Origin of the sequence: Acinetobacter sp. NIOH-H-8 (genome assembly GCF_046635365.1) — a bacterium.
Classification (GTDB): domain Bacteria; phylum Pseudomonadota; class Gammaproteobacteria; order Pseudomonadales; family Moraxellaceae; genus Acinetobacter.
The window spans coordinates 1-57671 of sequence record NZ_JBHDVN010000003.1 but is presented as its reverse complement, the minus strand read 5'-3'; the positions used below and the strand labels follow the sequence as shown (position 1 = coordinate 57671).

General features: G+C 44.0%; 54 protein-coding genes and 3 tRNA genes (1 of these 57 running past the window's edge). 28 read left to right on the top strand and 29 right to left on the bottom strand.

Annotated elements, in window-relative coordinates:
• On the top strand, positions 1 to 575 hold the end of the coding sequence (locus ACEWB7_RS02575; protein ID WP_180002963.1) for an ATP-binding cassette domain-containing protein. Its footprint begins 1333 nt before the window's first position; the window shows 575 of its 1908 coding nt (coding positions 1334–1908); its start codon lies off the left edge, out of view; it ends in the stop codon at positions 573 to 575.
• Positions 576 to 698: 123 nt separating this feature from the next.
• Positions 699 to 1634, top strand: a complete 936-nt coding sequence (locus tag ACEWB7_RS02570; RefSeq protein WP_302700058.1) for a lauroyl acyltransferase — start codon at positions 699 to 701, stop codon at positions 1632 to 1634.
• 40 nt (positions 1635 to 1674) lie between these two features.
• Here the strand turns inward: ACEWB7_RS02570 and ACEWB7_RS02565 are convergent, their stop codons facing one another.
• Positions 1675 to 2082: a GNAT family N-acetyltransferase gene (locus ACEWB7_RS02565; protein ID WP_180002965.1), complete on the bottom strand. Its 408-nt coding sequence runs from the start codon at positions 2080 to 2082 to the stop codon at positions 1675 to 1677.
• 336 nt (positions 2083 to 2418) lie between these two features.
• Positions 2419 to 3549, bottom strand: coding sequence for an endonuclease/exonuclease/phosphatase family protein (locus tag ACEWB7_RS02560; RefSeq protein WP_411580388.1), 1131 nt, complete (start codon positions 3547 to 3549; stop codon positions 2419 to 2421).
• A gap of 188 nt (positions 3550 to 3737) precedes the next feature.
• Between ACEWB7_RS02560 and asd the strand changes: the two genes are divergently transcribed.
• The 5 genes from asd to truA all read left to right on the top strand — a co-directional run bounded on the left by asd (position 3738) and on the right by truA (position 9826).
• Positions 3738 to 4856, top strand: a complete 1119-nt coding sequence (gene asd / locus ACEWB7_RS02555; RefSeq protein WP_411580387.1) for an aspartate-semialdehyde dehydrogenase — start codon at positions 3738 to 3740, stop codon at positions 4854 to 4856.
• A 138-nt stretch (positions 4857 to 4994) separates the two neighbouring features.
• Positions 4995 to 6599 carry a hypothetical protein gene (locus ACEWB7_RS02550; protein ID WP_411580386.1) on the top strand — a complete coding sequence of 535 codons (1605 nt, stop codon included), beginning with the start codon at positions 4995 to 4997 and terminating at the stop codon, positions 6597 to 6599.
• Positions 6600 to 6664: 65 nt separating this feature from the next.
• Positions 6665 to 7993, top strand: a complete 1329-nt coding sequence (locus ACEWB7_RS02545) for a fimbrial protein FimV (protein ID WP_411580385.1) — start codon at positions 6665 to 6667, stop codon at positions 7991 to 7993.
• Positions 7994 to 8038: 45 nt separating this feature from the next.
• Positions 8039 to 9010 (top strand): asparaginase domain-containing protein, encoded by a 972-nt coding sequence (locus tag ACEWB7_RS02540; protein WP_411580384.1) that lies wholly within the window; start codon positions 8039 to 8041, stop codon positions 9008 to 9010.
• Positions 9011 to 9028: 18 nt separating this feature from the next.
• Complete coding sequence (truA, locus tag ACEWB7_RS02535) at positions 9029 to 9826, top strand: tRNA pseudouridine(38-40) synthase TruA (protein ID WP_411580383.1); 798 nt, start codon at positions 9029 to 9031, stop codon at positions 9824 to 9826.
• A gap of 127 nt (positions 9827 to 9953) precedes the next feature.
• Here the strand turns inward: truA and ACEWB7_RS02530 are convergent, their stop codons facing one another.
• Positions 9954 to 10961 (bottom strand): AraC family transcriptional regulator, encoded by a 1008-nt coding sequence (locus tag ACEWB7_RS02530; RefSeq protein ID WP_004781856.1) that lies wholly within the window; start codon positions 10959 to 10961, stop codon positions 9954 to 9956.
• A 231-nt stretch (positions 10962 to 11192) separates the two neighbouring features.
• Here ACEWB7_RS02530 and infA point away from each other — a divergent pair, with 231 nt between their 5' ends.
• The 3 genes from infA (at position 11193) to ACEWB7_RS02515 (ending at position 12546) form a co-directional block, all read left to right on the top strand.
• A complete protein-coding gene (gene infA, locus ACEWB7_RS02525; protein WP_001284370.1) occupies positions 11193 to 11414 on the top strand; it encodes a translation initiation factor IF-1 in 222 nt (73 codons plus the stop codon).
• A 140-nt stretch (positions 11415 to 11554) separates the two neighbouring features.
• Positions 11555 to 11950, top strand: coding sequence for a hypothetical protein (locus tag ACEWB7_RS02520; RefSeq protein ID WP_180052965.1), 396 nt, complete (start codon positions 11555 to 11557; stop codon positions 11948 to 11950).
• 182 nt (positions 11951 to 12132) lie between these two features.
• Positions 12133 to 12546: a hypothetical protein gene (locus tag ACEWB7_RS02515; protein WP_411580382.1), complete on the top strand. Its 414-nt coding sequence runs from the start codon at positions 12133 to 12135 to the stop codon at positions 12544 to 12546.
• A 63-nt stretch (positions 12547 to 12609) separates the two neighbouring features.
• Here the strand turns inward: ACEWB7_RS02515 and leuB are convergent, their stop codons facing one another.
• The 4 genes from leuB to leuC all read right to left on the bottom strand — a co-directional run bounded on the left by leuB (position 12610) and on the right by leuC (position 16487).
• Entirely contained in the window at positions 12610 to 13689 is a 1080-nt protein-coding gene (leuB, locus tag ACEWB7_RS02510) for a 3-isopropylmalate dehydrogenase (protein ID WP_004781852.1), read from the bottom strand.
• A gap of 41 nt (positions 13690 to 13730) precedes the next feature.
• On the bottom strand, positions 13731 to 14294 hold the full coding sequence (locus tag ACEWB7_RS02505) for a hypothetical protein (protein WP_005232350.1): 564 nt from the start codon (positions 14292 to 14294) through the stop codon (positions 13731 to 13733).
• A gap of 87 nt (positions 14295 to 14381) precedes the next feature.
• A complete protein-coding gene (gene leuD / locus ACEWB7_RS02500) occupies positions 14382 to 15032 on the bottom strand; it encodes a 3-isopropylmalate dehydratase small subunit (protein ID WP_411580381.1) in 651 nt (216 codons plus the stop codon).
• Between the two features lie 21 nt (positions 15033 to 15053).
• The gene (gene leuC / locus ACEWB7_RS02495; RefSeq protein WP_004781848.1) at positions 15054 to 16487 is read right to left on the bottom strand and encodes a 3-isopropylmalate dehydratase large subunit; all 1434 of its coding nucleotides are present in this window, start codon (positions 16485 to 16487) and stop codon (positions 15054 to 15056) included.
• 262 nt (positions 16488 to 16749) lie between these two features.
• On the opposite strand from leuC, the gene ACEWB7_RS02490 reads away from it, so the two are divergent.
• The 3 genes from ACEWB7_RS02490 (at position 16750) to ovoA (ending at position 20382) form a co-directional block, all read left to right on the top strand.
• Entirely contained in the window at positions 16750 to 16986 is a 237-nt protein-coding gene (locus ACEWB7_RS02490; protein ID WP_312307387.1) for a DUF2061 domain-containing protein, read from the top strand.
• A gap of 185 nt (positions 16987 to 17171) precedes the next feature.
• A complete protein-coding gene (locus tag ACEWB7_RS02485) occupies positions 17172 to 18041 on the top strand; it encodes a LysR family transcriptional regulator (RefSeq protein ID WP_004781845.1) in 870 nt (289 codons plus the stop codon).
• Between the two features lie 217 nt (positions 18042 to 18258).
• A complete protein-coding gene (gene ovoA / locus ACEWB7_RS02480) occupies positions 18259 to 20382 on the top strand; it encodes a 5-histidylcysteine sulfoxide synthase (RefSeq protein WP_411580430.1) in 2124 nt (707 codons plus the stop codon).
• Positions 20383 to 20425: 43 nt separating this feature from the next.
• Here the strand turns inward: ovoA and ACEWB7_RS02475 are convergent, their stop codons facing one another.
• Positions 20426 to 20677 (bottom strand): DUF2789 domain-containing protein, encoded by a 252-nt coding sequence (locus tag ACEWB7_RS02475; RefSeq protein WP_005232362.1) that lies wholly within the window; start codon positions 20675 to 20677, stop codon positions 20426 to 20428.
• A gap of 156 nt (positions 20678 to 20833) precedes the next feature.
• The gene (locus ACEWB7_RS02470) at positions 20834 to 21484 is read right to left on the bottom strand and encodes an HAD family hydrolase (RefSeq protein WP_411580380.1); all 651 of its coding nucleotides are present in this window, start codon (positions 21482 to 21484) and stop codon (positions 20834 to 20836) included.
• A gap of 182 nt (positions 21485 to 21666) precedes the next feature.
• Here ACEWB7_RS02470 and ACEWB7_RS02465 point away from each other — a divergent pair, with 182 nt between their 5' ends.
• From ACEWB7_RS02465 to ACEWB7_RS02455, 3 genes are all read left to right on the top strand, one after another.
• Positions 21667 to 22149 (top strand): RNA pyrophosphohydrolase, encoded by a 483-nt coding sequence (locus tag ACEWB7_RS02465; protein ID WP_004781838.1) that lies wholly within the window; start codon positions 21667 to 21669, stop codon positions 22147 to 22149.
• Between the two features lie 93 nt (positions 22150 to 22242).
• Positions 22243 to 24540: a phosphoenolpyruvate--protein phosphotransferase gene (ptsP, locus tag ACEWB7_RS02460; RefSeq protein ID WP_180057641.1), complete on the top strand. Its 2298-nt coding sequence runs from the start codon at positions 22243 to 22245 to the stop codon at positions 24538 to 24540.
• 42 nt (positions 24541 to 24582) lie between these two features.
• Positions 24583 to 25083 (top strand): hypothetical protein, encoded by a 501-nt coding sequence (locus ACEWB7_RS02455; protein WP_411580379.1) that lies wholly within the window; start codon positions 24583 to 24585, stop codon positions 25081 to 25083.
• Here the strand turns inward: ACEWB7_RS02455 and ACEWB7_RS02450 are convergent.
• Positions 25080 to 25256 carry a hypothetical protein gene (locus ACEWB7_RS02450; RefSeq protein ID WP_004781833.1) on the bottom strand — a complete coding sequence of 59 codons (177 nt, stop codon included), beginning with the start codon at positions 25254 to 25256 and terminating at the stop codon, positions 25080 to 25082. The genes ACEWB7_RS02455 and ACEWB7_RS02450 overlap by 4 nt on opposite strands.
• 637 nt (positions 25257 to 25893) lie before the next feature.
• On the opposite strand from ACEWB7_RS02450, the gene ACEWB7_RS02445 reads away from it, so the two are divergent.
• On the top strand, positions 25894 to 27414 hold the full coding sequence (locus tag ACEWB7_RS02445; protein ID WP_004781832.1) for a catalase: 1521 nt from the start codon (positions 25894 to 25896) through the stop codon (positions 27412 to 27414).
• 126 nt (positions 27415 to 27540) lie between these two features.
• Here ACEWB7_RS02445 and ACEWB7_RS02440 read toward each other — a convergent pair whose 3' ends face one another.
• From ACEWB7_RS02440 to ACEWB7_RS02430, 3 genes are all read right to left on the bottom strand, one after another.
• The gene (locus tag ACEWB7_RS02440; RefSeq protein ID WP_004781830.1) at positions 27541 to 27681 is read right to left on the bottom strand and encodes a hypothetical protein; all 141 of its coding nucleotides are present in this window, start codon (positions 27679 to 27681) and stop codon (positions 27541 to 27543) included.
• Positions 27682 to 27762: 81 nt separating this feature from the next.
• Entirely contained in the window at positions 27763 to 28818 is a 1056-nt protein-coding gene (locus tag ACEWB7_RS02435; RefSeq protein WP_411580378.1) for an MBL fold metallo-hydrolase, read from the bottom strand.
• Between the two features lie 411 nt (positions 28819 to 29229).
• Positions 29230 to 30168, bottom strand: a complete 939-nt coding sequence (locus ACEWB7_RS02430) for a cation diffusion facilitator family transporter (RefSeq protein WP_034169853.1) — start codon at positions 30166 to 30168, stop codon at positions 29230 to 29232.
• A gap of 132 nt (positions 30169 to 30300) precedes the next feature.
• Between ACEWB7_RS02430 and ACEWB7_RS02425 the strand changes: the two genes are divergently transcribed.
• Entirely contained in the window at positions 30301 to 30738 is a 438-nt protein-coding gene (locus ACEWB7_RS02425; RefSeq protein WP_313659253.1) for a GNAT family N-acetyltransferase, read from the top strand.
• A gap of 52 nt (positions 30739 to 30790) precedes the next feature.
• Here the strand turns inward: ACEWB7_RS02425 and ACEWB7_RS02420 are convergent, their stop codons facing one another.
• The 7 genes from ACEWB7_RS02420 to hcaE all read right to left on the bottom strand — a co-directional run bounded on the left by ACEWB7_RS02420 (position 30791) and on the right by hcaE (position 37339).
• Positions 30791 to 31699, bottom strand: coding sequence for a DMT family transporter (locus ACEWB7_RS02420; protein WP_291358946.1), 909 nt, complete (start codon positions 31697 to 31699; stop codon positions 30791 to 30793).
• Between the two features lie 346 nt (positions 31700 to 32045).
• Positions 32046 to 33275: a 3-phenylpropionate/cinnamic acid dioxygenase ferredoxin--NAD(+) reductase subunit gene (gene hcaD, locus ACEWB7_RS02415; protein ID WP_034704704.1), complete on the bottom strand. Its 1230-nt coding sequence runs from the start codon at positions 33273 to 33275 to the stop codon at positions 32046 to 32048.
• A 4-nt stretch (positions 33276 to 33279) separates the two neighbouring features.
• The gene (locus ACEWB7_RS02410; protein ID WP_411580377.1) at positions 33280 to 34245 is read right to left on the bottom strand and encodes a 3-carboxyethylcatechol 2,3-dioxygenase; all 966 of its coding nucleotides are present in this window, start codon (positions 34243 to 34245) and stop codon (positions 33280 to 33282) included.
• A gap of 67 nt (positions 34246 to 34312) precedes the next feature.
• Positions 34313 to 35128 (bottom strand): 3-phenylpropionate-dihydrodiol/cinnamic acid-dihydrodiol dehydrogenase, encoded by an 816-nt coding sequence (gene hcaB, locus ACEWB7_RS02405; protein ID WP_004781818.1) that lies wholly within the window; start codon positions 35126 to 35128, stop codon positions 34313 to 34315.
• Positions 35129 to 35130: 2 nt separating this feature from the next.
• Positions 35131 to 35457 carry a 3-phenylpropionate/cinnamic acid dioxygenase ferredoxin subunit gene (gene hcaC / locus ACEWB7_RS02400; protein ID WP_004781817.1) on the bottom strand — a complete coding sequence of 109 codons (327 nt, stop codon included), beginning with the start codon at positions 35455 to 35457 and terminating at the stop codon, positions 35131 to 35133.
• Positions 35457 to 35975 carry a 3-phenylpropionate/cinnamic acid dioxygenase subunit beta gene (hcaF, locus tag ACEWB7_RS02395; RefSeq protein ID WP_004781816.1) on the bottom strand — a complete coding sequence of 173 codons (519 nt, stop codon included), beginning with the start codon at positions 35973 to 35975 and terminating at the stop codon, positions 35457 to 35459. The genes hcaC and hcaF overlap by 1 nt, the downstream gene beginning before the upstream one ends.
• A complete protein-coding gene (gene hcaE, locus ACEWB7_RS02390) occupies positions 35972 to 37339 on the bottom strand; it encodes a 3-phenylpropionate/cinnamic acid dioxygenase subunit alpha (RefSeq protein ID WP_004781815.1) in 1368 nt (455 codons plus the stop codon). Before hcaE ends, hcaF begins: the two co-directional genes overlap by 4 nt.
• A gap of 280 nt (positions 37340 to 37619) precedes the next feature.
• Here hcaE and hcaR point away from each other — a divergent pair, with 280 nt between their 5' ends.
• On the top strand, positions 37620 to 38528 hold the full coding sequence (gene hcaR / locus ACEWB7_RS02385) for a DNA-binding transcriptional regulator HcaR (protein ID WP_004781814.1): 909 nt from the start codon (positions 37620 to 37622) through the stop codon (positions 38526 to 38528).
• Between the two features lie 376 nt (positions 38529 to 38904).
• Here hcaR and ACEWB7_RS02380 read toward each other — a convergent pair whose 3' ends face one another.
• From ACEWB7_RS02380 to ACEWB7_RS02345, 8 genes are all read right to left on the bottom strand, one after another.
• Complete coding sequence (locus ACEWB7_RS02380; RefSeq protein WP_411580429.1) at positions 38905 to 39765, bottom strand: alpha/beta fold hydrolase; 861 nt, start codon at positions 39763 to 39765, stop codon at positions 38905 to 38907.
• A 283-nt stretch (positions 39766 to 40048) separates the two neighbouring features.
• Positions 40049 to 41323, bottom strand: a complete 1275-nt coding sequence (locus tag ACEWB7_RS02375) for an OprD family outer membrane porin (RefSeq protein WP_125279392.1) — start codon at positions 41321 to 41323, stop codon at positions 40049 to 40051.
• 415 nt (positions 41324 to 41738) lie between these two features.
• Entirely contained in the window at positions 41739 to 42758 is a 1020-nt protein-coding gene (dmpG, locus tag ACEWB7_RS02370) for a 4-hydroxy-2-oxovalerate aldolase (RefSeq protein ID WP_125279391.1), read from the bottom strand.
• Positions 42759 to 42769: 11 nt separating this feature from the next.
• Positions 42770 to 43666 (bottom strand): acetaldehyde dehydrogenase (acetylating), encoded by an 897-nt coding sequence (locus ACEWB7_RS02365; protein ID WP_004781810.1) that lies wholly within the window; start codon positions 43664 to 43666, stop codon positions 42770 to 42772.
• A gap of 22 nt (positions 43667 to 43688) precedes the next feature.
• Positions 43689 to 44486 (bottom strand): 2-keto-4-pentenoate hydratase, encoded by a 798-nt coding sequence (locus ACEWB7_RS02360; protein WP_004781809.1) that lies wholly within the window; start codon positions 44484 to 44486, stop codon positions 43689 to 43691.
• Positions 44487 to 44893: 407 nt separating this feature from the next.
• Positions 44894 to 45562 carry an HAD-IA family hydrolase gene (locus ACEWB7_RS02355; RefSeq protein ID WP_180178942.1) on the bottom strand — a complete coding sequence of 223 codons (669 nt, stop codon included), beginning with the start codon at positions 45560 to 45562 and terminating at the stop codon, positions 44894 to 44896.
• Between the two features lie 320 nt (positions 45563 to 45882).
• Complete coding sequence (locus tag ACEWB7_RS02350) at positions 45883 to 46851, bottom strand: RluA family pseudouridine synthase (RefSeq protein WP_411580375.1); 969 nt, start codon at positions 46849 to 46851, stop codon at positions 45883 to 45885.
• Between the two features lie 520 nt (positions 46852 to 47371).
• Entirely contained in the window at positions 47372 to 47521 is a 150-nt protein-coding gene (locus tag ACEWB7_RS02345) for a hypothetical protein (RefSeq protein ID WP_180018640.1), read from the bottom strand.
• A gap of 99 nt (positions 47522 to 47620) precedes the next feature.
• Between ACEWB7_RS02345 and ACEWB7_RS02340 the strand changes: the two genes are divergently transcribed.
• The 5 genes from ACEWB7_RS02340 (at position 47621) to ACEWB7_RS02320 (ending at position 53574) form a co-directional block, all read left to right on the top strand.
• Positions 47621 to 51055, top strand: a complete 3435-nt coding sequence (locus ACEWB7_RS02340; RefSeq protein ID WP_411580374.1) for an Rne/Rng family ribonuclease — start codon at positions 47621 to 47623, stop codon at positions 51053 to 51055.
• Positions 51056 to 51229: 174 nt separating this feature from the next.
• On the top strand, positions 51230 to 53071 hold the full coding sequence (locus ACEWB7_RS02335; RefSeq protein ID WP_411580373.1) for a long-chain-acyl-CoA synthetase: 1842 nt from the start codon (positions 51230 to 51232) through the stop codon (positions 53069 to 53071).
• A gap of 197 nt (positions 53072 to 53268) precedes the next feature.
• Positions 53269 to 53344: transfer RNA gene (locus tag ACEWB7_RS02330), tRNA-Lys, on the top strand.
• A 21-nt stretch (positions 53345 to 53365) separates the two neighbouring features.
• Positions 53366 to 53441, top strand: a tRNA-Lys gene (locus ACEWB7_RS02325).
• Between the two features lie 57 nt (positions 53442 to 53498).
• Positions 53499 to 53574, top strand: a tRNA-Lys gene (locus tag ACEWB7_RS02320).
• A 156-nt stretch (positions 53575 to 53730) separates the two neighbouring features.
• Here the strand turns inward: ACEWB7_RS02320 and ACEWB7_RS02315 are convergent.
• Positions 53731 to 54417, bottom strand: a complete 687-nt coding sequence (locus ACEWB7_RS02315; protein ID WP_411580372.1) for a hypothetical protein — start codon at positions 54415 to 54417, stop codon at positions 53731 to 53733.
• Between the two features lie 251 nt (positions 54418 to 54668).
• Here ACEWB7_RS02315 and ACEWB7_RS02310 point away from each other — a divergent pair, with 251 nt between their 5' ends.
• The 4 genes from ACEWB7_RS02310 to ACEWB7_RS02295 form a co-directional block, all read left to right on the top strand.
• Entirely contained in the window at positions 54669 to 54941 is a 273-nt protein-coding gene (locus ACEWB7_RS02310) for a PspC domain-containing protein (RefSeq protein ID WP_034169835.1), read from the top strand.
• A gap of 180 nt (positions 54942 to 55121) precedes the next feature.
• Positions 55122 to 55904: a sulfite exporter TauE/SafE family protein gene (locus tag ACEWB7_RS02305; protein ID WP_159123914.1), complete on the top strand. Its 783-nt coding sequence runs from the start codon at positions 55122 to 55124 to the stop codon at positions 55902 to 55904.
• A gap of 84 nt (positions 55905 to 55988) precedes the next feature.
• The gene (locus ACEWB7_RS02300; protein WP_180137788.1) at positions 55989 to 57398 is read left to right on the top strand and encodes an SLC13 family permease; all 1410 of its coding nucleotides are present in this window, start codon (positions 55989 to 55991) and stop codon (positions 57396 to 57398) included.
• Between the two features lie 140 nt (positions 57399 to 57538).
• On the top strand, positions 57539 to 57671 hold a 133-nt coding region (locus ACEWB7_RS02295), incomplete at its 3' end, for a DUF4372 domain-containing protein (RefSeq protein ID WP_180004150.1).

Below are 57671 nucleotides of genomic sequence, written 5' to 3'. Positions count from 1 at the left end.
GCAACCGTATTCTGCTCGCCAAACTATTACTGAAACCATCCAACCTGATCGTGATGGACGAACCGACCAACGATCTGGATATGGTGACGCTAGAACTGCTGGAAGAAATGCTGGCGGAATACAAAGGCACCCTGCTACTGATCTCGCATGACCGTGCTTTTATGGACAATGTCGTCACATCAACCTGGGTCTTTGATGGCAAAGGCAATATTGATGAATATGTCGGTGGCTATCAGGATTATCTGGAACAACGTCCAGATCAAACTGTGGTTGACCAGAAAATGGCTGTCAAAAAAGCTCAGGCCAAAGCTGAAGCAGCAGTTACACCTGTAGCATCTGCTCCGAAGAAAAAACTCAGCTACAAAGATCAGCGTGAACTGGAAATGTTACCGGCTGAAATTGAAGCACTGGAAAAAGAACAAGCTGAACTTTCTGACAAACTGGCGGATGGCTCGTGGTTTGTCACAGATGCAGCAGCAGCGACCAAGGCCTCTGAACGTTTAGGCGAAATTGATGAGATTTTGCTGGAAAAAATGGAACGTTGGGACCAACTGGAAAATATGACCAAAGGCTAATCTTTAAATCGCCTAGTCACTAAGCATCTGTATTCGTACAGGTGCTTTTTTATTTTGCAGTTTTTTATTTCAAAAAGCTCTTCTGCTACACTGCTGACATCTTTGATTTCAAATATTGAATTTATGAGTCGAACGCCAGAATACAAACCCGGTGAATTTCAATGGTCATTCCTGTTACCGCAATACTGGGGTATCTGGGGGGGTATTGTATTTCTGATGATTCTGGCTATCTTACCTTGGGCGATTCAGCATCGTCTGGCACGTCTACTCGGCCAGATGGCATTTAAATATTTGAAATCTCGCCGTGAAACCACGCTTCGCAATCTGGAAGTTTGTTTCCCTGAATGGTCAGCTCAAGAAGTTCAGGACAATGCTCGTATGGTCTTTATTGACCAGATGCTCGGTGTATTTGAGACCTTGAATGCCTGGTACTGTCCAAAATGGTTTAAAGGCCGGGTACAGATTGAAGGGCTGGAACATATCCAGCAGGCTCAGGCAGAAGGTAAAGGGGCTTTATTGCTCGGTACCCACTCGACTTTGCTGGATGCTGGTGGTTATTTATGTGCACAGTATTTTGAGCCGGATGTGGTGTATCGACCACAAAATAATCCCTTGCTCGATATGCTGATTTACCGCTGCCGTGCCACCATTTATGCCAACCAGATTGACCATGATGATATGCGCGGTCTGGTGCGTAACCTGAAAAATGGCCATGCTATCTGGTACAGTCCGGATCAGGATTTTGGTTTAAAACAGGGTGTGATGGCACCCTTTTTTGGAGTACCTGCAGCCACAGTCACTGCACATCGTCGCTTATTAAAAATGACCAAAGCCGCTGCCATTCCACTCTATTTTTATCGAACTGGTGATATTAAAGATCCATGCTACTGTGTGTTGATCGAGCCTGCGGTAGAGAACCTGCCAAGTGCGGATGAAGTCGATGATGCAACCCGGGTAAATCTGATTATTGAACGCCAGTTGCGCATTGCACCGACGCAATATATGTGGTTCCACCGTCGCTTTAAGACCCGTCCTGAAGGCTATGATAAAATCTATTAAAAACTAGAAAAAATATGGACGGTATTATTGGCAAGACAACTCAATGATCCGTTCCTTGATAAATCCACATCGCTTCTGTATGCCCTGCACGCTCAAAACCTAGAGCTTTATAAAATTCAGTGGCATGCTGATCAGCCACCAGAATTTTCTGATGAAATCCTGAATAACGTTGCAGCATTTCTTGCATGATCAGACGACCAATACCCTGTCGCTGCACCTCCGGGTGAACCAATAAATGTGGGAAATACACCACCAGATAACCATCTGAAATCGCATTTCCCAAGCCGACCAGCCGACCGTTGATACGTGCCGTCACCAGACTATGAGAATGCTGCAAAGCCTTTAAAAGCAATTGAGGTTTTTCTGCAGCTGACCATTGATTGACAAGATAGAGCTGTAGCACTTCGAATTCATTGACTGAATCATGATCGGAAATCATAACTTCCATTCAGGTAATATCCATTTTTTAATTTAAATTTTATTTTAATAATCAATTAATTATAATAAAAAAATGAGCCAAAAATAATTTAACCCGGGTTCTACATCCTGTAAAACCCGGGTTAATGAGGTTGTGCTTTCATATGTTATAATTGCTTCTTCGTTGTTGTGATTTCCCTTTCAGCATCATTTCCATGATGTTTTCATTCAGCTTCGTCTTCCTTATGAGAATATCCTTTCTCGACTCCCTGTGCTGATAAGCTTAGAATACGTGGATTCCTCTGTACTGCCCATTCGCAAGAAGCGGAAACTGCTGTAAGCAATATCGTACACTTTTCAGCTAAAACTATAAGAATTTCTCCTCATTCTTATAAGCCATCGCAATCTTATCAGTAACTTTTTTCTCTTCTTTCTCTGCCTTTTCAATTCCTTCCTGAATTGCTTCTTTAGCTTCCTGATCATCCTGATCCGTTTTTTCCAGCTCTTCCTGATGATGCTCAAATACCCGCCCAGTTTGTAATACCAGATAAACCGGAAAATGATCTGATCCGACGTGTTTTAAACGCTCCATATGCACCAGGGCAAAATCGGTGCTGTGAAACACATGGTCAAGTGACCAGCGCAATAAGGGATAATCGGCATGAAAAGTATTCACATAACGTCGGCCGACACGCGGATCCAGTAAACCGCTGATACGCTGGAATAAACGTGTCGTGCGTGACCAGGCCACATCATTCAGATCTCCCATCACAATGCAGCTTTCATCCAGATCCTTAATCTGATCCCCTACAATCAGCAGTTCCGCATCACGTAAGGTTGAATCTTTGGCTTCAGTTGGGCTTGGAGGTTTCGGATGCAGACAATAGAGCTGTACAGGCTGTCCGGAACGTAACATGACCTTGGTATGAATCGAGGGAATTTCATCACTCAGAATAAATTTAACCTCGGTTTCACTCAGCTCAAGTTTGCTGTACAGATGCATGCCATACAGATTATCCAAAGGTACGGGCACCCGATAGGGATAATTTGGCTCAATGACGGTTAGTGCATCCTGCCATGCCTGATCGGTTTCCAACGTTAAGACCAAGTCTGGCTGATGGGTCTGGATCTGTTCAATCAGTAAATGATATTTAGTATTAGTCGTGAGGACATTAGAGACAATCAGGGAAATCTGACGATCCGGATCCAGCTGATCCTGCTTGACCTGCTTGACCTGTTTTTTCCAGACAAAGGTATAAGGCAAGACCATTTTCAGCTGATACGCCAAAGCAGCGATCAGACCGACAAAAAGCAGCTGATTAAAGGCTGTCCACGGGTGATCGACCAGGAGAAAAAGAACAAAGGCAATGAAGCCCAACACCAGAATCTGTAAACGTGGAAAATCTGCACCACGAATCCACCATTCATCTCGGGGAATCAGCGACCAGAAACTTAACCAGATGACCACGATTGCCATGATCTGGATAAACCCTACCATAAGATACACTCTTCACTAAGTTATTATTTTTTCTAAAAGAAAAATTGCTTTATCAATTTTGTATGTATCATAAAGCAGATATTTCGCTCAAGAATATTGATGTTTTGATTATGTAGCTCTTGCAGTCACGTCCCTTTTTGATACACTCGAATCCCTTTTGATTTTTTAACGCACCGAGGCAAAGTGACATGAAAGTAGGTCTGGTCGGTTGGCGCGGGATGGTGGGTTCCGTCCTTATGCAACGTATGGTTGAAGAGAATGATTTTGCTCATTTTGAGCCATTCTATTTTTCTACCAGTAATGCGGGTGGTGAAGCTCCGGCATTTGGTGGTAAGACTGCCCCAGCACTTATGGATGCAACAGACATTAACAGTCTGAAGCAAATGGATGTCATTATTACCTGTCAAGGTGGCGATTACACCACTGAAGTTTTCCCAAAAATCAAAGCTGAAGGCTGGGATGGCTACTGGATTGATGCAGCATCTACCCTGCGTATGGATGATGAAGCAATCATCGTACTTGATCCGGTGAACATGCATGTGATCAAAGACGGTCTGGTCAAAGGCACCAAAACTTTCGTGGGCGGTAACTGTACTGTTTCCCTGATGTTGATGGGCTTAGGTGGTCTGTTCCAGAACAATCTGGTGGAATGGGCAACTTCAATGACTTATCAGGCAGCTTCTGGTGCTGGCGCGCAAAACATGCGTGAGCTGATTACTGGTATGGGTTATTTATATAACAATACCAAAGACTTGCTGGATGATCCACGTTCTCCAATTCTGGACATTGATTCTAAAATTGCTGAATTGCAACGTGGTGAAGGCTTCCCATCTGCAAACTTTGGCGTTCCTTTGGCTGGTTCACTCATTCCTTATATCGACAAGCAACTGGAAAGCGGCCAGTCGAAAGAAGAATGGAAAGGTCAGGTTGAAACCAACAAGATTCTGGGCAACCAGCAGATCGTGCCAATTGATGGTCACTGTGTACGTATCGGTGCCATGCGCTGTCACTCTCAGGCATTAACGCTGAAACTTCGCAAAGACGTTCCACTGGATGAGATCGAAGATATCATTGCAAATGCAAATGACTGGTCTAAAGTTGTGCCAAACACTCGTGAAGCATCAATGACTGATCTGACTCCTGTTGCAGTGACTGGCACATTAACTGTACCTGTTGGCCGTCTGCGTAAACTGAACATGGGTAAAGAATACCTAGGTGCATTCACAGTCGGTGACCAGTTACTTTGGGGTGCTGCAGAACCTCTACGCCGTATGCTGCGCATCTTGATTGATTATAAAAATTCTTGAGTTTCCGTCAGGAAATAAAGCACAAAGCCGATCTTTATTGATCGGCTTTTTTGTGTAACTATTGCGTAAGTATTTTACAAAAAACAAACATCCCGTTAATCTATAATTTTCGCTATGCGATAATGACTGAGCTCACAGATGACTGTATATAACAAATTAAAGCTTGCCATTTTAGCCATTGTTGCTTCACAAAATATTTATGCGATTAATGTAGATCCGGTACAAATCCAGTCTGCACCTGGGGAATTGCTTTATGCGGAAATGAATTTCCGTCAATCAGATATTAACTTGCCCATTGAGGTAAGTTTAGCCTCGCCAGAAGACCTGATTTCTATGGGCGCATCGCATCAGCCACCGGGTCATTTAAATTTTTTCACCCGTCGCAACAGTAATGGTACTGGGGTTATTACCATTACCTCGTCGCGCCCGGTTACTGATCGTGAATTAAATATCATTGTCAAAATCAAGGAAGGCAATGCAGCACGCCTACAGCATATCCGTACTGCATTAAGACCTAAAACTGATTTGTTACAGGCCAGCCTGAAACAGAATGAACAGCCACTCGCGCCTGTCGTAGTCGTGAGTGAAAAAGATATTGCCCTAAACTTACCGGTGAGTACGCGCTATACCAATGCCCAATCCAAACCAGCCACCTCATTTGTGGCAGAAAAACCATTAGCCTTACAAAACACAGCACCTCCTGCATTATCAGCCAGCTCTATCCCTAAAACAGCGATAGCTGCTGTGACCCATGAGCCAACATCGAGTATTGCAGCTCAAGTCACAAGCCCAACAAAACTTAATACTGAAACTGCGGTAGCAACGACAAGTCATAGTTCACAGCAGACTAGTACTGTAAACACTGCGCCAGTGAATACTCCATCCAAAGCAATCAACACGGCTGTAACTCAAGCAGATGCAACGCCAAACTTACAGGCTGCAGCGACAAAAGTTCAGGCTGAAACAATACCAGCTGAAGTTGCAGTAGATCCAACAAATAAAAATGCAACCTCAGCGCAAGTTTCTGCACCAACAAATACTGAAAACCAGATGGTGTCCAGTGATCCACTTGTCAAAAAATATGCAGAACAACAGGCACGTAAGCAGGCGGCATCCACCATTACACAGGACAAACCAAATTTAGCGGCTAAAACTCAGGCACAGCCGGCAGCCATCAAGCAAAGCACCTTAACCCAGGTCAAGCCGACCTATGTAGTACAGTCAAATGAGTCACTTTGGGGCATTGCTTCGAGGATTGCCAATGAACAGCAACGTCCAGTGAGTGAGGTCATGCAGCAGATCAAGCGTGAGAATGAACATGCTTTTATTGGGGGCGATGCCAACCGCTTGCGTAAAGGTGCAGCGCTTAATTTAGCGACCATTCATACTGCGAAAACTCCGATCCAGGCCTCAGCAATTAAGTCTGCTCAAGCACCCTCCAAACCTGCTGCAAAAACCAAATATCGTCTGAATGAGGCAGAAATGAGCCTGGTTGCCGAGAATCAGCGTGATTCCGGCCAGGTTTCTGCCAACTCAAACACAAAAGAAAATCGAACTTCGAAAGAGTTGTCATTAAAAGTTATGACAGCCCGTGAAAAAACCGTTAAATTACAGAGAAACGTAACTGAACTAGAATTGGCATTCAATCAGAAGGATCACAGAATTCAATTATTAAATGCTCGTCTTGCCCAGCTGCAACAGCAGCTTAAAGCACAACAGGCAGATAAAAAGCCAATTAATTAAAAAGTTACACATGACGATTTATTGGGATAGGCGAACTTAATGACTCTATCCCCAAGGGGTAAAACATGCTGATTTATGTGATTCCATTAGTGATATTGATCATCGTATTAATTGTCGTAAAAAAACGACAAGATGCTCAAGAATCAGATAAAGCAAAAACTAAAACTGTAAAAGCGAAAAAACCTGGCGCTGCGTCAAAATCCACTTCACAAAGAACCAAAGTGGTCGAGCCAGCCGGAGTCGTTAAAAAATCAGCAACGCCTCTATCAGCAGAAACACGCAAGAAAATTGAAGGTCTGATTCAGGAACGTAATTTCTTTGCAGCTGAAGCGCAAATCAATCAGGCACTGAATCGCGATAATTCTCAACATGAGTTGTATTTACTGCTACTCGACATTCATATCCTGCAAAAAGATGAATTTGCGATTTCACAGCTGATTAACCATGTTCGCTCTCTGGAACTGGAAGATATTCTGACTCAGGTTGAGGTCAAAAAGCGTGAGTTCGAAAACTCTTCGGTCGCTGTTCAGGATACTATTGATTTCCCAAGTGCTCAGCCACAAACCCCTCCTGTACAGGAAAGCAAACCTTATACAGATGCCTTTGCAGACCTGGTTGCCGCTCCCGCTTCAAACGAACAGGCATTTGATGCATTACAACAGGAACTGCAACCGAGCAAACCAGCTGCTGTAGCGGAACCAGTACCTGATATCCAACCCTTAGAGTTCAACTTTGAACCGGAGATTCCAGCGGCTGAGCCAGTAAAAACGGAAGAAGTTCCGCCTGTATCAGATAATTCAGTTGAATTTGATCTTCAGATGAATACTGCTGAAACCCAGACTGCTCCAACAGCAGCAACTGAGTCAGCACCGGTTCTGGATTTTAAGCTTGAGCTTGAACCATCTATATCCCTAAAAACAGAATCAGCGCCTGCAACAACAGAAGAAATCCAGCCTTTAGATTTCTCTTTCTCTTTAGACACTCCAATACCTGCAGCAGAAAAAACAGCCGAACCTGCGACTGAGTTTGACCTGTCTAGCCTCGATATTGCAACGCCTGCAACTGAAACGCCTGCTGCGACTGAAACATCTGGACTAGATTTTAAACTTGATAATGTCGAAGCTGTAAAAGAGGCTCCTGTTTCTACAGGGGTGAATTTTGAGATTCCGACAGCGCCTGTGACTTCAACAACCGATCAACATGATCCATTGGTGCAGTCCTTCCCGGAACTGATGAAAGTTAATGAAGCGGACCTTAACCTGGAGCTGGCACAGCAATATATCCAGTTAGGCGCTTATGCAGCTGCCCGTGAAGTCATTGCTGAACGTGAAGCTGAATATACAGCAGCACAACGTCAGCAAGCCGATCAGTTGCTGAATCAAATCGCATCTTAATCAATTTCCCTTTACACTAAAGCAGTCACATTTGGCTGCTTTTTTATGATAAAAGATATTGCACTGATTTATATGGGCGGCACCTTTGGCTGTGTCGGTGACCCGCTCGCCCCTATGTCTGCCGATTTATTTATTCCAAAACTGGAACAGCTGCTTGCTACGGATCAACCGTTCATTCAGTATTACTGCGCTCCTGTGATTAAGGACAGTAGTGCCTGTACTGCTACAGACTGGTTAGAACTGGTGCAATTTATCCAAAATCTGCAATCTGAACAGCAGATACAACATTTTGTGATTATTCACGGGACAGATACCCTGAGCTATGCCAGTGCAGTATTGGCACATTTTATGGGGAATTCAGCTCATATTGTGCTGACTGGCAGCCAGTATCCCCTCCTGAATGCTGAAGGCGATGCGCAACGCGAATTTAGTGATGCCATGGACAATCTGAGCTTTGCGCTCGCTTCAGTAACTCAGTGTAATGCAGGTGTTTATCTGGCTTTTCATCAGCAACTGATTCATGCCCAGACTACCTTAAAGCAGCATACCACTGAGCTGAATGCCTTTACTGGTCTGGACGCGCATATCTCTATTCAGGCCAACCAGCAAAGTTATCAGGTTACGGCAAACGATATTGCCAAAGCTCTGGATTTTAACTGTATGAGCTTGATGATGCAGCCGATTGATTTAGTCCAACAGTTCAATAATCTGAAAAATATTTTAGCCCATCCGCCACACTTCCTATTCCTGCAAGGTTTTGGAACCGGCAATCTGGCCGTCAATCCAGAGATCATAGATTTCATCAATCAGCTCTATGCCAAAGGTTGTATCTCGGTCTTAACTACTCAAGTGCCTTTCGGTGCCACTGATCAGCGTTATGCTATTGCTGAATGGGTGCATGATTGCAAAATTCTACTCAATGAAAGTTATGGCCATGCTGATCTTTATGCAAAAGCCCTAAAAATGTATTTACAATATGACACGGTAGAGCAATGGCATGCCCATTGGTACGATTAGTCAGGTTTTGAGGTCATTATGCAGCGTTTTGCAGTGGGAATTGAGTTTTGTGGAACGAATTATCGAGGTTGGCAGACTCAACAGCCGGGCGTAATCAGTGTTCAGGAAACCATCGAGAAGGTACTCAGTAAAATTGCCGATGAACCGATTATTCTGCAGGGTGCAGGCCGAACCGATGCCGGCGTGCATGCGACCAATATGGTCGCACATTTTGATACCCATGCCTTGCGTTCTGAACGGGGCTGGTTAATGGGCTCAAATAGCCAGTTACCTAAAGATATCTCGATCCAATGGATCAAGGAGATGGATGATGGCTTCCATGCACGCTTTAAAGCACAGGCACGCCGTTATCGTTATATTGTCTATAGCCATCCGGTACGCCCTGCCTTGCTGCATAAACAGGTCACGCATATTTACTATCCACTTGACGTCAAAAAGATGATTGAGGCAGCTGCAAAATTTGAAGGCACGCATAACTTTGAGAGTTTCCGTGCAGCAGCCTGCCAGTCCAATCAGCCGGTACGTCATGTCCGTCATTGCCGCCTGATCCAGCATGGGCCTTATCTGATTCTAGATATTCAGGCGGATGGCTTCCTGCATCATATGGTACGCAATATCATGGGCTGTTTACTGGAAATCGGTCAAGGCATGTATGAGGTTGACCATATTGACCATATTTTTGCAGCAGAAGATCGTAAAGCAGCCGGAGTTACCGCACCACCGGACGGTTTGTATTTTATTCAGGCTGAATATCCAGAGTATTTTGACCTACCCAAAATACCTTTGGGTCCATATTGGTTGAATATGCCGGAATAAGCTAATTATTTTTAATTTTTAAATCCCTCCTAACCTCCCTTTAAAAAAGGGAGGAACTCTCCTCCTGAGCAAAGCTTAAGCACTGCTTTAAGCTGAAGCGCAAGAAAGGAGGGACTTAGGATGGTAATTAACGCTGCTTCCGCTTCCGATATTCCACCGGCGTTTCATTGGTCCAGCGTTTAAACGCACGGTAAAAAGTACTTGGCTCCGAGAATCCAGTCAGATAAACAATCCGCTCCACACTTTCATTGGTACTCGCCAATAGACGTTTAGCCAGACGACAGCGATAATCAGACAGAATCTGCTGAAAACTGGTATTAGCCTCACTGAGCTGGGTACGTAAACGGCGTGGAGTAATATTCAGTTGAGCGGCTACAGTTTCTAGCGTTGTTTCACCACTTTCTAAAGTAGAGCCAATAGCCCGACGCACTTCCCCGACTAAATCGTAACGAGCCAGTTCCTGTAATTTTTCAATTGCCAGCTGTTCATGTAGCTGCAACAGTTCCGGCTCTGCCTGCCAAAGCGGGAAATCCAGAATACTGGGATCAAAATACAAACGGGTTTCTTTCTGCCCCAAACTTACCGGACATTCATAAACCCGGAAATATTCTTCATCTGCCGCGCCTTTGGAAAAATTAAAATCGATATAGATCGGTTCAAAACGGCCTTCAGTAATAAATTTAAAGAAACGCAACACACCTGACATCGCACATTCGGTAAAGTGACGATTGACCAGACTTTCAGCAAAAGGCTGTTCACCATTGGTCAGATAGCAGCGATCATCTTCGACCACCAGCTTGGCATGAAAGGCATCACTGATCAGACGCTGATAAGCCAGTGCACGTTTCAAGCCTTCACCAAAATTCTCTGATGAAATAAACAGATGCTCGATCACCTGTCCGCGATAGAGCGGCAAATGTTCACCCAGATGCAATCCGATATCCGGGTCCTTACTGACCTCTTCTGCGGCAACCCAGAAGGCATACTGAGCACTAAGCGGAGTACGGTCATTGGTCTCCACCTGATTTAAAGCGACTCCTGCTTTTGTCAGAAGTTCTTCTGTTGGCAAACCTGCACGACGAATCGCTTGATAGCCTAAACGCAATACGACTGATGCATCCGTTAGCTGACTCACTCAAAAACCTTCCTTGTATGTACTTCATTTATACTTAAAAAGATTGAAATTAGATTAACTGTGATTGACCAAACTGACAACAGATACCACACGCTTTTTAGTTAAAAAGTTTAAACTCACACTTCGCTTATTTTACTGACAGATGATCAGTCTAACGCCCGTTACACCTTGTGTTTTGCGAAAAAATTGACTATAATTTGCGCCTTTCCAATTTATTCATTCAGGTAGGCTATGGCCAATAAAGAGGAACTCATCGAGTTCGAAGGCGTTGTCACCGAGACGCTTCCTAATACTATGTTCCGTGTACGTTTAGAAAACGGTCACGAAGTAATTGCCCATATTTCTGGTAAAATGCGTAAACACTATATTCGTATTTTGACTGGCGATAGCGTGAAGGTCGAAATGACTCCTTATGATTTGACTAAGGGTCGTATCACATACCGTGCGCGCTAAGTTTTAGCGGAAGCAAAAGCCACTCATCCAGTGGCTTTTTTATTGTCTTTTCTTTTATATCAATTCCCCTGCACATTCCCTATACTGCATTCGAAGATAATAATTTCTATTTTTCCTCTAATAAAAACAGTGAATCATTCATGCAAAAAATCTTGTTTTCTCTGATCCTAGGAATCAGCCTGAGTGCCTGCGCCACTACAAGTTCGATAAAATCACGACAACTAGATCAGCAACTACAGCAATATATTGGCAAATCTGCAGAATCAATTCGCAAGGATCTGGATTTAACTGCACTCGGTTTTAAGACCTCAAAAGCACCTGTACAAACGGAAAAACGTCTGAGTTATACTGTACTTCGCACCATTGAACTTCCGTTGGGAACACCGGCCATTCAGCAAAGTGTCAGTATAGGTGCTCCTGTACGATTCGCGACTGCACCCGGCCCAGGTTATCAGGTTGAAATGCCCTGCCAGATTCATTTTCAACTAGAACAAGGGATTGCTCAATCCGTGCAATATAGCGGACGTGCCTGTTAAGACTTATTTTTGCGTTTTATTCATTTTAAAGTGGATATAAGAGCGTTCTAAGTTGTCTTGAATTTGACAGCTACAGCTAACTGCCTGATTGATCCTGTCTTGCCTAATAATAAATTACAACAGTTCCTCTCACACTTTGCTACTACACTGTTTTTAAGCGTTCCTTGAGTAGGAGTGATGTGATGTTGTTAAGCAAAGGTACTTCTCTGGTATTGGGCTTGAGCATCCTGTTGCTCGGTCTGTCAGGGTGTGCACAAACACCTACGATCAGCCAGACTGAACGTGAAACTTATTTACAGCAATTTATTGGGCAGAGTAGCCAGTATATTGATCGCAATTTAGATCTGAAACGTTTGGGTTATCAGCAAATCAGTGAACCTGAGCTCAGCTCCCAACAGCTCAGCTATGTCGTGGAACGTCCTGTGACCGTTCCCTTACCGATTGCCCAGTTTCCGGCAGCAGGTACTGGCACAGTTCCGGTTCCAGTCACTGTGAGTCCTGCATCAGGTTATGATGTGAATTTGCAATGCAAGATTACCTTTTTGCTCAAAGACAATATTGCAACTTCTGTCAGCCTTTCGGGTCGAACCTGTTAATCAAAATCAGTCGTAAAAAACGCAGCTCAAGGCTGCGTTTTTTACGTGGAACTAATGTGTAACTTAGTTCAATGCAGTCACAACTGCCTGACCCATTTCCACAGTACCCACTTTAGTCATGCCTTCAGACATGATGTCAGCAGTACGCAGACCTTGGTCTAAAACATTACCTACCGCATCTTCAATCGCTTTAGCTGCAGCTTCTTCACGGAAGGTATAACGCAGCATCATGGCTACCGACAGAATGGTTGCCAATGGGTTTGCTAGGTTCTGACCTGCGATATCTGGTGCAGAACCATGGCAAGGTTCGTACATCCCTTTACCATTTTCATCCAATGAAGCTGATGGCAACATACCGATTGAACCAGTCAGCATTGCAGCTTCATCAGACAGGATGTCACCGAACAGGTTAGACGTTACGATCACGTCAAACTGTTTAGGCGCACGTACTAACTGCATCGCAGCATTGTCTACATACATATGAGACAGGTTAATGTCCGGATATTGCTCTTCTTTCAGTGCAGTCACGGTTTGTTTCCAAAGCTCAGTCACTTCAAGCACGTTGGCTTTATCAACTGAACATACTTTACCGCCACGCAGACCAGCAAGTTCGAACGCAACCTTGGCAATACGTTTGATTTCAGATTCTGCATAAACGTCAGTGTTGAAACCTTGTTTTTCGCCATTTTCCAGTTCACGGATCCCGCGTGGCTGACCGAAGTAAATACCACCAGTCAATTCACGTACGATCAGGATATCCAGACCAGAGACGATTTCCGGTTTCAAGCTAGAGGCATCAGCCAATTGCGGATAAAGAATTGCTGGACGCAAGTTCGCAAACAGATTCAATTCACTACGTAGTTTTAACAGGCCACGTTCTGGACGGATTGAACGCTCAATCGTATCCCACTTTGGACCGCCTACAGCACCGAGCAGAATCGCGTCTGCTTTTTTCGCCTGTTCAGACGTTACGTCTGGATAAGGTGAACCGTGTGCATCAATCGCAGCACCGCCCAACAGACCTTGTTCCCATGTTAAACCCAGATTGAATTTTTCATTAACTCGTGTAAGCACCTGTTCTGCGGCTTTTACAATCTCAGGGCCAATACCGTCACCAGCTAAAATCAAAATTTGTTTAGACATGAGCTTTTCCATTTATAAGGTCAGGCATCCACCTGACTAGGTTAAATTTTTTTTTCTACAAACTCTGCAATGCCATTAATGACATTATAAGGTTTGCAAAAACGACGAATCACTTTCTGCTCTTGCAACAGGTCCACACACAATGGATCAGGTGCAGAGGCATTTAATAAACTGGTGCTACGTGCATTTCGGTCACGGAACATTTTCAAGGTATAGCGTTTATTCGCCTTAAACTGCTGGAACAGATGCAAGGTCTCAGCCTTATCCTTGCTAATCGGATAGAAACGCACCACCAGTTCATGCTGCCCTTCCGGCACAGATAAATAAATCGGATTATCCTGTTTCAGGTTTTTGGCCTGCAAACGAACCAGACGCTGATCCAGCGCTTCTGGGCTGATTCGCTTGGTGGACTCATCCACAATCATGGTCCGATCTAAACGTTCAAACTGACAATCCGGTGTGCCTGCACAATAAATCAAGGCATTGGATTTGCTTTCTGCATCTTCTTTGGCATGTTTAAGTTTGAAGGTATCAATGCTCTGACACGCGGTCATCAGCACTGATACTGCACTTAGAGCAAGCCACTGTTTCCAATACGTTGCCATGATGTCTGTATTAACCTATCAAAAAAATTAATAATCTTCTGATATTAGCAAGGCCTTCGCAGTCATGCCATGACAATTTTTGCTGTTTTATGAATGAATTTCAGCAAATACCCATGGGCGTGATTGTTTGGTTTTTTCTTCGTAGGCACGAATATCATCTGCCGCCTGCAAAGTTAAGCCAATATCATCCAAACCATTTAACAAACAATGCTTACGGAATGGGTCCACTTCAAACTTGAAGCTTTCGCCATTTGGTGTACGAACTTCCTGCGCTTCCAGATCAATCGTTAACTGATAACCTTCAACTGCTGCACATTCTTTAAATAATTGCTCAACCTGCTCTTCAGACAAGATCACAGGCAACATGCCGTTTTTAAAGCAGTTATTGAAGAAGATATCGGCAAAACTTGGTGCAATAACGGTACGAAAACCATATTCATTCAATGCCCAAGGTGCGTGCTCACGGCTTGAACCACACCCAAAGTTGGCACGTGAAATTAAGATTGAAGCACCCTGATAACGCGGCTGATTCAATACAAACTCAGTATTAATCGGACGTTTTGAGTTGTCCTGACCTGGATAACCTTCATCTAAATAACGCAATTCATCAAATAAGTTATCACCAAAACCTGTACGTTTGATCGATTTCAAAAACTGTTTTGGAATAATTAAATCTGTATCGACATTGGCACGGTCTAAGGGTGCAACAATACCTTGTTCAACGGTATAAGCTTTCATATTTCTGCTCCTGCGTACCAATTAAAATGAACGGACATCAACAAAGTGACCGGCAATCGCTGCCGCCGCCGCCATGGCTGGACTCACCAAGTGGGTACGACCGCCATTACCCTGACGACCTTCAAAGTTACGGTTTGAAGTTGAGGCACAATGTTCGCCTGGCTGCAACTTGTCAGCATTCATTGCCAAGCACATAGAACAGCCTGGTTCACGCCATTCAAAACCAGCTTCGATAAAGACTTTGTCCAAACCTTCAGATTCTGCCTGCTGTTTCACTAAACCCGAACCCGGAACGACCATGGCCTGCTTAATGCTAGAAGCCACTTTACGGCCTTTGATTACTTCAGCCGCAGCACGAATATCTTCGATACGTGAGTTGGTGCAAGAACCGATGAATACACGGTCTAACTGAATATCTGCTAAAGGCTGACCTGCAGTTAAGCCCATATATTGATAAGCACGGTTCCAGTCATTGCGCTGTACATCATCTTTGGCCTGTTCCAAAGTTGGAACCGCTTGAGATACCGGAATCACCATCTCAGGAGAAGTCCCCCAAGACACTTGCGGTTCAATCTCTTCACCTTGTAACACCACAACTGTATCGAAGTGAGCACCTTCGTCGGAGTGCAAAGTATTCCAGTACGCAACCGCCTGATCCCATTGCTCGCCTTTCGGTGCATATGGACGGTCTTTAACATACTCAATGGTTTTTTCATCGACTGCGACCATACCGACACGTGCACCCGCTTCGATTGCCATGTTACACACGGTCATACGGCCTTCAATCGACATGTCACGGAACACCTGACCACCAAATTCAATCGCGTGACCTGTACCGCCTGCAGTTCCGATTTTACCGATAATGGCTAAAACCACATCTTTCGGTGTTACGCCTTGACCCAATTTACCGTCAACGCGTACCAACATGTTTTTCATTTTCTTCTGAACCAGGCATTGGGTTGCCAATACATGTTCAACTTCTGATGTTCCAATCCCGTGTGCCAAGCAGCCAAATGCACCATGTGTTGCAGTATGTGAGTCACCACATACAACGGTCATACCTGGCAAGGTTAAGCCTTGCTCAGGACCAACAACGTGCGCGATGCCTTGACGAATATCGTTAATATCAAATTCAACAATATCGAACGTCTTACAGTTATCATCCAAGGTTTGTACCTGGATACGTGAAGTATCATCTTCAATCCCAGCCACGCCCTGCTCACGCTCTTTTTTAGAGGTCGGTACGTTATGGTCAGGTGTCGCAATATTGGCACTTAAACGCCATGGCTTACGGCCAGCAAGTTGCAAGCCTTCAAAGGCTTGTGGCGAAGTCACTTCATGCAATAAATGACGGTCGATATAAAGTAGAGCTGAACCATCATCTCGTTGTTTTACTAAATGGTCATCCCATAACTTATCGTATAATGTTTTTGCTGTTTGGGTCTCGCCTGCCATGTCGATGTGCTCCACTGGACTGGGTAAATTCTTTCGCTAATTTTGATTATATCGCTGCATTCACATAAATCTAATTTATCATTTTTATTAGTTAAAAAACTTTTTGGAATCTTTTAAAACTTAAATTAAATCATGGTTTAGCTCTCTTTTTATAAATCTAATTTTCCGATCGTTTTATTAAAAATATTCGTTTTTACAAATTAAATGAGAATTATTATTATTTCCTCATCGGCACAGATCATTTGTTTTGAGGAAGATCCACATGGCACATATTCAACGTTTCGTAGACAACAATCAGCGCATGTTCAAAAAGACATTTAGCTATTACATCATGCACATCATTGTCGCGATGTTAGTGGGCTATTTTGTCACAGGCAGTTTAACCATGGCGATTGCCTTGAGTTTATTAGAACCGACTGTACAGGCGGTTGCTTTCTTCTTCCACGAGAAAATCTGGGAAGCAAAAAGCCAGCAACAGGATGAGGAAATCACCGCATAATTTTTTGTCGATCTTCCTCTTTGAGCCACCTACCCTCGGTGGCTTTTTTTATGACATAAAATAAAACATTTAAAAATGTGTATTAATTCAACATTAAACCAATAGTTCTATATTTTTACTTTGATTTATTCTTGAATTATTACAATAATAAAATTAAGCATAAAAAAACTTTATAGGTGATCAAGATGAATCTCGCAGCTTTTGAAGCCTTTGTAAAAGTCATGGAAACAGGTTCGATTTCTTTGGCTGCAGATCAGCTTTTTATTACCCAACCGGCTGTGACCAAACGTATTCACAGTCTGGAAGAATATTTTGGGGTGAAATTATTTGAATCTGCGGGCCGTGGTGTTCAGGCCACTCATGCGGCGCATTCCCTGCTGCCTAAGGTAAAAAACTGGCTGAACGAGTTGGGTGATATTCACTACACCCTGAGTCATGAACAAGGTCAGGTCCAAGGCAAACTGAAAATTGGCACCAGCCATCATATTGGCCTACATCATTTACCGAGCCATCTGCGTGAATATGTACAGCAATATCCAAATGTGACGCTAGATGTACATTTTGTAGATTCTGAACAGGCGCATGAACAGGTCATTGCTGGTGATCTGGAACTGGCTTTCCTGACCTTGCCACCGCATGGTGATGAACGCCTAAAATATGTCACTATCTGGAATGATCCTCTGGTTTTTGTGGTCGCACCATTCCATCCACTGGCTCAGCAAAAAAACCTGTCTCTTGAAGATCTGGTGAATTACCCAAGCCTGCTGCCTTCTGCGCAGACCTATACTACGCAGATTACGATGGCCGAGTTTGAAAAGCAGGGCATCAAGCCGAAAACGACCATGAGCAATAACCCGCTTGAATCCATCCGGATGCTGGTTTCGATTGGTTTAGGCTGGTCAGTCTTGCCCAAAACCCTGGTCAACCATGACCTGCAAGAACTGGATCTGAATCTGGAAATGAACCGTCAGCTCGGTATGGTCTGGCATCCGGGTCGTACTCAATCGAAGGCGGCTGAAGCATTGGTTCAACTGATGCAAGGCCCGTCAATTTAAAATTAATTTTCACATTTCTCTGCTGCATCGATATCGATGCAGCATTTTGTTACCTAAATACATCGCATCAGTTGCTTCCTTTCAAGTATTTTTAAAAGTATCAAATTCATTTTCCTGAAGATGAAAAATTAAAACGTATTCAAGGAAGCACAGTATGCAGATCAAATCTTCTGATTCCAAAACTTTATTATCTTCTTCTCATGACCTGCTCGAAGAAATGGGTTTATGGAAACCGCTTAAACCAACGCTACACCCGACTCCCAACCTTGATTTTGAAGATGAACCGACAGCGCGTGCCGTATTACGTGATTATTTTCTAAATACCTTTGACACCTATGAGCAACTGTTTGACTGTCTGAAAAATGAAGAAGCCTTTTATGTCAAACCGATTGCCTTACGTCATCCACTGATCTTTTATTTTGGTCATACTGCCACTTTTTTTATCAATAAGCTGTTGCTGGCTCAACTGATCCCGGAACGTTTAAATCCGCATCTGGAAAGTATCTTCGCGATTGGTGTAGATGAAATGAGCTGGGATGATCTGGATGAACAGAACTATCACTGGCCTAGCATTCAGGCGGTACGTGATTACCGGCATCAGGTGCGTGCCCTGGTCTTGAAAGTGATAGAACATGCGCCGCTACAACTTCCACTGAACTGGCACAATCCCTGGTGGACCATCATCATGGGCATTGAGCATGAACGGATTCATCTGGAAACCTCTTCAGTTTTAATTCGCCAGCATCAGTTACGTTATGTACAGAATCATCCGCAGTGGCGTGCCAATGTCATTACCGGTATTGCGCCTGAAAATAGTCTGGTAAAGGTACCGGCAGGTCAGGTCAATTTACATAAAAATTTCGAACATGCTTTTTATGGCTGGGACAATGAATACGGCCACCATCATGCCGAAATTGCAGAATTCGAAGCCTCTAAATATCTGGTATCCAATCAGGAGTTTTTAGCCTTTGTGGAAGCAGAAGGCTATCAGACAGCTGACTACTGGACTGAAGAAGGCCAGCAATGGTTAGCATTTTCTCAAGCCACACATCCTACCTTCTGGGTCAAAACGGAACTGGGTTGGTCCTTAAGACTGATGCTGGAAGAAGTTCCAATGCCTTGGGACTGGCCAGTCGAAGTGAATTATCATGAAGCCAAAGCTTTCTGTAACTGGAAATCAACACAGACCGGAGAATCCATTCGTCTGCCCACTGAAGATGAATGGTATCGATTGTATGCAGTTTCAGGACTGGATCCAAAATTACCAAGTCCTGAGCAAGCCAATATTGAACTGAAATACGGCCCTAGCTCCTGTCCGGTGGATCATTTTCAAAATGGCGATTTTTATGATGTTCAGGGCAATGTCTGGCAATGGACAGAGACCCCGATTTATCCTTTCGAAGGCTTTCAAGTCCATCCTTTCTATGATGATTTTAGTACCCCAACCTTCGATGGCCAACATCATCTGATTAAAGGCGGTTCCTGGATTTCAGCCGGTAATGAAGCCCTGCACAGTTCACGCTATGCGTTCCGGCGACATTTTTTCCAGCATGCCGGTTTTCGCTATGTTGCCGCGGAAGAGACATCACCGCAGTTTCACTCTCAATATGAAAGTGATCAGCTGATTTCCCAATATCTGGAATTCCAGTACGGGGCGGAATATTTTGCTGTTCCAAACTTTGCCCAAAGCCTCATTCAACTGGCCCGTCCTTATTTTCAAAACATTCCGTGTCATAAAGCGCTGGATATCGGTTGTGCCACCGGACGCGCCAGCTTTGAACTGGCCCAAGATTTTGATCAGGTCACAGGTTTAGACTTTTCAGCCCGTTTTATTCAGCAAGGTGTGGTACTGGCGCAAGGAGAGACCCTGCGCTATAGCATTCCTGTTGAGGGTGAACTGGTGGAATATAAATCCTGCTCATTGGCAGAACTTGAACTTAAACAGGTTGCCAATAAGGTCGAGTTTTATCAGGCCGATGCCTGCAACCTGAAACCGCAGTTTAAAGATTATGATTTTATTCTGGCAGCCAACCTGATTGATCGTCTGCATCATCCTAAAGCTTTTCTAAGTGAGATTCATAATCGGCTGAATATGGGCGGAATCCTGATGCTAGCCTCGCCTTATACCTGGCTGGAAGAACATACAGCACGCAGTGAATGGATCGGCGGATTTAAGCAGGCGGGAGAAAACCTGAGTACCTTAGAGGGTATCAAAGCTTTGCTAAGTCCACATTTTGAAATGCTGGACGAACCTGTGGATGTGCCTTTTGTGATCCGAGAAACAGCGCGTAAATATCAACATACCCTGTCCCAAATAACTTTATGGAAAAGGGTACGATAATTCCAAAATGAAAAAGCCAATCAGTTGATTGGCTTTTTGTTCACTACTCAATTCCGCTAGTGGCATCCTCATGCAGAGATTCATTGAGCTGATCCACCACAATGGCCCATTCTCCATCTGAAGCAATTTTTTCAGCCAGGAACTGGCGCTGTGCATCTGACCAATACGGCGCCTCCATCAGGTTTACATCTTTGGGTAATTGATGCTCATGAATAAATTGGGCAATCCCTTCTGCACTCGAATCCAGACCTAACTGTGCAAATAGATGAGTCATACGCGGTCTAACTTGGGTCATTTTCATTACCTCAGCGCTTGCTATCGTTATTGTCGACTTGCTTTATTTATTCTGAGCATAGCATGTTTATTCAGCAACGGGCATGTCAAAAAGTACCCTTTTCTGCTTATAAAAAAGCACAACCGAAGTTGTGCCTGATTAAATCGAAAGAACTGCTTAAATCGACCAGTCCTGAATTTCCCAGCCCTGTTCTTTGGCCAATGCTTCCAGACGATCATCCGGATTTACGGCAATGGCATGATCGGCATATTCCAGCAGAAAACGGTCATTGATTGAATCTGAATAGGCCCAAGACTCAGTCACGTCACGACCAGCCAACCATTGATTCAGACGGGTCAGTTTACCTTGCTGATAGCAGGCGATATTGGTCACCTTACCGGTATATTTACCATCAACGACTTCAGCATTGGTGGCAATAATTTCAGTAATGCCAAACTCACGGAAAATCGGTGCAGTAATAAAGTCCGAAGTTGCAGTAATGCCTACAATTTCATGCCCTGCATCTTTATGGCGCTGAATCGCTTTAAAACCTTCCAGACGCATCTGGGGGCGAATGACTTTTTGCATGAACAGTTGATGTAATTCGGTCAGATAATCATGGTCATGTTGGGTCAAAAACTGGAATACAAATTCATTATAGGCATAAGGATCCAGTTGACCCTTTTTATAGTCCTCATAGAACTTGTCATTCATGGCGCGGTGATGAACAGGATCCACCAGGCCTTCATTGACCAGGAATTCCCCCCAAGAATGATCCGAATCGGTGTTTAACAGGGTGTGATCGAGATCAAATAGCGCCAATTTCATGAAAATACTCGTAAAAACTGAAATTTAAGAAAAAAATTGTAAATCTATCTCCGCTAGTCGATAGAAATTCGTTAAGATCATAGCAATTTTAACATTTTTAAACTTTGCTTTTTTTCGAGTTGGATAAAGAAATAATATTCCCCGAAAGCAAAGGCATAAATTAAACAATTTTAGGTAGCCAAATGATCGACTCAGAAGGTTTCCGACCGAATGTCGGGATCATTTTGGCAAACGATGCTGGACAGGTTTTATGGGCAAAACGCATTGGTCATAATGCATGGCAATTTCCACAAGGAGGTATCCAATATGGAGAAACCCCTGAGCAGGCACTTTATCGTGAGCTGAGAGAAGAAGTTGGCTTACTGCCTGAACACGTCCAGATTATCGCGCAGACCAAAGGATGGTTGCGTTATCGTTTGCCGTATCGATACATTCGCACGGATTCAGATCCGGTATGTATCGGTCAAAAACAGAAGTGGTTTTTACTCAAACTGACGGCGCCCGTACAGAACATTCAACTTGATCTGTCCGATCCGCCCGAATTTGATCAATGGCAATGGGTCAGTTACTGGTATCCATTAGGCCAAGTGGTGAATTTTAAACGCGATGTTTATCGCAAGGCCATGATTGAACTCTGTCAGCAATTACCACAACAAAAACCTTAAAAAAAATCGCGTGCATGTGCAGATTTTTTGCTCGGCTATTGTTATAAATAAACTAAATTACCGGACTTCTAAAAAAAATACGGAGCAGCTCCCATGTCGAATATGCAACTGGATACCCTGAGACGCATTGTCCAAGAGATTAATGCGTCTGCCAGTTTGCATGAATCACTCGATATTATGGTCAATCAGGTGGCCGAGGCCATGCATGTGGATGTCTGCTCCATTTATCTGCTCGATGAACGCAACCAGCGCTATCTGTTGATGGCATCTAAAGGCCTGAAACCTGAAGCTGTCGGTCATGTGTCTCTACATACCGGTGAAGGTCTGGTTGGTCTGGTGGGTCAGCGTGAGGAAATCGTTAACCTCGACAATGCCCCTAAGCATGATCGTTTCCTGTATTTACCGGAAACGGGCGAAGAAATTTATAATTCCTTTCTGGGCGTTCCAGTCATGTACCGCCGTAAGGTCATGGGCGTACTGGTTGTCCAAAATAAAGAATCTCAGGATTTTAGTGAAGCGGCTGAATCATTCCTGGTTACGCTATGTGCCCAGCTTTCGGGCGTAATCGCTCACGCCCATGCAGTCGGCAATATTGATGTATTCCGCAAGCCAAATAATTTACCGGCATATAAAACCTTCCAGGGCGTATCGGGTTCTGGCGGTATCGCACTCGGCCGTGCCATTGTGCTTTATCCACCTGCAGATCTGGGCGCTGTTCCGGATCGTGAAGCAGATGATATTAGCGAAGAACTGGCTTTGCTGGATAATGCCTTAAATTCGGTGCGTGAAGAAATTCAGTTCCTGGATGACAAGATGCAGGATGCGCTGATGGCCGAAGAACGTGCTTTGTTCAGCGTGTTCTTGCGTATGCTGGATGAAAATGCCCTGCCATCGGAAATTAAAGCACTGATTCGTGATGGCCACTGGGCACAAGGTGCGGTTCGGATCGTAATTGATAACCATGTGGCGCAGTTTGCCCAGATGGAAGATGATTACCTGCGTGAACGTGTCGCTGATCTGAAAGATCTGGGTCGCCGTATTCTGGCCAAATTACAGGAAGCCGATGAAAGCCATCGCGAACTGACCGATGAAAGCATCCTGATTGGTGAAGAAATTTCAACGGCTGCACTGGTAGAATTGCCTGTCGATAAGATTGCCGCGATTGTCACCACTGAAGGTGCCATGAATTCGCACATGGTGATTGTGGCACGCGCACTCGGTATTCCGACTGTCGTGGGTGTGACTGAACTGCCAATCAATACCCTGGATGACGTCGAGATGATTGTCGATGCGCATCAGGGCCGTATCTTTATCAATCCACCACGTCGTCTGCGTACCCGCTATAAAGAAATTCAGAAAGAAGAAGAGCAGATTGCCAAAGATCTACGTCAATACGAGACCAAAGATGCAATTACGCCAGATGGTACCGCTGTACGTCTGTTTGTAAATACCGGCCTGATGATTGATGTGGTTCGTGGTGTACAGCGTGGTGCCAAAGGTGTTGGCCTATACCGTTCGGAAATCCCGTTCATGCTACGTGACCGCTTCCCGGGCGAAGAGGAACAACGTGCCATTTACCGGCAGCAACTGAGTCACTTTGCCAATAAACCGGTAGTCATGCGAACGCTGGATATTGGTGCAGATAAAGACCTGCCATATTTCTCGATTGAAGAAGAAAATTCAGCATTGGGCTGGCGCGGAATTCGTTTCACGCTGGATCATCCTGAAATCTTTTCTTCACAGATTCGCGCCATGCTAAAAGCCAGTATTGGCCTGAACAATCTGCATATCCTGTTGCCGATGGTGACCAGTGTCAGTGAAGTTGAAGAAGCGCTGTATCTATTAGAGCGTGATCATCATGCCGTTCAGGAAGAAGAACAGGTAAAGATTACTAAGCCACAAATCGGGATTATGGTGGAAGTACCAAGCGTACTGCATCAGATTGATGAATTTTCTGAACTGGTCGATTTCTTTTCGGTCGGGTCTAACGATTTGACTCAATATTTACTTGCCGTAGATCGTAATAATCCACGTGTGGCCAATGTCTATTCACATTTGCATCCAGCGATCCTGCGTGCCCTGACCCGTCTGGTAGAGGATTGTCACCGTAATAACAAACCGATCAGTATCTGTGGTGAAATGGCCGGTGATCCTCTATCGGCCGTACTATTAATGGCCATGGGATTCAATACCCTGTCCATGAGTTCTAGCAATATTTTGAGAGTCCGAAAAACGATTTGTCATGTACCGATGCCTGATGCACAGGAATTACTCAAACATGTACTAAAACTGGACAATCCACTCATGGTAAAAAGCTGGATGGAGCATTATTTTAGAACACATGGTTTAGGAGATATGGTGAAATCCACCACCCGTATGGTCAGCGCTTAAGGAGGAACTTTTCCAGGTTCCTCTGCATCTGTCGAGGTACTTATGGAATTTGTGCTTATCCTGCTTATGCTGGCTGCAGCGTTTTATTTTATTATTGTTGCACCGGCCTTACGTTCGCAAAAATCCAGATATACATCTTCTCGTGGTCGTAATAACACAAGTACCAGTCATCAGTATATCCGTGAAACTGAACGTCCTAAAGCCTGTCCCTTATGGGGAATTGAAATTTCTCGTACCCAGCAACGGCGTTTAGGCAAGAATGATCCATCGGTCATTGCCGCAAAACTGTATCGGCAACAGCTAGGAAAATTTGCCAGTTTTCAGCAAACCCGGCCTATGGCTGATGCTGATCCAAATAGATCTTCGAGTTCTGCGACCCTGCCCCGTTTTTTTCAAAATATGTTTCCCGAAGAAGCTTCTTCAACTACCCGACAAAACTCACCACATTCTTCGAAAAGAAATTCATCTTTTAACTATACCCGCCAGAATCCCTTAAAGTCAGCTCCTGTCCAAAGCAGATCCACTTCTTCCTGGCCGCCCTAAGCTGCCCATAAAAAAGGGCGATCATCTTGTTGATATCGCCCTTGTTTGTGTTTGGTATAACCACGTTTTGCATTTTTCTTCCGGTCTACAAAAACCTGGCTTTTATTGACTTCATGCATATGTTTGGCTACGAAGTTTGGCATGACTGCCTCTACAGCTTTTTTCTTTGCCATCTTGCTCTCTGTTTAATTTGGACTAAGGAAATGATCCGCTCGGGATGTGAAATGATTATAAGGGCGACTGGCCAATTTTCAAGCAGATCAGGACTTAAATATTTTCCAGAAAATAGATAATTTGGTAGATATTCTTGCTGTAAAAATCAGAAAATTGTGAGCAAGAGAATGCTGATTTAACTACCTGTTTAATCCGTGAATTTTAATCCTTAAATCTTTCTATTTAAAAAATATTTATAAAATTAATAACTTAATAAATATTTAATAAAACCTAATGAAATCTAAAAGAGATATTGAAGCATTTTTCTGACTTAGAGAAGACATCTTAAATTCTGATTTTCTTACTTAATCATTTTAAACTGAGTGAAAAATTTGCATATTTTAACATTGTCACATTTCTAGAAATATCTTATGTTCAAATTAGATTATTTATTTTCAATGACTTAATTTTTATTCATTTAGGCAGTATTTTCTGAAGTTACAGAAAAACCAAACTTATTGCCAAAACACCCAATTCAACAACTCACTTAATTAAAAATCTGTTGGAAATAAAGCCCCTAATGTTATTCCTGCGCTTATAGATGATTTTTTTGAATGCTGGAATAACGAATAAAATTCTCAACGCTTGGAGAGAAATATGAGCCAAGATATGAAAAAGTGCCCTGTCACCCATCTGACTACTGAAGCTGGCGCACCTGTAGTCGACAACCAGAACAGTATGACGGCAGGTAGCCGTGGCCCATTGCTGGCCCAAGATTTATGGCTGAATGAAAAACTGGCTAACTTTGTTCGTGAAGTGATTCCTGAGCGCCGTATGCACGCAAAAGGTTCAGGTGCATTTGGTACCTTTACCGTAACCAATGACATTACTGAATATACCCGTGCAAAAATTTTCTCGGAAGTCGGTAAAAAAACCGAACTCTTTGCCCGTTTTTCGACCGTCGCCGGTGAACGCGGTGCAGCTGATGCAGAACGTGACATTCGTGGTTTTGCCCTGAAATTCTATACCGAAGAAGGGAACTGGGACCTAGTCGGTAACAATACACCGGTATTCTTCCTGCGTGATCCACGTAAATTTCCTGACTTAAACAAAGCAGTAAAACGTGATCCGAAAACCAATAAACGTAGCGCCACCAATAACTGGGATTTCTGGACTTTATTGCCGGAAGCACTACATCAAGTTACCATCGTAATGTCCGATCGTGGGATTCCGGCTGGTTACCGTCATATGCACGGTTTCGGCAGTCATACCTACAGTTTTATCAATGCCCAAAATGAACGCTTTTGGGTAAAATTCCATATGCGTACCCAGCAAGGTATCAAGAATCTGACTGATGCTGAGGCAGCAGAGTTGATTGCTAAAGACCGTGAAAGCAGTCAAACCGACCTGTTTGATGCGATTGAACGTGGCGATTATCCGAAATGGAAAATGTACGTTCAGATCATGCCTGAAACAGATGCCGAGAAAGTGCCTTATCATCCGTTTGACCTGACCAAAGTCTGGCCGAAAGGTGATTATCCACTAATTGAAGTAGGTGAATTCGAACTCAACCGTAATCCGGAAAACTATTTCCAGGACGTAGAACAAGCCGCTTTTGCGCCAAGCAATCTGGTACCAGGTATCAGCTATTCACCGGATCGCATGCTACAGGCACGTTTGGTCAATTATGCTGATGCAGCGCGTTACCGTGTAGGTGTGAATCATGCCCAGATTCCGGTCAATGCCGCACGTTGCCCGGTACATTCAAATCACCGTGATGGTTTGGGCCGTATGGATGGCAACTATGGTTCATTGCCGCATTATGAGCCGAACAGTTTCAGCCAGTGGCAGGAACAGCCAGAATTCAGAGAGCCCCCCCTCAAAATCACGGGTGATGCAGATTTCTGGGATTATCGCAAAGATGATAATGATTACTTCAGCCAGCCACGTGCCCTGTTCAACCTGATGAATGATGAGCAGAAACAGGCTCTATTTAATAATACTGCAGCCGCAATGGGTGATGCGCTTGATTTCATCAAGTACCGTCATATCCGTAACTGTTATGCCTGTGATCCCGCCTATGGTGAAGGTATTGCTCAAGCTCTTGGGATGAGCGTAGCTGATGCCCAGATGGCTCGAGCAACTGATCCAGCTAAAGGCCTACCAAGCTTTCTCTAAGTTTTTTAGCTTGAACTGAGCGAATAAAAAACCACCCGAGGGTGGTTTTTTTATTGGTGTTAAATTAAAGCATTAGGAATATGAATTGCAGTTCATTTCAGGTCATGTGTTTGACGGTCACGGATTTCAAAAAGGTTCTTCTACCAGTACCCAGATCTTTTTCATATCCATCAGATTCACGAAGAAATCATTGCTCAACATACCCACCCGATCAGTCAGTATGCCATGCTTGTTTCCACCACGATTGGCACCTGTACCCTTCAGCATAGGATTTAATCCTATACAAATGAGAGCTACTCTATATGCTAGCTAACGATTCAATCGTTATACAGGAGTGATCTTAAGCCCTTAGACAATAATCCGTTTGCCCTCACGAATACAGTAAAACGGGTTAATCAGCTTGGATGAATGCTGAATAATATGCTGCAGTTCATTTTCAGGCTGGTCACGTGCTTCATCAGTGAGCTGGAAGGTCCGATAATGGATCGCCATTGAGCAACGTGCCATTAAGTCCTGATGGGCATGAAAAGCATCTTCCGGATTCATATGAATATTGCGCATCAGTTCACGTGGTTCATAGGCACCGATCGGTAACAGCGCAATTCGTGGTGGCCCCAAGCGTTTGCGAATTTCCTTGAAATGCGGCGCATAGCCGCTATCCCCGGCAAAATAGCAATGATCCTTGTCATTCAATAAGGAAAAACCGCCCCATAATGCGCAGTTCTGGTCACGCATTCCACGTCCTGAAGCGTGCTGTGCTGGCGAATAGACAATCTGGATATCTTCAAAAAATGCATTTTCCCACCAGTCCATTTCAATGACATTATAGTCTTTAGGCAGGTACCAGCCATTACCAAGGCCGGTATAGATCGGCATTTGATAGGTCTGATGCAGCCAGGCCAAGGTCGCCAGATCCATATGATCATAATGGTTATGGCTGAGCAATACGGCATCAATATGCGGCAGCTCATCCAGGGCAATGCCAGCAGGAATGACGCGCTGTGGCCCTCGGGATGCAGAAGGACTGGCATATTCACACCAGACCGGATCAGTCAGAAAATTATACGGCCCGATCTGGATCAGAGCGGTAGCATGCCCAATAAACCAGATTTGCCAGTCATCTAAAGTGGCTTCCGGCCGATTTTTTGGTAAAGCACGCGGACGTGAAAAAAACTCGGCACGTTCCTGTTCCAGATTTACTTCCCAAGTTCTGGATTTTCTGGTGAATAACCATTTATACAAGTCAAAGCGACTCTGCTCGAGTGAATGATGCTCCAGATTCTTAAACCGCTCACCATCAAAATGATCGGAATGTAGATAATCAAATACCGGCTTGGACCAGAGATGTTTCCAACTGGACTCAGTCTCAAGCTGAAATTTTTTAGTCTTGAAAAGATCTTGCATAAATATCCACTATTTATTATTTGTTATATGCAAGACAGCATCCACCTGGAATTTTCAAACGGAGCATCTCTTTAAATCGCATACAAACTTATATACTTCGGTATTTCAGCATAGTATGAAATACGTGCCTAAGATTCATTTATGTTTTTGTTATTTTTAGCAAAACATCGAGCCCATGGAAAGACTAAAACCGATGAAAAGCTTCTAAAAAAATGAATACTCGAGATCAAGTTTGTGTCCATTCTTCTTTCTAAAAAGACAGGAGAATGATCGATATTCATCCGATAATTCTCACTCCATACCTGACTGTACATGATTTCATGACCTAAATTTTTATCCCGTATTCATGTAATCACGCTTGATGCCCTTCTGACTATCCGACGAAAGTTATCTACTGAAATCTTCACTTCCTTAAATACGACCTTGAGTCCGTTCCAGCCATACGGCTTTGGTTTGAGGTTTCACAAACAGAGTAATAATTTCCGGGTGTAGCTGTTTAATCTGTGCTTCAATCCGGTTGACGCACGCTTCGATTTCATCAGAAGTAAGATCGTCTTTAAATTCCAGACTTAAGGAGGCAATCACCTGATGCGCACCCATCTGCTCAGTCAGCACCCCATTGGCGCTATAGACCGCAGCATCCTGCTGGGCAATGTTAAGCACATTTTCACGCAGTCTAGGATCTGCTGTTTCACCCAGCAATAGACCTTTGGTTTCACGTGCCAGCAACCAGGCCGATACCGCCAACACGACACCAATCAGAATAGAGGCAGCACCATCCAGCTCAGGAATATTCAGTTGATGAGCCAGGAAAATCCCGATCAGGGCAATAAAAAGACCTACTAGCGCAGCAGTATCTTCAAATAACACGGTAAAGGTGGTCGGATCTTTACTACGTCTAAAGGCTTCGAAATAGCCCATCTTGCCTTTCATTTTACGGAAGGTTCTTAAAGCCACTGTCCAGGAGAATCCTTCACACAGAATCGCAATGCCCAGCACAATGTAGTTGATCATCGGATCCTGCATTTCTTCAGGATGAATGATGTGCAGGATGCCTTGATAGATGGATACAATCGCACCCAGTGCAAAGACCATCAAGGCCACAATAAAGGCCCAGAAATACAGTTCACGGCCATAGCCAAAAGGATGGTGGGCATCTGGGCGCTGCTCTGCCTTTTTCATGCCGTAAAGAAGCAGAATTTCATTTAGAGTATCGACCACCGAGTGAATCGCCTCACTCAGCATGGCAGAACTGTTGGTGATATAGGCTGCGACAAATTTCACCAGCGCGATTGCCAGGTTACCAAATAACGCTGCATAGACCACAATTTTATTAGATTCAGATGACATTCAAAGTTGTCCTAATTTTTTTCTCAAACAGATGGATCTATTTGATTTTTCATTTTATCTCTTTACATCTTAATAAACTGCTGACATAAATTGTTTATTGTTTTGTTGTTCTCATTTTTAATCGGAAACTTCATGGCTGTGATTGTCCTTACTTCTGCCGATCGGCATCCTCAGCTCCTAGAACTGTGGGAGCAATCTGTCCGGGCTTCGCATCATTTCCTAAATGACGAGCAAATCCTGAAGATTCGCCAGCAGATTATCCAGCATGGTTATTTTGATCAGGTGCAACTGTTCCATGTGGAACATCAGCAGCAGATTCTGGGTTTTATGGGCATTGCAGGCAGCAAACTGGAAATGCTGTTTATTTCCCCTTTAGCCTTCCGGCAAGGTATTGGCAGCCAGTTATTGCAACATGCGCTTACTCTGGATGTGACTGAAGTTGATGTGAATGAGCAGAACTCCGATGCGATTACTTTCTATTTAAAATATGGTTTCGAGATCATCAGCCGCTCAGAAACCGATAGCGAAGGTAATCCCTACCCGATTCTGCATCTACAATTGAAAAACTAAAAAGGAAACCATGGCTTCCTTTTATGTATAAATTTACCCTAAATAATTAATCTTAAGATTTAGAAAAATACTGCTCGCGCCATTCTTTCCAGAAGTACATCACGATCCCGAACATCACTACCGCAATACCGGCAAAGGCATGACTGCTGATCACTTCGTTATTCAGGGTTGCACCGAGAATCAGGGCAATGATTGGCGTCATCACATTACTGAGGGATACGGTGGATGCGGCTAAACGGCGAATCAGCCAGAAATAGCACAGCATCGCCACAATCGAAGACAGGATCATGGTAAAACCAAATCCGAACAGCGCCTGCATACTTGGCATTTGTGTTGGGAAAGATTGCCAGATAAATGGAATGATTAGCAATGATCCCAATGAGGAAACAATCAAAGAACCGGTGGCTTGGGACATCGGTTTTAATGGCGCATTGATCTGCTTCACCCAGAAAATCGAGCTGATATAAGACACCATGCTAATCAGCATCAGGACCACGCCCCACGGATTCACCTTACTATCTGCTGACTCCGCAAAGACAAAACTTAAACCACCGACGGCAACTGCCATACCGAGCCATTGTAGCCAAATCAGACGATTGGTTTTCAAAATGACATGTCCGATCAAACCTGCAACCAGCGGTGAGAAACCAAAGATAAGCGCCATTAAGCCAGAGGTTAAATAGTTCGCCGCCAGATAGATAAACAGTTGCGCGCCAATCAGATTCAGGCTGCCTGCCACATAGCTCATCATTGAGGTTCGGTCAAAGGGCAATGGATTACGCATCGCTGCCAAGATCACCAACGCCAGCAGAGAAGCGCCGAAATAACGAATAATCAGCACCCACATCGGATGAACTTCAGCAATACTCCAGACAATCGCCAGTGGCGTTGCTGCCCAGATCAGCACCAGCAAGGCATAAATACTTGCCGTCACCAGCATGGGAGATGAATTTGAATTCATAAAAGACTCAATTAAATTTTTTTAGAAAGAATTGAACTAACTTCTCGTTCAAATCCACAATCGACAATACTGATGGTGGCAGGGATGCCGCTCGAGCTTTTGGGATACAGGGAAGTAGCCTCAAATGCTCAAAAGATTTTTGTTACCTTGCGCCATATATGGCTCATCTTTTAAAAGTAAAAGCACCTACTCTATAACTTATATAAGTAGAATCAAAATTGGAGGTCATGATAACTGCTCATCACAATCAAGTCCCTACATCTTTCAATATTTTTTAATACTCATAAAAAAGCAGACCCAAGTTGCCCCAGGTCTGCCCTTTTGTAAACTTATCAATAAAACAAAGTTATTTCACAAGTTTACGAAGATCCTGGCTGAGATCTAAATATTTATCTGCTTCAAACGCTGCATTCTTGCTGATCAGCTTTTTCAGGTGACGCATTTCTTTTGCCGCATTTACCGTAATACCGCCGACAATAACGCCATCAGTCACACCAAACATCACGAATGATGATTCAGCGCGAAGCTCTGGATTGATTTCACCACGAACTTGCCATTCAGCAGCCGCCATGTCACCTACGAACTGATAATTGATGTCCAACTGATCTGTCCAGAACCATGCCGGGTTAGGTGTCGGATGCTCAACGCCCATCACATGACGTGCAAAGATCCCTGCTTGCAGGTTGGCATTTTCCCAAGTTTCGACACGACGGTGGTTACCGCAATTACGAAGTTGAGTTGCCACATCACCTGCTGCATAGATGTCTGCATTTGAAGTCTGGCAGTTTTCATTTACTTTAATCGCGAAATCAACATCCAGGCCAGCTTCTACAGCCAATTGTGCATTTGGCACGATACCAATACCATAAACTACAGCATCAGCGCGAAGTTCTTCACCACCCTCAAGGGTAATCACCACTTCTTCACCATCCAGTTTGCAATCTGCAATTTTGGTTTCCAGACGAACGTCGATCCCTGCCAAACGTTGTTGTTCAAGCAGGAATTCGCTCAGGATACGAGGTGAACAGCGGCCCATCACCATAGGACCCATTTCGATCACAGTTACCTGACACTCTTTGAAACGTGCTGAAGAAGCCAGTTCCAGACCGATCACGCCACCACCAATCAGGACAATACGACGGCCTGATTGCAATACTGGAACCAGTGCTTGTGAATCTTCTAGGTTACGTAGCGTATAAACATGTTTACCCAGCGCATCGAAGTTCGGCAGACGACGAGCTGCGCCGCCTGTAGCAAGCAACAGTTTGTCATAAGCAACAACGTCACCATTTTGAAGTTCAACCGTTTTCGCTTCAGCGTTGATTTTTTTCACGCCATTGCCACGAATGGTTTCTACACCAAGTTCCGCCAGTTTTTCTTCTGACAGGATTTCAATCTTGGTCTCTTCAGGTTTTAGAATCACGTCTTTAGACAGTGGTGGACGCTCATAAGGAAGATGCGTTTCATCACCGATCAGAATGATTTTACCTTCGTATTTGTTGCCACGAAGTTCTAAAATCGCGCTTGCACCTGCCTGGCCAGCACCTACAATTACGATGGTTTCGATGTTGCTCATGTCTTTAACCTTTTAACTCTGCAGATACGATGCCGAAGCCCGCAATCCATTCACTGATTTCTTCATAACAGTGCGTTGTCATTTCGTACTCGCCCATTTCGCTTAAAGCAGCAAATGCCGCCATCCACGAACGGACTTCCTGACCACCACGGCCACCATCACGGCGGATTTCAGCTTCAGTCATGGCTTCTAGTGCAGCGAAGTCGGCATTCTTGAATTTTTCAAGCAATGCGATATCCCATTCAGCATTCAGAGGAACTGCAACAGAGGTATCGCCCGCTGCCAGTTTCTGGCCCACTGCAATAATTTTTGACTGACGCGCGTTACGTGCTTCAGGTGTCGGGTTACGACCTGCAATCAGGAACTCTTCCACTTCTGGTGGTACAGAACCCATTTGCGGAGTTGGTGGATCGTGTGACAGACCACCTGTACCTAGGACAAGTACACGCTCATTTTCAAGGTTCAGAGATTTGATGAACTGACCTACAGCACGGCCTAAAGCGATGGTACGCTTCGTAGTTGGCATCGGTGCTGCAGCGCCATTAATGAAAATTGGAATCGTTGGATAACGATTAAGTTTGCCGTCGCACAGGAAGTGCAATGGCTGAGTCACACCATGGTCAGCTTGCATACGGTAAGAATACGCAACGTCCACGCCCTCATCGAGTACACGACGCACTAAGCCCAGTGCTTTGTCTTCTGGTACATCAATGTGTGCATTGTCTTTACCATAGTCCCAGTCACCTGCAGCAGTCGCGCGAATGCCCACACAGAAGCTCGGCATCAGGTCATAGAAGAAACCATTGAAATGGTCAGGACCAAAGGTAATGATCAGGGTTGGGTCGTAAGCTTTTACTTCAGCAGACAGTTTTTCAAACGCTTCACGAACAGCCTGTTCTTTGCGTTTTTCCTGCGGTGAAGCAAATTCCATTAAAGGACTGTGCGATGCACAAATAAGTTTAACGGCCATGAGAGACTCCTTAAAAGGAAGGCAGCCTTAGAACAGGCTGCCGAAAAGTCCATTTCAGACTAGATTTTTATTCGTCAAAGAAACCGGCACGTGGCTGACGTAGACCACGAATACCCAGACCGCATTCTGCATTGATCAGAACACCAGTCAAAGGACGGTTATTTTGACGAGATGCCAAGAGCACATATGAACCAGTCATATCTTCCGGCTCAGGTAAGAAATTCAGTGGCATGCCACGGGCGATTTTCTCAGGATCACGTGCATCGAGCAGGCCAAGATTTTCCTGACCCAAAGATGCAGCACCTTTGATATTCACATTCATACCTGATGGCGCAACGGCATTGACTCGGACTTTAGGTGCAAGTTCATAAGCCAGTTCTTTCATAATGCCTACACCGGCATGTTTTGATGCAGTGTAAACCGGACCGCCACCTGCAGAATAAAGTGCAGAATTTGACAGTGTGAAAATGATCGAACCTTCAGATTTCACGAGCTCATCAAGTGCAGCTTTGGCACCCAAGATCAGAGATTTGGTATTAATCCCCATAATCTCATCAAAGGCTTTTTCCAGCTGCTCACCTGAAGTATTGACGATATCGGCATAGTGATCCCAGATACCGGCATTACCCACGAAACAGTCGAGTTTACCGTAACGCTCTACAGTCGCTTTAACAGCGCGGACGTTGTCTTCATAGCTGGCCACATCACCTGCGATTGCCAGCACGCGGTCACCAAAATGTGCATTCAGTGCATCGACTTTAGACTGTGAACGTTGAAGAACGGCCACTTGTGCACCCTCTTCCAGGAAACGTTCTACCAGTGCCCAACCGAGACCTGAACCACCACCAGTGATCAGTGCAACTTCGCCTTGTAGCCAACCCATGATTACTCTCCTGCCATCTCTACGTATAATGCACCATCTTCAAGTACAACTGGGAATGTTTGAATTGGGTCAGTTGCCGGTAAGCAAAGTGCCTGACCTGTTTTCAAACAGAAGCGAGCTGCATGAAGTGGACATTCCACTGTACCGTCGTCTTCAAGGTAGCCTTCAGACATAGAAGCATTACCGTGTGAACAGCGGTCGTTCATTGCGAAGAATTCGCCACCGTTGTTGAATACTGCAAGCGCTTCGATACCGTTTACGCCGCAATCCACTTTTAACGCTTCGCCTTCGTCTAATTCGTCAACTTGGCAAACAAAAATCTTATTCATTAGAAGAACACACTCAGGTTATGTGAGTTATAGGTAACTTGGTCAAGCGTGATCTTACGGTTGAAGATCTGGAAGCCCAGGCCGCCTTCAACTTTGCGGATCTTGTCATGACGTTTACCACAGTAAATCGTAACGTCTTTCTCTTTCTGAGTACGGTACAGTAGGTATGTCACGTACACATCGTATTCGCCTTCAACTTCAGTCGGCTCAACAATCACGTTGCTCACCATGTGAGTGGTACGTGATGGAGGCTCTTCAGCCCAAGCCATACCAGTTTCTAGACGTGCAACACGACGTTCCAGAAGATCTTTCGTATCGTTGAATACCCAGGTAGTAGGTGGTTCAACTGAACGACGACGGTCACGCGTTTGAGCGTTTGGTGTAGTACGTAGCGTGTAAGAAATATCTTCAGCTAGCGTGTCTAACCACTCGCGGAATTTCCAGTCATCAAGAAGCTTGGCTTCTTGATACAGGAACTGACTAATTTGGTGATGAAGTTCTAAACTGATTTGACTCATTTCATAAGCTCCTTCTCATATTCGTCAGCCGCAGCTTCAACGTCTTCCCATTTTTCATGAATCAATAAATCTGCCCAACGGCGGTACATACCACGTGCTGCAGTTTCAGAGAAAATATAGTTAGTGATACCCGGGATACCATCTTCACGTACTTTCTCGTTACCTTTACCCATTTCCATAATGAGTTTGTTTTGACGCGCTTTGTAACCACGTAAAACTTTTTGGATTTCGATCCAGTTTTCAGAGTCATCTTGCTCCAGGAAGCCTGCAGGACCGAAGGCACGAGTTGCAGAACGTTCAAATGCTGCTTGTACATCTTCTGGTGCATCCGCATCACAGATACAGAATGCCCAAACTTCAGTTTTGTTTGGACCACGTGGGTGCCATACACGAAGAGTCGCAGTACCGTTCAACCAAGACAATGTAGGGAACATGGTGTTGTGACCCGCTAAACGAAGCGCACGAGTTTCACCTAGGCGTTCTTTCACTTCTTCGTAAGTTTCACGGAAGTAGTTCGCTACTTCACCGTCAACCCATACGTTTGCATCTGGTTTCTCTGTGAAGAAGAAGCCTGAACCGTGACCGCGTGAACCGTATTGGATCGCGTCTTTCGCAGTTTCCCAAACTGGACGAGCAGTTTGTGCAGCACCTAATTTCTTAGAAGATTCGTCGTCTGGTTTCGCACCAAGCACCTGAATTGCAGATGCGTGAGAGAACAACGCGTGATATTGGTCAGATGCGAACTGTTCAGCTGCAAATTTCCAGTTACACTCGATTTCCCATTTGTGTACACCACCCACAATCACAGTACCGCCTTCACGACGATCTACAACGCCGTCCAGGTACCAAGCGATATCGCCCATGTATTCTTCTAGATCTGGAGTCGTTTCATCCCAGCATCCGAAAATCAGGCCTTTGTATGATTTAACACGGTTAACTTCTACCAGACCCCATTGCTCTTTACATGCACCATGTGGGTAAGCACGATCTTCAAGCGGGATGTCTTTTAGAGAACCATCAATACCGTATGACCAGCCGTGGTATGGGCAAGTGAATGCACGTGTATTACCACAGTCAGCAAAGCTCACACGCATAGAACGGTGACGGCACTGGTTTAAGAATGCTTTGATTGAGCCGTCTTTTTGACGTGCCACGATGATTGGATCTTCACCCATATAGGTATTGAAGAAGTCACCGGCCTTAGGAATCTGGCTTTCATGGCAAAGGAACAACCATGTACGACCGAAGACACGTTCAAGTTCTAATTCGTAAATGTCAGGATCTGTATAGATAGATGGCGTGATACGTCCATTTTGTGCATCGACTAAAGCGTCGATTTCGCGCACATCAATTTTTCCACTCATGAAAAGCTCTCCTGTGACCAGTTATGGCACAAAGTAATAGACTCAACTTTTCAACGATGATGGATTTTAGGGCGGTTTTGGGGAAATATTTTTTTTGTTTCAATTAATAGTTTTAAGCAATTATTCTAGGCGTGTATTTTTATATTAAAACACTAATCAATCCTTCCAAAGCATTTACTTTCTAAATGACAAAATAATCTTCACGACATAGTTGTTTATAGATTATACTCTTCTGAAATTATAGTAAGACATTTTTTGGATTACTCGACGGGCTGATGATATGGAATTACGACACCTCCGCTACTTCATTACTGTGGCTGAAGAACTCAACTTCAGTAAGGCAGCACTCAAACTTTACACGGCTCAGCCATCACTTAGTCAGCAAATTAAAGATTTGGAAGAAGATGTCGGTGTTAAACTGCTACACCGTACCAAGCGTAAAGTCGAACTGACCGAAGAAGGTGCTGTATTCCTTGAACAGGCTCGCCTAACGCTGGCACAAGCCGATAAGGCGATTGCCATGGCCCGTCAGGTGTCACAGGCCAAACAACAAATGCTCCGTATCGGTTTTGTACCGGTAGCCGAGATGAAAATCTTCCCGTATATCTTGCCGAATCTGCGCGTGCAAAACCCTGATTTAAAAATTGAATTGCTCAGTCTGAACAATAATGAGCAAATGCGATTATTGAAGAAAGGCGAACTGGATCTGACCTTTACCCGTCACAATTTCCATAGTGATGAAATTGAAAGCCAGTTTGTGATTCGTGAGCCATTGATCTTCATTTTGCCGAAGGATCATCCTTTAGCGAAATACGACCGTATTCCAGTTAAATTACTGAATGGTATAGATTTTATTATTCCATCTGCAGAACAGTCACAGACCCTGCACAATACGATTATGGAATTTGCCAAGACCAATGGCATTGAGCTTAATATTGTGCAAAAGGCGGATAATATCCTGTTCAATATCAACTCGATTGGAATGGGCTTGGGCTGTGCCATCCTGCCAGGCTATATCGCACCATTGACCATGAACAATACTGTAATCCGCCCGCTGGATGTAGAACTTCCCTTTTTAGATCTTTATGTTAGCTATCGCAAGGATAGTAATTCAGTCGCAGTGAAGAAGTTCCTGGAACTCCTGACTCGCGTATTCTACCTAGACATTAACCGCGACGAACCACATTAATTTTCTATTTTTATAGCAGCACACGTAATTTCCTCTGAGAATATGTGTGCTTTTTTGTTTTTATTTTTTCTGATCAAAATTTCATTTTATATTCATTTTTCCTATGACAGACCACATCTAGCTTGGCTTCCAACATCTCCGACCATGGCTTATTAGGTTTAATTTTTGCTCAAATTAGGCTTCTTTTACAACTTAAGTCTAATAAGAAGTCTAAGGCCCATTTTAATTTTTGAAATTCTGATTAATAGCTAAAAAGCATTAAAAATGTTTAAAAAATTTACTGAAGGAAATGGTGTTCATTTGGCAGCTGTAAATTAAATATTTTAGAAAGAAAAAAAGGATGACCGAAGCCATCCTTTTTTAAACTGAGTACGACTTATTTTACGCCGTGTACAGCCAGGTAGTTTTTGATCACAGTGTTGAACTCATCTGATTTTTCAACTTGAGACCAGTGACCACATTGGCTGAAGATGTGTGCATCAGCATTTGGCACAATGTTCAGGATATCCCATGTACGAGAAACTGGAATCACCACGTCTTGAGTACCGTGAATCAATAATACAGGTACAGTGATGTCTTTCATTTTTTCGAAGTCTAACGGGAATTCGAAACGGTCACGGTCACGTGCGCCCACTACATCCATCAAACGATTTGATGCATAGTCATTTGCAGCAGAAGCAAAACGTACTTTCACCAGTTCGTCAGTGATCAGATCTTTGTTCACGACAAACATAGAAAGTGTTTTCTTAATACCTTCTTCAGTTAATACTGGGTTTGCGTGTGCTTTCAGCGCAGCAGTCTGTTTTGCACCGCCAGTACCCATAGACACGATACCTAGAACACGTTCAGGATAATCAAGTGCCATCTGGAATGCCAACCAGCCACCCAGAGAGTTACCCACTAACCAGGTTTTTTCGATACCTAATGCATCTAGAGTACGTACAGCATGATCCACCCATGCACGGATACCATAAGCAGTATCTGGTGCAACCACAGTTTGACCATAACCAATGGTATCAATTGCGATACAACGTGCTTGTTCACCAATTGAAGGCAGGTTTAACCACCAGTTTGCAGCAGCAGACACACCCGTACCTGAACCGTGCAGGAACAGAATAGGCGTACCTTCACCAATTTCATGGTAGTGAGTCAACTCACCTTCTGCAGTTTCAATCCATTTGTCTTCTAAGCCGAAGAAAGGATCTGTTTTATAATCAGGGATTTGAACAGTGCTCATCATGATTCCTCTTACAGTTTCTTGCTTGCGTGTTCCTCGATGACGAGAACTCGACGTCAAGTTGACTCATTAAAAATGATCTTTTTACCGTCTTATATTAACCGCTCTACTGCCTTCAACTGATATAAAATTACGATTGCATACTACAAAAATTATATTATTTAAGTATTTGTTTTAATTAATTATTTTAAATTTAAAACCTTGTTTAATTTAAGGCTTTGATTAAGTTCTTAACTCAAAAAAAAGCAGTCAGAATACTGACTGCCCTTAAAATGCGCTTAACTTAGAATTTATGGGTATAAGTCGTCGCTACGCGGTATTCTTGAAGATCTGGTTTAGTAGGATTAGCAAAATTCACATCGATATACATCGCTTGAATGCCTAATCCTTTTAACTTACCCTCTGGAACAGTGTAATTCGCAATCAGATTTAACTCATCAGTATTAAAGTTTTGATCACCTGATTGAGCATCATAACCTTTGAAATAAACCGCAGTTGCGTTTAATCCTTTGGCACCCATTTCAGAGAAGTCATAGCCATAAGAAACATTCCATGACTTTTCTTCTGGTGCAGTAAAGGTTGCAACGCCCCAGTTCACCAGATAAGGCTGCGGCACCCAGCCACCGAGTGTTGGAAATGCAGTATCACCAAACATTTGCTGATAACCCAGACCTACGGTATGCGCACCATGATTAACTTTTGCCCCTACTGACAATGCCTGATTATCAATATCACCATACAGTTTGTCACCTGAATCTGAGTTATCAAAATAACGCACATGGCTATCTAATTTGGTTTTTTCGCCTAGCGCAGTTTTGTAATTCACACCCAAGTAATGCTGTTGGTAGATGTCTTGAACATCTGCATACCAGTAGCTACCACCAATTTCAGGCGTGAACTGGTGATCTACACCGGCAATCCACATACCATCAGATTCAGGACCTAAGTCATAATGACCTTGTGTACCATCAGGTAAAGTTCTACCTGGAGAAAATAAAGCTAAATCACGGAACTGATTGTCGTAACGATTATTAATTTTATCAATATAAGCCAAAGTCAGTTTGGTATCTTTAATCTCTTTAGATTCTAACCATGCACCGCTATAAGTAGTGATGAGCTGACGAGATGGATCAAATACTAGCACTGGAGATACAGGCAATAACTCACCCACTTTCAGCTCAGTCTCAGAAACTTTAGCTTTTAAGGTTGCGCCAACTTTACCAAAATGATCTTTAGATTCTTTACCATCGTGAGGCAACACCCAATCCGGATTTTGATCACGGCCTTTGAGTTTAACTGCATGTTGAACCAGAACATCTGCACCAACCTGCACCCCACCACCAATATCGTGATAGCCTGACTTCGCATCCAAAGTCACACCTTGTGACCAAGAACCCCAATTACGTGAAGAAAAATCATCTTGATACTGACGATCTAGATAAAAGTTTTTAAATTTAAGCTGGACATTACTATCGTCAATAAAATCTGCATTCGCTGCAGTTGTTCCTAAACTTGCTGTTGCAGCAAGCATTGCTATCCATAAGTTTTGACGACGCATGGCTTATTCCTAGTAATCAAATTAAGCTATGCCGCTATCATGCTCAACTCTAGTTTTTTTAAAAATCCGACTACAGTATTAAAATTTTTCTATTAATCTCTATAGATAGAATAAGTATGCTGAAATTTGAAAAAGACTTATATTTATAAACAATTAACTAAAATAAAAAATTAACCAGATAATCAATATAAATCCATGTTTTCTCTTATATAAACAGCCATTATTTTTTTATAATTTAAAAATAACTTTTTATTTATCGTTTTTATGTTTAAGGAAATGTGTTTGATTATTTTCTTAAAATAAATAGTAATAATTAAAATATCTTATTCTATCGTTTTAATATCTTATTCATTTTATTCAAATAAATAAAAAAGCGCCCTTTCGGACGCTTTTTTTAAAATTTAGCTTTTAACTATTAAGCTTGAAGCTCTTTCGCTTTAGACATAGTCAATGCCAAATCTTCAATCATATCTTCCTGACCACCAACGGTACCACGACGACCAAGCTCAAGCAGAATTTCACGAGCAGATACGCCATATTTTGCTTCAGCACGTTTAGCGAACAATAGGAATGAAGAGTAAACACCTGCATAACCTAAAGTTGCAGCATCACGGTCAGCACGGATTTGGTGAGTCATCATTGGGATGATCAGATCTTCTGCAACGTCTTGCACTTTAAACAGGTCAACGCCAGTTTCCATTTGCATACGATTTGCAACCGCAACAAACAGTTCAAGTGGCGTATTACCTGCACCAGCACCTAGACCAGCAGATGCCAAGTCAACACGTGTTGCACCCGCTTGCACAGCAGAAACAGAGTTGGCAACACCCATACCCAGGTTATGGTGACCATGGAAACCGATTTCGATGTCTGAACCCAAGTTAGCACGTAGGATACCAACACGGTCAGTCACGTCTTGCGGAAGCATATAACCAGCAGAGTCAGTAACATAGATACAGTTAGCACCGTATGACACCATTTTTTGTGCTTCTTCAAGTAATTTTTCAGGTGTTGCCATGTGAGCCATCATCAGGAAGCCCACAGTGTCCATACCCAGTTTACGAGCAGCAGTAATGTGCTGTTCAGAAACGTCTGCTTCAGTAGAGTGAGTCGCTACACGAATAGTTGCTACACCTACATCATGTGCCATTTTCAGGTGATCAACCGTACCGATACCAGGAAGTAAAAGTGCAGATACTTTCGCTTGTTTCAGGTTTGGAATCACCGCTTTCAGGTATTCTTCATCAGTTGCAGCTGCGAAACCGTAGTTCACAGAGTTACCGCCAAGGCCGTCACCGTGTGTTACTTCAATCAGCGGTACACCTGCATCATCCAGCGCAGTTGCAATCGCAACCATTTGCTCAGGTGTAGTTTGATGGCGCATGGGATGCATACCATCACGTAAAGTCATATCATTAATAATAATCTTAGACATGAAGGTGCTCCTTAAGCTTCAACTGCATTTAAAACACGTTCTGCAAACATCTCTGCGGTACGTGCAGCTGCTGCAGTCATAATGTCGAGGTTACCTGCATATTTCGGCAGGAAGTCACCCAGACCTTCAACTTCAAGGAAGATCGATACGCGGTTGCCATCAAATACTGGACCATTGACCAGTTTGTAACCTGGTACGTATTTTTGAACCTCGAGGATCATCGCATGTACAGATTCAGTGATCGCTGCCTGATCTGGCTCACCTTCTACTAGGCAGTGAACAGTGTCGCGCATCATCAGTGGTGGTTCAGCAGGGTTAATGATGATGATCGCTTTACCTTGTTTCGCACCACCCACTTTCTCAATCGCACCAGCAGTAGTACGCGTGAATTCGTCGATGTTTTTACGTGTACCAGGACCAACTGATTTAGTAGATACAGTCGCAATGATTTCGCCATAGTTCACAGGCTGAACGCGAGAAATCGCTGCAACCATAGGAATCGTTGCCTGACCGCCACAAGTTACCATATTGACGTTTGGCACTTCACCTTGTTCAAGCAATGCTTCAAGGTTGACAGGTGGTACGCAGTAAGGACCAATTGCAGCTGGTGTTAAGTCAATCATTAACACGCCAAGCTCGTTCAGCTTACGGCTGTTTTCAGCATGTACATAAGCAGAAGTTGCATCGAAGGCGATTTTGATGTCATCTTCAACTACGTGAGGCAGCAAACCGTCTACGCCTTCAGCAGTGGTTTTTAAACCCATTTTTGCTGCACGTGCTAGACCTTCAGAAGTTGGGTCAATCCCCACCATCCATACTGGTTCTAACCATTCGCTGCGTTGCAGTTTATAAAGCAAATCAGTACCAATATTACCTGGACCGATCAATGCACATTTAATCTTTTTCATGAATGTACTCTCTTGTATTCCCTTATTCAGCAGCAAAAGCAGCTGTTACTGAACCAAAGCCTTCAATTTCAACTTTGAATTCGTCGCCAGGCTGAGCTACAACCATTGGACCCAAAGCACCAGTCAAAATAATGTCGCCTTTTAGCAATGGACGGCCACGGCGTACCATTTCATCTGCCAGCCACACAGCAGCATTTAACGGGTTTGCCAGACATGCTTTACCCACGCCTTGAGAAACCACTTCGTCGCCACGTGTCATGACCATCTTGCAGTTCACAAGATCAAGGTTTTCCAGTTTGACAGGCTTAGAGCCCAGAACGAATGCAGCAGAAGATGCGTTATCAGCTACGGTATCAATCAGGCTGATTTTCCAGTTTTCGATACGGCTATCGACCACTTCTACAGCAGGAAGTGCATAGTCAGTTGCACTAATGATGTCTGCATACGTATGTTTTGCTTTAGTCAGATCTTCTTTGATGACCAATGCGATTTCAGCTTCAACTTTCGGTTGAATCAGCAAACCTGCAGGGATTGCTTCACCATCGCCATAGGCCATGTCGGCAAACAACATACCGAAGTCAGGCTGATCTACGCCAAGCTGTGCTTGAACCACTTTCGATGTCAAACCAATTTTACGACCTACCAGACGGCGACCTTCCGCCAGAGCACGCTCGGTATTTACTTCCTGAACGGCATAGGCAATATCTACGTCAGCACTTTCACCACCAAGTTCCGGGCGAATCGGTGCGATCGCAGTTTTTGAGAGTTCAGCAGTACGTAATGCTTGTGCAACTGATTCAACAACAGCAGAATTCGACATCAATGTTTCCTTAAACTGCAAAAATGAGGCTTATGCCGAGAACTAAGACAGGCAAAATGTTCTGACCTGATCATTTCGATCATTCCAATAAACAATTGCGCCTAGTACGGGCATATGAATAAACAGTTTTAGGATGGGAAAAATATGACGTGAATGCCAATAGTTATTTTATTTTTTGCAATAGCTATTATCTATAAATTAAATTTATAAAAATCAATTAAAAACATAATCTTATAATTATGAATTAAGTTGTATCCAACTAAATAACTCAACAATCATGACAGAACAAAACCACTGTAATCACAACTTTAGACTAAAAGATAAGACCAGTTGTTCAAATCTACAGCATTGATCGCATCTTCCGTTTCAGAAAATGCCGGATCTTGAATAATGACTAAGATACTGAATTAAATGGCTTCTTTCCATTGGACTTTAGCCAATAAAAAGTCATGCAAACTGCTGACATCCTTCACAATCGACAGTGGATTAAACTGTGCCAAAGTTTCCGGTGTATGTACGCCATAAGTCACACCTACACTTGGCATGGCAATGTTCATCGCCATTTCCAGATCATAAGAAGTGTCACCGACCATAATCGCTTCATGCGCACTAATACCAGTTTCAGTCAGAATTTCAGCCAGCATTAAAGGATCTGGTTTAGAACGGGTTTCACTGGCAGCACGAGTGGCATGGAATAGTTCCAGACTATTCGTTTGTTTTAGTACCCGGTCTAAACCTTTACGGCTTTTACCTGTTGCCACCGCTAGCTTAATCCCTTCATCTTTTAAGCTATACAGCATCTCAGCTACGCCCTCAAACCAGGCATCTTCAACAGAATTCGCCACATAGTGTTCTGAATAGGCTTGCAAAATATCCGCATGTAATTCTGGTACAGTTGGGAATAGTCGCTGTGCGACTTCTGGCAAACCCAGCCCGATAATGCCCTTCGCATCTGCATCAGTTAACGGTTGCTGAAATTGCTGCGCGGCAAACTGCAGGCTCGACACGATCTGACCCACTGAATCAAATAAAGTGCCATCCCAATCAAAAATGACCAGTTTTACAGGTGAATTCATATAAAGTTCCTAGTATTTGATTCAGTGTCTTTAAGCCCTCTCCTTCTAGGAGAGGGTTTGGGAGAGGTGAGTTAAATTAATTCCCCACCACAATTAACATCAGTGAGCAGCTGTTTTCGTATAGGTATTATCTACTTTTCAAGGATGAAAAGTAGCAAAAATCCTTTGTTACTCTGATGGCACGTCCCTGTACCACAGAGTAACAGCGACATCCATGTCGCCCTTCATTGATTTAGAAATTGTCTTGAATCATCTCTAATAAAGAGGGAAATTTCTCCCACTCAAGTAAAGCAAGATAAGACTCATTAAAAAGCTAAAAATTACTCGTCATCTTCCGCAGGTGTTACCACCTTATCCGCCTTTTGCGCACGAAGCTGAGCTACAAGACTCTGCATATCTTCAGGCAAAGGCGCTTCAATCGTCGGATAACCCGGAATTTCTAAGCGCATCGCATGCAGACATAAACGACGTGGTTTTGGTCCACGATATTCAGTCTCGTGACCATATTTCTCATCACCCACTAACGGATGACCAATGCTGAGACCATGTACACGAATCTGATGGGTACGACCAGACAATGGAGAAGCATACACCAGTGTCGCATGCATAAAACGCTCTGCCACATTCCACTGGGTTCTAGACTCTTTGCCTTCTTTAGAGACACGGACACGGCGCTCACCATTAGAAAGTTCATAACGATGCAAAGGTGCATCAATGAGTTGCTTATCTAGCGTTACCTGCCCTTTCACGACAGCGGCATAAGTTTTTTTAATCTTATGTTCACGTAATAAATCTTGTAGCGTTTTTAAGGTACTGCGCTTTTTCGAGATCATCACCAGACCCGATGTGTCACGGTCAATACGGTGAATCAATTCCAGGTATTTTTTACCTGTTGCAGCACGTAGGCCTTCAATCAGGCCATACGCCACACCGCTACCGCCATGCACGGCAATACCCGATGGTTTATTGACGACCATCAAGCCTTCATCTTCATACACTACACGAGATAAAAGGCCTTGAGCCACCTTGTCCGAAATCGGCGCTTCTGATTCATCTTTTTGTTCATAACGGATAGGTGCGACACGAATCTGGTCGCCAATCGCCAATTTGGTTTCAGCCTTAATGCGTTTTTTATTGACGCGAACCTGTCCTTCACGAATCAGACGATAAATCCGACTTTTAGGCACCCCTTTCAGACGACTGAACAAGAAATTATCGATTCGCTGTCCATCTTGATGTTCATCCACTTCAAACCAAGTGACGCTTTGCCATTGTTGTGTAGAATTCATACAGTTACTATGACCCAAAAATTACTAAAATTGATTAAAAACTGATCACTTAGGTTATGCTTTACACAAGAAACATAAGCTTAGCCCATAGGCAGATGATGCAAGGTTTGATATAGTCAGCGCACGGAAACCATCGTTTGTGAGTAAAAGTTGAAGCATTTCAGATTTCTCTGAACTTGATTATTCAATTAAAGACTCACATGATACGGGAAGGTCCCAAAAGAATTATGCCGACGCCGAAGGCTTATTATATCGGCAAACAAAGCAAACTGTTGCGTTTAATTGTACCTCAGGTACATAAATCAGTTTGTCTGAAAAAATATGTCGCCAACCTAGTTGGTTTTTAAACGTAAACTGATACACATCAGATTAGTCGCACCCTGAAGACGACTTCAGGCTACAGCGTTTGATGCATTGGATCTGCACAGTTTGTAAAGATACGACGACAATTCCGTATCAAGACACTTTCTATAAAGAAGGGATGATCTTCGAGCAATGTGACAGTGAAAGTTACTCACATCTAATGCACCGCTTGTCCGCCAGTGAAACGTTCAGGTGACTTTAATCGTTTAAAGATTGAAGCCGTATTGCCATCATCAATACGTGAATCAAAATACCGAAGCTGATCTATATTCAAGTAGACGCCGGGAATAAAAGACTCAGACCACAATGAAACTCATTGGAGATCTGGGCCATTGATCCGTGATGTGTGATGTTCGCTACGTGAATAGCGATTTTTTGCTGTGTATCACTATAAGGTGTTACACCCATGAAACGTATGTTGATTAATGCAACACATGCCGAAGAAATTCGCGTTGCACTTGTCACTGGTCAGCGTCTTTACGATTTCGATTTAGAGAATCGTACCCGTGAACAAAAAAAATCTAATATCTATAAAGGTCACGTGACTCGCGTTGAACCTTCTTTAGAAGCTGTATTCGTTGAATACGGCGCAGGTCGCCAAGGCTTCCTGTCTATGCGTGAAATCGCAAACTCTTATTACAAAGCCGATCCTCGCCAAACTTCAAATATCCGTGAACTGATTACTGAAGGCACTGAACTTCTGGTTCAAGTGGAAAAAGAAGAGCGCGGCAATAAAGGCGCTGCCCTTTCAACTTTCATCTCTTTAGCTGGTCGTTATCTGGTTCTGATGCCAAACAACCCGAAAGGTGGCGGTATCAGCCGTCAGATTTCTGGTTCAGTACGTGAAGAACTGAAAGAAATGCTGGCCTCTTTAAATGTGCCACGTGGTATGAGCGTGATTGTTCGTACAGCAGGCATTGGCCGTTCTCAAGAAGAATTACAGCTTGATCTGCAACATTTACTAGATCTTTGGGCACAAATCCAAAGCACTGCAAATTCAGGTCCATCACCTATGCTGGTCCATCAGGAAGCAGGTGTGGTAACTCGTGCGATCCGTGATTACCTGCGTGATGATGTAGCAGAAATCCTGATCGACTCTGAGCAAGCCTATAACGAAGCTTATAACTTCGTTAAAGCAGTAATGCCGCTTCAGTTAGACAAACTGAAAACTTATACATTGAATGAGCCTTTGTTTGCGCATTTCGGTATCGAAAGCCAAATTCAAACTGCTTATGAACGTGAAGTAAAACTGCCTTCAGGCGGTTCGATCGTGATCGATCAAACTGAAGCTTTAGTTTCAATCGACATTAACTCGGCAAAATCAACTCGTGGTCAGGACGTTGAAGATACAGCGTTAAATACCAACCTTGAAGCCGCTGAAGAAATTGCTCGCCAATTACGTTTACGTGATATCGGTGGCTTAGTTGTCATCGACTTCATCGACATGACCAAAGACCGCAACCAGCGTATGGTAGAAGCGAAACTGCGTGAAGCAACTCAAAGCGACCGCGCACGTATCCAGTTCGGCCAACTGTCTCGTTTCGGCCTGATGGAAATGAGCCGTCAACGTCTGCGTCCATCGCTTGAAGAAGCAACTGGTTATGTCTGCCCACGCTGTCATGGTACCGGTATGGTACGTGACCTGCGTTCTCTATCACTTTCAATTATGCGTAAAGTGGAAGAAATCGCACTACGTGAACGTCATGGTGAAGTTCAGGTTGAAGTACCAGTAGAAATTGCAGCATTCATGCTCAATGAAAAACGTCACAGCCTGGTATATCTGGAACAAACTTCAAATACACGTGTGACTGTACTTCCACATCCACACTTGGAAACACCTCACTACGAAATTTCGTATAATCCTGAAGGTTTCGCACCGACAAGTTACGAGCGTACTGAAGCAACCCGTTCAAGCGAAAAAGAACTGGGCTATGAGTCTTCTGAGTGGCATTTAGAAGAAGAACATACGCATACCGCTGCACCAGCACCTGCTCAGCAGCAAAACAACGGCAAAAACAATAAACGTCGCAATAACCAGAATCAGCAAAACGTACAGCAAGCACCTGCTGCACAACAGGCACCTGCTCAAGTTGCCGCACCTGCTGCCAGCCCATGTGCATGGTTAGAAAACCTGTTTGTACAAAAACAGGCAACTACTGTTGATCAATCTCGCACAGCGAACAATGCTGCTGCTGCTATTGAACAGATGGTGAATGGCGGTGCAGTGAGCCGTGGCCAGTTCGGCCAGGTTGCTCCTGTAACACCAGCAGTATCTGCACAGCCAACAGCTGTTGCAGCACCAGCAACTACCGGCAATGCCTATCTGGCGCCATCGACTGTAGTCCATAAACCAGAGCGTGATCAGTCTGAAAAAGCTGAACGTGAAGAGAAATCACAGCGTCATAACAAGAAAGCACGTAGCAACAAGCACAAAGAGCCACGTGAACAGGCGCAGTCTGATAATGCATCACAACATCAGGTGCATGAAGAAGTGGTTCAGGTTTCTCGTCAGGAACAACGTCAGGAAGCGCGTGAAAACAAACGCAACTCTCGCCGTCAGCACCACAATGAGTCTGCACAGCAAAGCGATACTCACGGTAATGAGCAACAGCAAAACGTGCCACGTCGTGACCGTCGCAACCAGCAACGTCCAGAACGTCCAAATCGCCACCGCGATCCAAGTGTTCTGAATGAACAAGCTGCACCTCAAGCACCTGCTGCCGTTGAAGCGCCAGCAGTCAATGAAAAGCAAGTTCGTGTGGAACTGGTCGATGCTCCTCGTAAAGAAGTGATGCCAACAGCAATGGTGGTAAATATTGACGAGGCGAAAAGCGAAATTGTGGCATTGAATGACACTGCTCCAGTCGCAAAACCTGCTGTTGAAGTGACTGCCCCTGCCGATGCTCCTGTAGAAGCACCAGCTGCGGAAGAGTTCCTGGCTGAAGTGACTGCATCTGCTCCTGCAGAGAAAACGCCTGAAGCTCAGTCATCATCAAAACAGCGTGCCAGCAATGACCCACGTCAACGTCGTCGCGACCGTCGTGCTGCACAAGGCCAACAGGCGAAAACTCAGCAATTGACACCATCACAGGTGCCAACACTTGGCCAATACACCATTGGCAGTCTGATTCGCCATGTTTATGGTGAAGACTGTTCAGTCCTGATTGAACAGTTCGGTCTGTTGCCAACGTTTAATCGTGCATTGCAAAAGTTCACGCAGGAATATAATGCGACTTTAGCAACGGTTTCGACTGCGACTACAGAGAAAAAACCTGTCACTCGCGATGTAGAAGTCAGCAAAGCACAACCTGAAGCAGAACCTGCACCTGTGCTGGATTTAATTCCGCCTGCACCGGTTTCAGAGAAACGTGTGGCGAATGATCCACGTGAGCGTCGTCGTCTCGCTAAACTGGCTGCCGAGCAAGCATTACAGCAGGCTAAACAGCAAGCACAAGCTGAAGCAGAATCTACTGCAGCTGAACCTGCTGCAGAAGCAACGGCTCCAGCGGAAGAGGCGAAAGCTGAAAATACTGAAGCTGTACCTGCTGAAGCTCCGGTAGCCGCAGTAGAAAGTGCTGATACAACTGAAGCGACTCAAACTCCTGAGCCAGCTGCTGAAGCGCCTACAGAAACTGCGAAAGCTGAACAGGCTCCAGCTGAAGAAGTCACTGAAACGGCTACAGCTGAAGCAACTCCAGTAGAAAACAAAGCTGCACCTACCGAAACTCCGGAAGTCGATAAAGCTGAAGAAACTGTAGCAAAAGCTGAAAAACCGGCTGCCCGCCCACGTCGCCCACGTGGCCGTCCACCGAAAAAAACCAATACTGCAACTGAGTCATAATTCGCCCAATTGCAGTTAACTAAAAAAACCTAGTCATTTCGGTGGCTAGGTTTTTTTTGCTAGATTTTGTCAGAATAGGTTGATTACTCTAGTTTCAACACGCTAAAAGATGGCTATCATCCGTTTATTGCATATAAATTAAACGCATTGGATACGAAAAATGATAGGACGCCCATGACCCAGACGAATCAACCCGATCTTATTGGCATTGCAGATGTCGCAGCCAAAATCCCTGCCTTTATCAGTAAGGTCCCTAATCTGCTGAACGGACTGCGACAGGCTTATTTACGTACTCCCAATACGCCCGCAGGCCTGGGTTTAGCTTTTGAAAAAGCAACACAGCGTAATCCTGAAGGTATTGCATTACGTTTTGAGGATCAGTCCTATACCTATGCTCACCTAAATGGCTGGGCGAACCAGATCGCACATTTCTACCTCTCTCTCGGTGCACAGAAAGGTGATGTGGTGGCCGTGATGGTCGAAAACCGTCCGGAGTTTATTGTCAGTGTGATTGGCCTGGCCAAGCTGGGCATCACGATTGCGCTGGTGAATACTTCTCAGGTCGGCAAAGTCCTGACACATAGTATTAATCTGGTGAAACCGATTGCGGTCATTGTCGGTGAAGAGTGCCGTGCTGCGGTTGATGAAATCCGTCATGATCTTAATATTGCCGCTGACCGTTTCCACTGGTTTGCCGATCAGAATACGCAAGAAAATGCCGGACAGGCACCTGGAGGTTTTATTAACCTGGCAGAGCAGATTGACCAGTTCCCGAAATTCAATACACCGACTACGCATTCAGTACAAGGCAAAGACGGCCTATTCTATATCTATACTTCAGGCACCACCGGCTTACCTAAAGCGGTGGTCTTTACCAATAGCCGCTGGACACTCGCCTATGGCACCTATGGCCATGTCCTGAACCTGAATAAAGATGATGTGATGTACTGCACCCTGCCGCTTTATCATGCGACAGGCATTGTGGTGTGCTGGTGTGGGGTGATTGCCGGAAGCAGTACTTTTGCCATCCGTCGCAAGTTTTCCACCTCTTCTTTCTGGAAAGACGTGAAAAAATTTGATGCTTCTGCGATTGGTTATGTCGGTGAACTTTGCCGCTACCTGATGGATGCACCACCGTCTGAACTGGAAAAAGGCCATCGCGTTACCAAGATGATTGGCAACGGCATGCGCCCGAATATCTGGGATAAATTCAAATCCCGTTTTGGCATCAAGGAAGTACTGGAACTGTATGCCTCAAGTGAAGGTAATGTCGGTTTCAGCAATGTCTTTAACTTTGACAATACTGTCGGTTTCTCACCAACACCTTATGCCATTATCGAATTTGACAAAGATAAAAATGAGCCTGTGCGAGATGCCAAAGGTCGCTGCAAACGGGTGAAAAAAGGTGAAACCGGTTTATTGATTGGCAAAATTACTCGCCGCTCCCCTTTCGATGGCTATACCGATCCGGAAAAGAACAAGGCAGTCATCATGCATGACGTGTTCAGTAAAGGTGATTCCTATTTCAATACCGGCGATCTGGTGCGTAATATCGGTTTCCGTCATGCCCAGTTTGTCGATCGTCTCGGTGACACCTTCCGCTGGAAAGGTGAAAATGTTTCAACGACTGAAGTCGAAAACATGCTGACCGAGTATGACAAAATAATCGAAGCTGTGGTTTATGGCGTAGAAATTCCAAATACCAATGGCCGTGCCGGTATGGCTGCAATTACCCTGCAACCGGGAAGCACCCTGGATGAGCAAGACCTGAAAAATATGGTCAGCACCTTTAAACGCTGTCTGCCTACATATGCAGTTCCAGTTTTTCTGCGCATTCAAGAGCAGGTAGAAACGACCGGTACCTTCAAGTATCAGAAAAACAAACTGAAAGAACAGGCTTTTGATCCAAACAAGACCGATGAACGCCTGCTGGTTTTATTGCCAGGGAGCGATGCGTATTGTGAGCTGACTCAAGAAATTTTTGAGAACATTCAAGCCTATCAATATCGTTTCTAAGTGCTGAAGTTGCCTATTTTTTGTTTAGATAAAGCAGAATTGTTGTATTTATAATCAAACATAGGCAACTTTGTTATTTTTTACTTGCGCTGCAATGAGATCTTGCTACAATACGCTCCATCAAACAAAGTGGTGCTTTCAGAACTCTTTAGTTTCTCTTGCACTGCACAATTAAGTCTTGCTTAATTGTTGGTTCAGGGCCGTTAGCTCAGTTGGTAGAGCAGTGGACTTTTAATCCATTGGTCCCGCGTTCGAGTCGCGGACGGCCCACCATTAAATTTGATATCCCCTGATGGGCCGTTAGCTCAGTTGGTAGAGCAGTGGACTTTTAATCCATTGGTCCCGCGTTCGAGTCGCGGACGGCCCACCATCATTTCTAAAATCTCTTTTTAGAAACTTCAATCAAAGCTACTTTGATTACCCGAATGGGCCGTTAGCTCAGTTGGTAGAGCAGTGGACTTTTAATCCATTGGTCCCGCGTTCGAGTCGCGGACGGCCCACCATTCTCCCCTCTATATTTATTTCCTTCTTTCAATATTCTTATAATATTTCCTATATTATTCAGTTCATTCTTTTTTTAAGCGCAGTTCATCCTGACAATTTTAGAATCGCCATTTCCATTTACTCTGTTTTTAAATTTTTTACAGATTTTATCGCTTTTATTCTGTCATCTTAAATTCAGAATCTTTGACCAACTCATACGCTTTAGAAGGTGCAGGATAACCCTGATCAAATAACTGCTGGTTCACCCGTTCTTTTTCGTCATAAATTTTTTCCAGATTCATGACCAGATGGGTTGGGCTTTTAATCGTATAGTAGAACTTTGCCCCCTCTTTACGATCCACGACCAGTTCAGTTTGTTCCGGATTAATCGTCCAGCGGTCCTTACGATAGGTCACATTGCTTTCGGTCTGAACTCGTCTGGAATTATTCACAAAGACTTTGCCATAATGCACGATACTGCGATGCACTGTACCATCTGGCAATAAAGTCAAAATAAACACCGACTTCCCTTCCGTACAAGGTGCAAACCGTCCGTCACAATCAATCTGGGTAAGATAACGCCCGACATAGCTTTTGGCATAATCCGGTACAGGTTTAGGATCGACATTTGGTTCTACAGGCAATGCATTATAGGTTGCAGTCTGGGTGAGCGATTTAGCATTACGGGTGTCATAACTTTCATTGGCGGCGGAGATGACTACGCCATCTTGTACCAAAGTTTTCGTAGTATCAGGTAAGGGTTTGCTTTGATGGTCATCACAGGCAATCAGTCCTGCAACACTTCCCAGCACAAATCCAAGCCGGCATAAACCACTTAAATGATGCGATACATTCGATTTCATTTTAAAAATATACCTGAAGGGGTGCACATCTATATAGGCAGACGACTCACTGAAAACTTATAAGTTTTAATAATGAATTCAATGGAATTTTTATGATCTTAGTGATTTTTTAAGGATTATTTAATCTCCCGTAACATTACTTAACGAATTTATTTTCAATAGATACTTTAAAAATTCAGATAAAACTCCATTCTTATAAATACGAGTCATTTTTTAGACTCAACCTTATTTTCTTCTATCAGGAGACTTGGATGGCCAATGTTGGTTTATATCGCTCTAACCGCTCAAACATGATCGCAGGTGTAATGGGTGGTATTGCTGAACGTTTTGGTTGGAACGCAAATTTATTACGCCTAATCTTCGTGATTATTTCGGTCATGAGTGCTGCTTTCCCGGGTATCTTAGTTTATCTGGTTCTATGGTTAGTGATGCCAAAAAAGAATTCTATGCCTGATTATGCTGCGAGCAGAACTGATTATGAACGTCCTGTGCGTACCGTGAATCAGGATAAAGACTACCGATAAAATCGTTTCCTCTTTCACCTAAATATTCATATGGTGAAATTTTTATGTCACGGTCCTTCCCCCAAAAGATCGTGGTTTTTTTTGCCTGATTTTTAGGCTTTGGTCTTATTACCATTTTATGCTTTACCCTGCTCACCTGTTCAGGGTAAGTTGATACTTTCTACTTGAAATGGATTTCAGATGACACAGGCAGAATGGATTGTGCTTTGGCTGTGTGCGATCGCAGCATTACTGCATGGGGTCAGTGGCTTTGGCTTTCCTATGCTGAGTACGGCTGCCTTATCCAGTGAATATGCCTTAAGTACAGCAGTCACCCTGGTGATTCTCCCCTGCCTGTTATTGAACCTTTGGATGCTCAATAGCGATCCAAAACATAGCCTGTTGCAGAGCATTTGCTATTATGTCTCACGCTATTGGCCACTCATGTTAAGCAGCTTGGTCGGTAGTGTGCTGGGGGTCAAATTACTCATCTGGATCAATGAAGGCTATCTTAAATTATTACTGGGTCTGGTGATTATTTTCTATGTACTGGATCAGTTACGCTCTACTCCGCTTCGGGTCAGTAGCAGTCAGCTCAGTATGCTAGGATTCGGTTTACTGGCCGGCATGATTGGAGGTGCAACCAATGCCATGGCACCCTTCCTGATGATGTATCTGCTTAGCTGTCAGCTCTCCAAAACTGATATCGTCATTATCAGTAATCTCAACTTTATTGCCAGCAAACTGGTGCAGTTGACCTTACTCTTCCCGATCCTCATTTCTTTACAAACCCATCAGCGACATATCCTGCTCGGAATCACGTTATTTGCACTCATCGGCGTCTGGCTGGGTGGAAAAATACGGCATCGACTTTCCCAGCAACATTTCAAATATCTGGTGCTGTTTTTTCTATTTGGACTGGGGATTTACGCACTTTGGCAAAGTGTGGGATTATTACAACACTCTACTATACTGTTTAAATAATATCTTTTTTAATCAAAACACATATTCACTTTTATAAGAATTTCAAAAACGCTTTTAAATAAAAAAGTTGAGCAAGGAGGTTGTATGAACGACCCTTTACGCACCCCGACTAATGCCATGCCAAAAGGAATTCGCAAAGGCTGGATTTTAATTGTGATCGCTGCCGTGATCTCTTATGGCTTGTATCATATTTTACCCTATGACGAAAATGCCAATAAGGGATTGGCCCTACTGACCTTTATCGCCATTCTATGGCTGACCGAAGCCCTGCATATTACGATTACAGCCCTACTCATACCGGTACTGGCGATTGTATTGAGTATGCCGATGGCAGATGGTGATGAACTGGTACCGATTAGCATGCAGGCAGCACTCGCTACCTTTGCCGATCCCGTGATTTTCCTGTTTTTTGGTGGTTTTGCTTTGGCTACGGCGCTGCATATCCAGAAACTGGACAAGAAGATTGCCACATGGATTATCTCGCTCTCCGGTGGACATCTCGGTGCTTCGGTACTGGCTATCTTTTTAGTAACTGCTGCCCTGTCGATGTGGATTTCCAATACCGCCACCGCAGCTATGATGTTGCCTCTGGCGCTGGGTTTACTTGCGCATCTGGATGTTGAAAAAGATCGTAAAACCTTTGTATTTATTCTGCTCGGGATTGCCTATTCAGCCAGTATTGGTGGCTTGGGCACCATCGTCGGTTCTCCACCGAATGCGATTGCAGCCAAAGCCCTCGGTTATGACTTCGCTGACTGGATGAAAGTCGGCCTGCCAATGATGTTCATCATCCTGCCAGCAATGTTGATCAGTCTGTATCTGGTGCTGCGTCCAAAGCTGAATCATAAGGTGAATTTTGTCACCGAAAATATTCCCTGGACCACCACCCGTATTGCGACGATGGTGTTGTTCCTCTGTACGGCGATGGCCTGGATTTTCAGTAAAAAATTGACTGAAAATTTCGGTATTTCACAGCCTGATACCTGGATCGCGATTCTGGCAGCCTGTCTGGTGGTGATTCTGGGTACGGCTACATGGAAACAGGTTGCTGAAAATACCGATTGGGGCGTGCTCTATCTGTTTGGTGGCGGCTTGACCTTAAGTGCTGTCTTGAAGGATTCAGGCAGTTCTCTGGTTTTAGGTCAAACACTGGCAAATGCTTTCGGTGACTCCTCGCCTCTCGTAATTATCTTCGTTGTGGCAACCTTCATCATCTTCCTGACTGAATTTACCAGTAATACTGCCTCGGCTGCCTTACTGGTTCCGGTCTTTGCCGCCATTGCCGACCAGATGGGTATGCCTAAAGAGATTCTGGTGATTGTGATCGGGATTGGGGCTTCTTGTGCCTTCATGCTACCTGTGGCGACACCACCGAATGCGATTGTGTTTGGTACTGGCCATATTCAACAAAGTGAAATGATGAAAGTCGGCTTTGTCCTGAATATCATGTGTATTTTCTTGGTTTCCCTGTTTATTTACTGGTTCTTTATCTAAGTTTAAATAAATCCAGATTCCAAATTAAAAAGCACCCGAGGGTCACTGCTGTCCCATAGTTTGCTTTAAATAAAAAAACCTGAGTCCTAACAGTTAAAATATGAGTGCAAACAAACACTTTAACGACCAGGATTCAGGTTTTGTCACATCAGAATACCGTATTTCATGAGCTAATTAAACCTGTTGTGCGACAGGATTTTGAACAACTTGCTAAAGTACACCATGTTGGACAGAAATTTAGAGCGGCTTCCCGGTGGGATCAGTTTATTGCCA

Coding starts and splice junctions, on each gene's coding strand:
- ACEWB7_RS02570 (WP_302700058.1), top strand. CDS start 699: ATGAGTCGAACGCCAGAATACAAACCCGGTGAATTTCAATGGTCATTC.
- ACEWB7_RS02565 (WP_180002965.1), bottom strand. CDS start 2,082: ATGGAAGTTATGATTTCCGATCATGATTCAGTCAATGAATTCGAAGTG.
- ACEWB7_RS02560 (WP_411580388.1), bottom strand. CDS start 3,549: ATGGTAGGGTTTATCCAGATCATGGCAATCGTGGTCATCTGGTTAAGT.
- asd (WP_411580387.1), top strand. CDS start 3,738: ATGAAAGTAGGTCTGGTCGGTTGGCGCGGGATGGTGGGTTCCGTCCTT.
- ACEWB7_RS02550 (WP_411580386.1), top strand. CDS start 4,995: ATGACTGTATATAACAAATTAAAGCTTGCCATTTTAGCCATTGTTGCT.
- ACEWB7_RS02545 (WP_411580385.1), top strand. CDS start 6,665: ATGCTGATTTATGTGATTCCATTAGTGATATTGATCATCGTATTAATT.
- ACEWB7_RS02540 (WP_411580384.1), top strand. CDS start 8,039: ATGATAAAAGATATTGCACTGATTTATATGGGCGGCACCTTTGGCTGT.
- truA (WP_411580383.1), top strand. CDS start 9,029: ATGCAGCGTTTTGCAGTGGGAATTGAGTTTTGTGGAACGAATTATCGA.
- infA (WP_001284370.1), top strand. CDS start 11,193: ATGGCCAATAAAGAGGAACTCATCGAGTTCGAAGGCGTTGTCACCGAG.
- ACEWB7_RS02520 (WP_180052965.1), top strand. CDS start 11,555: ATGCAAAAAATCTTGTTTTCTCTGATCCTAGGAATCAGCCTGAGTGCC.
- ACEWB7_RS02515 (WP_411580382.1), top strand. CDS start 12,133: ATGTTGTTAAGCAAAGGTACTTCTCTGGTATTGGGCTTGAGCATCCTG.
- leuB (WP_004781852.1), bottom strand. CDS start 13,689: ATGTCTAAACAAATTTTGATTTTAGCTGGTGACGGTATTGGCCCTGAG.
- ACEWB7_RS02505 (WP_005232350.1), bottom strand. CDS start 14,294: ATGGCAACGTATTGGAAACAGTGGCTTGCTCTAAGTGCAGTATCAGTG.
- leuD (WP_411580381.1), bottom strand. CDS start 15,032: ATGAAAGCTTATACCGTTGAACAAGGTATTGTTGCACCCTTAGACCGT.
- leuC (WP_004781848.1), bottom strand. CDS start 16,487: ATGGCAGGCGAGACCCAAACAGCAAAAACATTATACGATAAGTTATGG.
- ACEWB7_RS02490 (WP_312307387.1), top strand. CDS start 16,750: ATGGCACATATTCAACGTTTCGTAGACAACAATCAGCGCATGTTCAAA.
- ACEWB7_RS02485 (WP_004781845.1), top strand. CDS start 17,172: ATGAATCTCGCAGCTTTTGAAGCCTTTGTAAAAGTCATGGAAACAGGT.
- ovoA (WP_411580430.1), top strand. CDS start 18,259: ATGGGTTTATGGAAACCGCTTAAACCAACGCTACACCCGACTCCCAAC.
- ACEWB7_RS02475 (WP_005232362.1), bottom strand. CDS start 20,677: ATGACCCAAGTTAGACCGCGTATGACTCATCTATTTGCACAGTTAGGT.
- ACEWB7_RS02470 (WP_411580380.1), bottom strand. CDS start 21,484: ATGAAATTGGCGCTATTTGATCTCGATCACACCCTGTTAAACACCGAT.
- ACEWB7_RS02465 (WP_004781838.1), top strand. CDS start 21,667: ATGATCGACTCAGAAGGTTTCCGACCGAATGTCGGGATCATTTTGGCA.
- ptsP (WP_180057641.1), top strand. CDS start 22,243: ATGTCGAATATGCAACTGGATACCCTGAGACGCATTGTCCAAGAGATT.
- ACEWB7_RS02455 (WP_411580379.1), top strand. CDS start 24,583: ATGGAATTTGTGCTTATCCTGCTTATGCTGGCTGCAGCGTTTTATTTT.
- ACEWB7_RS02450 (WP_004781833.1), bottom strand. CDS start 25,256: ATGGCAAAGAAAAAAGCTGTAGAGGCAGTCATGCCAAACTTCGTAGCC.
- ACEWB7_RS02445 (WP_004781832.1), top strand. CDS start 25,894: ATGAGCCAAGATATGAAAAAGTGCCCTGTCACCCATCTGACTACTGAA.
- ACEWB7_RS02440 (WP_004781830.1), bottom strand. CDS start 27,681: ATGCTGAAGGGTACAGGTGCCAATCGTGGTGGAAACAAGCATGGCATA.
- ACEWB7_RS02435 (WP_411580378.1), bottom strand. CDS start 28,818: ATGCAAGATCTTTTCAAGACTAAAAAATTTCAGCTTGAGACTGAGTCC.
- ACEWB7_RS02430 (WP_034169853.1), bottom strand. CDS start 30,168: ATGTCATCTGAATCTAATAAAATTGTGGTCTATGCAGCGTTATTTGGT.
- ACEWB7_RS02425 (WP_313659253.1), top strand. CDS start 30,301: ATGGCTGTGATTGTCCTTACTTCTGCCGATCGGCATCCTCAGCTCCTA.
- ACEWB7_RS02420 (WP_291358946.1), bottom strand. CDS start 31,699: ATGAATTCAAATTCATCTCCCATGCTGGTGACGGCAAGTATTTATGCC.
- hcaD (WP_034704704.1), bottom strand. CDS start 33,275: ATGAGCAACATCGAAACCATCGTAATTGTAGGTGCTGGCCAGGCAGGT.
- ACEWB7_RS02410 (WP_411580377.1), bottom strand. CDS start 34,245: ATGGCCGTTAAACTTATTTGTGCATCGCACAGTCCTTTAATGGAATTT.
- hcaB (WP_004781818.1), bottom strand. CDS start 35,128: ATGGGTTGGCTACAAGGCGAAGTTGCACTGATCACTGGTGGTGGTTCA.
- hcaC (WP_004781817.1), bottom strand. CDS start 35,457: ATGAATAAGATTTTTGTTTGCCAAGTTGACGAATTAGACGAAGGCGAA.
- hcaF (WP_004781816.1), bottom strand. CDS start 35,975: ATGAGTCAAATCAGTTTAGAACTTCATCACCAAATTAGTCAGTTCCTG.
- hcaE (WP_004781815.1), bottom strand. CDS start 37,339: ATGAGTGGAAAAATTGATGTGCGCGAAATCGACGCTTTAGTCGATGCA.
- hcaR (WP_004781814.1), top strand. CDS start 37,620: ATGGAATTACGACACCTCCGCTACTTCATTACTGTGGCTGAAGAACTC.
- ACEWB7_RS02380 (WP_411580429.1), bottom strand. CDS start 39,765: ATGAGCACTGTTCAAATCCCTGATTATAAAACAGATCCTTTCTTCGGC.
- ACEWB7_RS02375 (WP_125279392.1), bottom strand. CDS start 41,323: ATGCGTCGTCAAAACTTATGGATAGCAATGCTTGCTGCAACAGCAAGT.
- dmpG (WP_125279391.1), bottom strand. CDS start 42,758: ATGTCTAAGATTATTATTAATGATATGACTTTACGTGATGGTATGCAT.
- ACEWB7_RS02365 (WP_004781810.1), bottom strand. CDS start 43,666: ATGAAAAAGATTAAATGTGCATTGATCGGTCCAGGTAATATTGGTACT.
- ACEWB7_RS02360 (WP_004781809.1), bottom strand. CDS start 44,486: ATGTCGAATTCTGCTGTTGTTGAATCAGTTGCACAAGCATTACGTACT.
- ACEWB7_RS02355 (WP_180178942.1), bottom strand. CDS start 45,562: ATGAATTCACCTGTAAAACTGGTCATTTTTGATTGGGATGGCACTTTA.
- ACEWB7_RS02350 (WP_411580375.1), bottom strand. CDS start 46,851: ATGAATTCTACACAACAATGGCAAAGCGTCACTTGGTTTGAAGTGGAT.
- ACEWB7_RS02340 (WP_411580374.1), top strand. CDS start 47,621: ATGAAACGTATGTTGATTAATGCAACACATGCCGAAGAAATTCGCGTT.
- ACEWB7_RS02335 (WP_411580373.1), top strand. CDS start 51,230: ATGACCCAGACGAATCAACCCGATCTTATTGGCATTGCAGATGTCGCA.
- ACEWB7_RS02315 (WP_411580372.1), bottom strand. CDS start 54,417: ATGAAATCGAATGTATCGCATCATTTAAGTGGTTTATGCCGGCTTGGA.
- ACEWB7_RS02310 (WP_034169835.1), top strand. CDS start 54,669: ATGGCCAATGTTGGTTTATATCGCTCTAACCGCTCAAACATGATCGCA.
- ACEWB7_RS02305 (WP_159123914.1), top strand. CDS start 55,122: ATGACACAGGCAGAATGGATTGTGCTTTGGCTGTGTGCGATCGCAGCA.
- ACEWB7_RS02300 (WP_180137788.1), top strand. CDS start 55,989: ATGAACGACCCTTTACGCACCCCGACTAATGCCATGCCAAAAGGAATT.